The organism is Streptomyces sp. a15, from assembly GCF_059026085.1.
Genome location: NZ_JBWLKM010000033.1, coordinates 56,354 through 99,936 on the forward strand (window position 1 = coordinate 56,354; position 43,583 = coordinate 99,936).

Below are 43,583 nucleotides of genomic sequence, written 5' to 3' on the forward strand. Positions count from 1 at the left end.
CCGGGACAGGGCGTCGCCCCGGTCGAGCTTGCGCTGGACGGGGACGAAGCCGCGCAGGGGGTCCGCCTGCCAGCAGACGAAGAGGAGGCCGGCGTCGGGGACCCCGTCGCCGTCGAAGCCGTCGTGGTACGAGAAGGGGCGCCGGAGCATCGCCGCGCCCCCGTTCTGGTCGGGCCGGGTGATGCGGGCGTGCGCGTTGATCGGGACGACCAGGTTGCCCTTGGCGTCGGTCTTCTCCAGGTCCATGTCGGTCGTCTCGGTGCCTCCGGACAGCGCCGCGCCGTCGGACTTGCGGCGCCCGATGACGTCCTCCTGGGCCGTGACCGGGAGCTTCTCCCAGTCGTCGAGGAGCATGCGGATGCGGCGTACGACGGCGAAGGAGCCGTTCGCCATCCAGGAGGGCTCCCCGGTGGACGGCAGGAAGATCCGCTGGTCGAAGTCCGGCTCGCTCGGCTTCGGATTGCGGGTGCCGTCGATCTGGCCCATCAGATTGCGGGCCGTCATGGGATGCGAGGTGGCGCCCGGCGAGCGGTTGAAGCCGTTCATCTGCCAGCGGATGCGGGCCGCGCTGCCCGCGTCCTTCTGGATCGCGCGCAGGGCGTGGAAGGCGACCAGCGCGTCGTTGGCGCCGATCTGCACCCACAGGTCGCCGTCGCTGCGCTTCTTGTCGAGGTGGTCGGAGGAGAAGTCGGGCAGTGGGTCCAGGGCGGACGGGCGCTGCTTCTCCAGCCCGGTGCGGGCGAAGAAGCTGTGGCCGAAGCCGAAGGTGACCGTCAGCGAGGACGGCCCGGCGTCCCGGGCGACGTCCGTGTCGTCCTGCGTCGCCGCCTCGCCCGCCATCAGCCGCTGTGCTGTCTGCGACCAGCGGCGCAGCAGTGCGGCGGCCTCCTTGCGGCCCGCCCCGGCCGCCAGGTCGAAGGCGACGAGATGGCCGCGGGCCTGGAGGCCCTGGGTGATGCCGGGCTGATGTTTCCCGTGAAACATCACCTGATCGGCGCCCACGGAGGTGAGCGGGGTGGCCTCGGCCGGGCGGGCGGCGTATCCCACGGCCCCGCCGGCCGCACCGAGGACGAGCCCGGTGGCGCCGGCGGTGCTCAGCAGCTTCCGCCGCGAAAGGCCCTCCAAAGAGGAGGCCTGTTCGGAAGCACCCTCTTGGAGAGCGTCGATAGCGCCCTCTTCGAGAGCGGGAGTACGGGCCTCCGGGACGGACTGGTCAGTCATGGTGTGGTTCAGCCGATCTGCGCGTTCTTGGAGACGGTCGTCTGGTCGATGTCGGAGGTCCGCACGGTCACCGCGACCTTCCAGTCGCCCGCCACGGGAATCTGCACTCCGCTCGCCGCCCAGTGCCCGGTGGTGATGTGGTCGGGGACGACGGGCAGCGGCCCGATGTCCTTGGACTCCAGGGTGAAGGCGACCTTCACCTCGGGGATGTCGAAGGCGCGTCCGTTGGGACGCTCCACATAGACGTGCATTTCGTTGGCGCCCACGCGCGCGGGGTCGAGATCGACACGCACGAGGCCCTTGCCGTCCTCGCCGCCGGTGTCGAACGACATGTCGAGGGTGACCGCCCCGGACGACGAGGCCGAGGAGGAGGACGAGGAGGATGTGGCCGCCTTGGCCTCCTCCTCCGTCCGCCCCGGTTCGGTCTGCGTCAGCACGGTGGTGACGGCGAGCAGCACGACGGCGACCGAGGCCTCGGCGAGCACCGAGCGGCGCAGCCCGAACCGGGTCGGGTCGGCGTCCCGCTCCCGCTTCTGCCGCGCCGTATCCATCGCGGCCCGCTGCCGGGCGAGCTGCGCGGCGCGCTTGGAACCGCCGGAGCCGGTGGACGCCCCGGCAGCACCCTCGGCATCCCCATTGGCGTCTCCTGCGCCCGCGGTGACCCGCTCCTTCTGAGGCACCTGCTTGCTCCGCTGGACGACCTTGTCCGCCAGCTGGGCCGTCCAGCGCCGCGAGATGTACGCGACGCCGACGAGCAGCGCCACGAGCCCGATCTTGACGAGCAGCAGCTGTCCGTACCGGGTGTCGGTGAACGCCGACCAGGAGCCGAGCTGGCGCCACGACTGGTAGGTGCCGGTCAGCACCAGCGCGACGACGCTGCCGAAGGCGACGGCCGAGAAGCGGCGTACGGCGGTCGTGTCGACGGGCGTGTCCGCGGGCGCCCGGTACAGGGCCACGAGCAGGGCGGTGAGGCCGCCGAGCCAGGCCGCGACGGCCAGCAGGTGGACGACGTCGACCGGCATGGCGATGCCCGCCTGGAGCCCGACGGAGGCGTGCTCGGACATCGCCCAGCTCGCGGCGAGTCCGGCGGCGACCACGGTCCCGCCGATGGCGAGCCCGAAGGTCAGATCCCGCTTCTCTTCGTCCTCGCGTTTGTCGTACGCCCCGAAGAGCACGGCGATGAACAGCGCGGCCGCGGCGAGCAGCAGCAGCCGGGACACCAGTGCCGCGCCGGTCTTGGTCTGGAGGACTTGCCCGAGCAGGTCGAGGTCGAAGATGTCGCCGACCTTGCCGGAGCCGGTGTAGGAGCCGCGCAGGAGCAGCAGCAGGAGGGTGGCGGAGGTGAGCGTGAGCCAGCCGGCGACGACGAGGCGCTGCATGACCCGGACCCCGGCCGCGCGCGGCCAGCAGGCGAGGACGAAGGCGGCCCCGCCGATCAGGACGACGAAGCCGGCGTACGACAGGTACCGCCCGAAGCCGTACAGCCAGCCGACGACCCCGCCGCCCGCGGTCTCGTCGGACACCGAGACGGAGGTGGACGAGGGCGCGCCGACGGAGAAGGTGAAGGCACCGGCGACGGGATGGCTGTCCGCGGACACGACCTGGTAGGTGACGGTGTAGGTGCCGTCGGGCAGGCCGCTGTGCAGCTGGACGGCGTACGTCGTCCCGCTCACGTTGGAGGGTGTGCCGCGCTGGACGGGCGCGCCCTTGGGGTCGAGCACGCGCAGTGAGTCGGCGGATGTCGAGACCGGCTCGGAGAAGGTCAGCGAGACCTGGGTGGGCGCCTTGTCGACCACCACCCCCTGCTGGGGGTCGCTGCCGGTCAGCGCGGCGTGCGCGGACGCCGGCGCGGCCCCGGCGAGGAGCAGGCCGGCCGCGGCCAGGAGCAGCAGCACCAGGGTCCGGACGCGGGGGGCGATGGTCGGCGTCAAGGTGATCCCTCCGTCATTGTCCGGTCTCAGGCATGTACGTCGCCGACTTGACCGGCATCTTGACGACGACCGGGTCCGCCTCGGCGAAATGCAGTTCGACGGAGACCGTCTGACCCTGTTCGGGCTTGTGCTTCAGCTTGTCGAACATCAGGTGCGTGCCACCGCTTTTGAACACGAGTTGACCATGGGCGGGGACGGCGAGGTCCTGGACCTCCTCCATCGTTCCGCCGGCCGTCTCGTGCAGCGTGACCTCGCCGACGTCGCTGGTGACCGAGGTCAGCTCGGCCTTCGTACCGCTGTCGTTGACGATCGTCAGGAAGCCGGCCGCCATGTCGGCGGACACCGGCTGCGGCATGTAGGCGCCGGAGACGGAGATCCCGCCCTCGCCGTCGCCCCCGCTGTCCGAGCCGCAGCCCGCCAGCACGAGGGCACCGGTCAGCACCGCGGCGGACACGGCGAAAGACCTCACGGCTTCGCGCCCTTCACGAGCTTGGGCAGGTCCTTGGTGTAGTCGTCGACGGTGGCGTCCTCGCCGTAGAGGACGTACCCGGCGTCGGTCTTCGGGGAGAACGCGACGACCTGGGTGCCGTGCACGGAGACGACCTTGCCGTTCTTGTCCTTGTGCGTCGGTTCGATGGAGATGCCGAGGGTGCGCGCACCGGCCTGGATGGTGGCGAAGTCGCCGGTCAGGCCGACGAACCGGGGGTCGATGCCCTTGAGCCACTTGCCGAGTTCGGACGGGGTGTCCCGGCCCGGGTCGGTGGTGACGAACACCACGCGCAGGTCGTCCTGTTCGGACTTGGGCAGCGACTTCTTGGCGACGGCGATGTTGTTCATCGTCAGCGGGCAGATGTCGGGGCAGTGGGTGTAGCCGAAGTAGATCAGGGTCGGCTTGCCGGCGGTCTCCTTGCGGAGGTCGTACGACTTGCCCCGGGTGTCGGTGAGGACCAGGTCCGGCTTCTCGAACGGCTGGTCGAGAACGGTGGCGGCCTTGTCCGAGCCGGCCTCCTCGGAGACCACGGAGACCGGCGAACCGCTGTCGTCGCTGCTGCCGCACGCGGAGAGGGTCAGGGTGGCGGCGGCGAGCAGTGCGGCCGCGGCGAACGTCTTCTTGCGCATAGGAAAATGTCCCAGATGTGATGGTGCCGGGCGGCACCGGGGTCGCACGGCCGGTCGACTCGCGGACGGTCGTACGCACCCCGGTGCGCGCTCCGGACGGTTGGACTCAGGCGTCGGTGCGCCGACGGCCGGCGAGGACGCCGTACGCCACACCCACCACGCCGACGACGATGCCGACCACGCCCAGGACGCGGGCGGTGGTGTCGCTGCTGTCGGCGGCGACGGCGCTCTCCGAGGAGGCGGCCTCGGCGTCACTCGCCTCTTCGGTGGCGTCGTCGGTGGCTTCGGCGGTGGCCGTGGAGCCGTGCGCGTGCCCGTCCTCCGTGGCGGCGGACAGCGCCAGTACGGGCGCCGGGTTCTCGGGCTCCTCCGCGCCCTCCTGCTGCTCCTCGATCCAGCGCACGACCTCCTTGTTGGAGTACGTCTGGATCGCCTTGAAGACCAGCTCGTCGGCGTCCTCGGGCAGCGCGCCGACGGAGACGGGGAACTTCTCGAAGTAGCCGGGCTCGACGCCCTTGCCCGTGGCGGTCCAGGTGACCTTGGTGACGGCCTCGGTGAGCTGCTCACCGTGGTTGTCGATGGGCTTGTCGAGCTTGGACTTGGTGATCTTGATATCCCAGCCGGCCATCGGCTCCGGCATCACCGAGGCCAGCGGATGGCCGGCCGGGAAGGTGACCTCGAGCTTGGTGGTCGAGGCGTTGTCGCGCTCGTTGGGGACCTTGAAGTCGACGACCGCGTAACCGCCCTTGGCGGCGGTGCCCTCGGGCTGCACGCTGACGTGCGCGAACGCGGGCGAGGACAGGACGACGACGGCCGATGCGGCCACGGCACCGGCGGCGGCGAGACGAGAGGCCTTCATGGGGAGCACTCCACTCCAAGTGGTTTCCGGGGTTCCGGTGATGGTTCCGGTGATGAAGAGGGGTACGCGTGCGCGTGCGTCAGCGATCACCCGTCAAGAGGGAGGTCGCTCGGAAGCACGGGCACACGCGCGTGCCGCGCGACGGCGGCCCTCCCCACAGGTCCCTCAGGAGGAAGTGGAGCGCTGGTCGCGTCGCGTCAGGCGGCGAGGGAGAGTGCGGCGGCGGGCGGGCCCCGCCTGATCACCGTGTGCTGGAGTGCGGTGGTACGGGGCGTGGGAGGCGCGAACAGGACGGTCCGCGGGGTGCGCGGACCGGCCTCGGGCGTGCCCGGCAGCCCGGCACGCAGGGCGCGCACCAGCGCGAGCGCCCCGCGCAGCGACCGTACGAGCGCCCCCTCGGCGACGGAGTGCGCGGACGGCGCGGACATCTCGATCAGGCGCCGCAGCGCCATGTCCCCCCGGCGCAGCAGCCATCCCGCGGCGAGGCCCGCGAGAACGTGCCCGAGCAGCATCGGCAGGGACGGCAGCAGCGACATGGAGGAACCCGCGGTGGTGGACAGGGCGTCCGCCGGGTGGTGCGTGGAGCCCGTGCCCGCACCCGTGCCCTGATGGATCCGCGCGTCCACGAGGATCCGCTGGGCCTGCGCGGGGCTGATCGCCGCCGCGGTGGTCCCGCAGACGAGCCGCGCGGCCTGCTCGATCAGCGAGGCGTCGGAGACCGAGGCCGTACCGGCTGCCGTGGCGGCCGTCGTACCGTGCTGCCCCAGCCCGAACAGCACGTGCAGCACGGTCTGTCCGGCCGCGAGCAGCGCGGCGATGCCCGGCAGTGACCGCTCGCGTCCGGCGAGCGGTGCCACGACCAGGACGGCCCCCAGGAAACCCGCGCCCAGCGTCCACAGCGGAACCGTGGCGCAGGAGGCGAGGCTGTGACCGGCCGCGGCCAGCACGACGCAGACCGCGGCGAACACCGCGGTCCGCAGCACCCGGAGGTCGCCTCCGGAGCGCGCCGTACGGGGGTGGGGGGCAGTCATGGCGGGCTCATCATCGCACTGGCCTTATGGCCGCCATACGGCAGGTCCACAAGATGACGTACGCGGAGTACGACCGGAAGGTCACCTTCTGCCACAAGGCGCCCCACATACACCGGTGGCCGCCCTCGGCGCATCCCCCATATGGGCGGCATCACGTCAACTCTGTGCTTACACCGGGGCACACGCGGCAATACGTAACGGTATGTCGAGCCGCGGCCAGGAGGCTGGAGCATGAGCATCTGGTGGTCACTCCATCTGCGGCGCGAAGCCGCGAGCGTTCCGCTCGCCCGGCGGCTGCTGCTCGGCACCATGGAGACGGCGGGCGTCGATCCCGACATCTCCTACGACCTCTCCCTGGCCCTCAGTGAGGCCTGCGCGAACGCGGTGGAGCACGGCGGGGACGGCGGCCACGAGGGTTCCTCGCAGGCATACCGCGTCACCGCCTACCTCGACGGCGAGAAGTGCCGTATCGAGGTCGCCGACTCGGGTCCCGGCTTCGCGGCCGCACGCCCCCGGCCGCCGGCCCGTCCGGCGCCCCTGGAGGACGAGAACGGCCGCGGCCTCTGTCTCATCGAGGAACTCGCCGACCACGTCCACATCGGCAACAAGCCCGGCCGGCGGGGCGCGGTGGTGAGCTTCGACAAGATCCTGAAGTGGAAGAAGGACGCGCCGCTGATGGCGGTGTAGCGCCCTCCGCCCGGACGCGCCCTCCGCCCGGACGCGCCCCCGCCCGGACGCACCCACCCCCCGGACACACCCTCCGGACACACCCGAAGATGCGCGATACGCATTCTCAGCTTGCGTACAGCGTCGGCTCAGGTCCCTGATGGGCGCCCTTCCTACGTTCATGGACATGACGGGAAACCACAAGGACACCTCGATCACCAGGCGCCGCGCCCTCGCGGTGACCGGTGGCACGGTCGCGGCCGGCGGTCTCGCCGTGGCCGGGTACCAGTCGGCCTTCGCCGACGACGCGACGACCACCGCGCAGACCACGACCACCGCCACCGCCTCGGCGACCTCCACCGGCAGCGAGTGCATGACCTTGATGTCGAGCGTCACCGAGGGGCCGTACTACCTCGACGGCGCCCTGGTGCGGAAGGACATCACCGAGGGCAAGAGCGGCGTCCCGCTGACCCTGCGCCTCACCGTGGTGGACGCCACCGACGGCTGCACCCCGGTGCCCGGCGCGGCCGTGGAGATCTGGCACTGCGACGCCTGGGGCTACTACTCCGGCTACACCACCGCCAACCCCGGCGGCTCCGCGCCGGCGGAGAGCGAGGACGGTTCGACCGCCGACGACAACACCTATCTGCGCGGCTACCAGATCGCCAACGCCAACGGGGTCGTCAAGTTCGAGACGATCTTCCCGGGCTGGTACACCCCGCGCACCTGCCACATCCATCTCAAGGTGCACACAGGCGGCGAGAAGGAGGACGGCACCTACGAGGGCGGCAAGGTCAACTACACCGGCCAGCTGTTCTTCGCCGACGACATCGCCGAGGAGATCTTCACGCTGGAGCCGTACGCGAAGCACTCCGGCACCTACACCGAGCTCGCCGACGACATGGTCTACGACGGCGGCGGCGCCTCCAGCGGCCTGCTCACCCTCAAGGCCGTGCACAAGAGCGACCCGTCCAAGGGCTACAAGGGCTCCCTCACCCTCGGCGTGGACCCCGACGCCGAGAACACCGGTGCGGGCAGCGGCGGTGGCGGCGAGGGCGGTACGCCTCCCAGCGACGCCCCCACGGGCACCCCACCGAGCGACAGCGCCTCCCCGTCGGCCACGGCGTCCTCGTAGCGCATGAACAGCCGTGAGGACGACGCGCTGGCCCATGCCGCCGTGGACGCGCTGACCGGGCAGCTGGCGCTGGCCCCCAAGCCCGGCCTGCCCGATCCGCGTGACCTGGGCGCCCGGACGACCCGGGTGGACCACCGTGCCCTGCGCTGGTCCGCCAAGGCGCTCGCGCCCGGCCTCGCGGCGATGGCCGCCGCGGCCCGCCGCACGGGCGAACCCACGCCCCAGCTCCGTACCGAACTGGGAGCGATCGGCCGCTGCACCGAGCACTCCGTAGGCCTGGCCGGCGGCGGCCACCGCGGCGCCCTGTGGGCGCTCGGCCTGCTGGTCGCCGCGGCCGCCCTCGAACCCCGGGCCGGGGCGAAGGACGTGGCCGCGGCCGCCAAGCGGATCGCCGCGCACCCCGACCGGCGGGCCCCGCGACGGCCCTCGCGCGGCTCGTCGATCTCGGCGAAGTACGGCGCCGCCGGGGCGCGCGGCGAGGCCCGGGCCGGATTCCCGCACGTACGGCGGGCGTTGGACGCCCTCGCCGCCGCCCGCTCGGCCGACGCCGACGAGAGCGAGGCTCGCCTCGACGCCCTGCTCACCGTGATGTCCACCCTCCAGGACACCGAACTCCTGCACACCGCGGGCCCGGTCGGCCTGCGGCACGTCCAGGCGGGCGCCCGCGGGGTCCTGGAAGCGGGCGGTACGGCGACGGAGGCGGGCCGCGAAGCCCTGCACGCCCTCGACGCCGACCTGCACGCGCGCGCGTGGAGCCCGCGGGGGAGCGCGGGGCTGCTGGCGGGGGCGCTGTTCCTGGACTCGCTTCCGGTGCGGCTCAGTTCACCGGTACGGGCAGCCTGACGTCCGCCTGGGAGGCATGGGCCCGGCGGATCGCCGGGCCCATCGCGTACGACGCCACGAGCGTCGCTCCTCCCAGCGCCAGCCACCCCGCCGTGCCCCACCCGAGCAGCAGCGAGGTCAGCACCAGCGGGCCCAGGGTGCGGGCCACGGTCACGCCGGTCCCGAAGAAGCCCTGGTACTCGCCGACGCGGTCGGCCGGGGCCAGGTCGAAGGACAACTGCCAGGCACCGGCCGACTGCCCCATCTCGGCGACGACCAGCAGCACTGCCCCGGCGACCAGCGCACCGCCGGCCGCCCACGGCGACGCGCCCGCCGACAGCGCGAACACCGCGCACGCCGCCAGCATCACCCACCCCGACCGCCGCACCGCGCGCGTGGCCGACGCGATCCCCGTGACGCCGCGCGCCATCCGCACCTGGAACACCATCACCGCCCCGGTGTTGAGCACGAACAGCGCGGAGACCAGCCAGGCCGGCGCGTCCGTGCGCTCGGCGATCCACAGCGGCAGCCCGAGGCTGAGCAGCGGTATGCGCAGCAGGAGCACGGTGTTGAGGAGCGTGAGGAGGGCGTAGGGGCGGTCGCGCAGCACTCCCAGATCACGACGGCCCTCGTGCACAACCGGCGCCACCGCAGGCAATCGCACCAACAGTCCCGCACACACCACAAAGCTCACCGCGTCCAGCGCGAACACCCCGAGATACGCCGCCCGCGTCCCGGCGTGCAGCGCGATCCCGCCCAGCCCCGCGCCCACTGCCAGACCGGCGTTGAGCGTCGACTGGAGGTGCGCGAGCAGCCCGGTCCGCTCCCCGGCCGGCACCAGCAGCGCCTGCCGGGCCGCGGCGAGCCCCGACTGGGCGGAGGCGTAGCCGCAGGCCGCCACCAGGAACGGCCCGAAGTCCCGGACGACCAGGAAGGACGCCACCGCCAGCCCGGTCGCCAGCGCCAGCAGCACCGCCGTACCGCGCGCCCCGCGCCGGTCCGCGAGCCGCCCGAGCGGCACCCCCACCAACGAGCCGACCGCCCAGGCGACGGTCAGCCCGAGCCCCACGCGCGCGGGGGCGAGCCCGACGACATGGGTGAAGTACAGGGCTGAGGTCACGTAGTAGGCGCCGTCACCGACGGAGTTGGTCAACTGGGCCAGGGCCAGGACACGTTGCGGACCTGCGGGCGGGACGAGTGAGTTCGTCATGCCAACGACCCTAGAAGCGCGGTGGACCGCTCAGAAGGCCCAATCCAAGCGCCCGTCACTGGCCCAATTCGACGCGGGCGCCTGGCTGTTCAGCCCCCGTCCAGCACCTTCCTCAACGCGTCCAGCGCCTCCGGGTACACCCGCTCCCGAGGCGTGCCGTACCCCACGACCAGCCCCTGCGGCCGCCCTTCGGTGCCCGGCGTGTGCCAGTGCTCCCCGAGGTGCCCCACCGCGAGCCCCTCCGCCTCCGCACGCGCCAGCACCCGTGCCTCGTCGTCGACCTCCACCAACGCGTGCAGCCCGGCCGCGATTCCGCGTACCCGCCGACGCGCCCCCAGCCGGCCCAGAAGCTCGTCCCGGCGCCGCCGGTACCGCAACCGGCACGCGCGCACGTGACGGTCGTACGCATGGCTCTCGATCAGCTCGGCCAGCGCCAACTGCCCGATGGACTCGGTGTGATGGTCGCTGTGCAGCTTGGCGTCGGCCACCGCGTCGACCAGCTCCGGCGGCAGCACCATCCACCCGAGCCGCAGCGCGGGACCGAGCGTCTTGGAGGCGGTGCCCAGGTACGCCACCTGCCCGGGCGCCATCCCCTGGAGCGCGCCGACGGGCTGCCGGTCGTACCGGAACTCCCCGTCGTAGTCGTCCTCGACGATCAGCCCGCCACGCGCGCGTGCCCAGTCGCTCAACGCCCGCCGCCGCTCCGGATGCAGCGTCACGCCGGTCGGGTACTGGTGGGCCGGCGTGAGGACGACGGCCGAAGCGTCCCCCAAGTCCTCCACCAGGGCGCCGCGTTCGTCCACCCGCACCGGCACCACCCGCCCGCCGGCGCGCCGCACCACCTCCCGGTGGAAGGGCAGCCCGGGATCCTCCATGGCGACCGCGCCGCCCTCCAGCACCCGCGTGAGCAGCGAAAGCCCCTGCACATACCCGGAGGTGACCACGATCCGCTCCGGCGGCGCGATCACCCCGCGCGCCCGCCCCAGATACCCCGACAACGCCGTCCGCAGCTCGATCCGCCCGCGCGGGTCGCCATAGTCGTACGCCAACGAGGGCGCCGTAGCGATGGCGCGCCGCAGCGCCCGCAACCAGGCCGCCGCCGGAAACGTCCCCACGTCGGGGCTCCCCGGCCGCAGATCGAGACGCGGCACGCGTGCGCGTGCGGCCGCTTCCGGCGGTTCGGCGCCGCTGGAGGGCAACGGGGCCACCTGCGTACCCGACCCCTGCCGAGCGGTGAGGTACCCCTCGGCGACGAGTTGGTCGTAGGCCGCCTTCACTGTTCCCCGCGAGACCCCCAGCTCACCCGCGAGCCGCCGGGTCGCGGGCAACCGCGCCCCGGGCGCGAGACGCCCGTCCCGCACGGCATCGCGGAGGGCGCGCTCGAGCCCGACACGGCGCCCTTCGGCGACGTCGGCTTCTAGATGCAGGTCCACACCGATACCGCCAGGGGCGCGGGGCTGTGACATATGCGGCTCCTCCGCGTGGGCGCGACCAGCCACGAAATACCCGCAGACGAATCTCAGCCCTTGAGGGACGCCATCCAGGACTCCACCTCGTCGGACTGCCGGGGCAGCTCCGCCGACAGATTCCGGTTCCCACCCTCCGTCACCAGAATGTCGTCCTCGATCCGCACACCGATCCCCCGGTACTCCTCAGGCACGGTCAGATCGTCGGCCTGGAAGTACAGCCCCGGCTCGACGGTCAGCACCATCCCCGGCTCCAGCGTGCCGTCCACATACGACTCCACGCGCGCGGCAGCGCAGTCATGGACGTCCATGCCGAGCATGTGCCCCGTGCCGTGCAGCGTCCACCGGCGTTGCAACCCCAGCTCCAGCACCCGCTCGACCGGTCCCTCGACCAGCCCCCACGCCACGAGCCGCTCGGTCAGCGCCCGCTGCGCCGCGTCATGGAAGTCCCGGTACTTCCCGCCCGGCTTCACGGCCTCGATGCCGGCCTCCTGGGCGTCGTACACGGCGTCGTAGATCTTCTTCTGGATCTCGCTGAACCGGCCGCTGACCGGCAGCGTGCGCGTGACGTCGGCGGTGTAGTACGTGTGCGTCTCGACGCCCGCGTCGAGCAGCAGCAGGTCACCGGAGCGCACCGGCCCGTCGTTGCGCACCCAGTGCAGCGTGCAGGCGTGCGGACCGGCCGCGGCGATCGTGCCGTAGCCGACGTCGTTGCCCTCCACGCGCGCGCGGAGGAAGAACGTGCCCTCGATGTACCGCTCGGACGTGGCCTCGGCCTTGTCGAGGACCCTGACCACGTCCTCGAAGCCGCGGACCGTCGAGTCGACCGCCTTCTGCAGCTCGCCGATCTCGAACTCGTCCTTGATCAGCCGTGCCTCGGAGAGGAAGACCCGCAGCTCGGCGTCGCGCTCGGCGGTGACCTTGTCGGTCAGCGCGGCCTCGATGCCGGCGTCGTATCCGCGCACGACCCGCACCGGGCCGGTGGCCTCGCGCAGCCGGTCGGCCAGCTCCCGCACGTCGGAGGCGGGGATGCCGTACAGCTTCTCGGCCTCGGTGAGGGAGTGCCGGCGGCCGACCCACAGTTCGCCCTGGCCGGAGAGCCAGAACTCGCCGTTCTCGCGGTCGGAGCGCGGCAGGAGGTAGATCGTCGCCTTGTGGCCGTCGGCGGTGGGCTCCATGACCAGGACGCCGTCCTCGGTCTGATTGCCGGTGAGGTACGCGTACTCGACCGACGCCCGGAAGGCGTACTCGGTGTCGTTCGAGCGGGTCTTCAGGTTGCCCGCGGGGATCACCAGACGGTCGCCGGGGAAGCGCGCGGAGAGCGCGGCCCGGCGGGCGGCGGTCTCGGCGGCCTGCGCGATCGGCTCCAGGTCGCGCAGCTCTGTGTCGGCCCAGCCAGACTTCATGTTCTCGGCAAGCTCGTCGGACACGCCCGGGTACAGGCCGTTCTTCCGCTGCTTGATGGGCTCCTCAGACTCAGCTTCCGGGGTCTCCGGGGTGAGTTCTTCGGCCACGGTCATCCTCCTAGATACGGCACTGGACCCCCTCCATCGTACGGTCGTACGGAAGGGGGCCCAGGGCCGAATGACCTGTTACAGGACCGCTCACGCCCGGCTACTCGAAGTGAGCGGCGAGCAGGACTACGTCCTCCTCGGAGTCCGCCTCGTCCAGCCCGTCCGGCAGCACGGTCCGCAGCACGTGGTCGGCGATCGCCTCCGGGTCGCGCCGCAGCGCTCTCGGCACGCCGGCCGCCGCCGCGTGCAGCCGGGCGAAGGCACGGTCCGTGGGGTCGCCGGTGCGGTGCAGCAGCCCGTCGGTGTAGAGCAGAACCGTCTCTCCCGGCTGGGCCTGGAGTTCCACGCCGGGTGCCTCCCAGCAGGCGAGCATTCCGAGCGGTGCGGACAGGGAGGTCTCCACGAACTCGGTGCGCCGCTCGCCGACCAGCAGCGGCGGGCAGTGCCCGGCACCGGCCAGCGTGATCTTGCGCAGCGCGGGCTCGCAGTAGGCGAACAGGGCGGTGGCGGAGCGTGCGGGCTCGGTGAGCCTGAGCAGCAGCTCCAGGTCGGACAGGACGGCGACCGGGTCCTCGCCCTCCATCACGGCGTACGCCCGCAGGGAGGCTCTCAGCCGTCCCATCGCGGCGATCGCGCTGGGCCCGGACCCCGTCACCGAGCCCACGGCGAGGCCGAGCGCGGCGTCCGGCAGCGGCAGCGCGTCGTACCAGTCGCCGCCACCGCGCGGGCCGGTGCGGTGGCGGGCGGCGAGCCGTACGCCCGCGACGCGGGGGAGCCGGGACGGCAGCAGTTCCTCGGCGATCGTCGCCATGCACGCGCGCGTGCGCTCGATTTCGAGAAGCCGGGCCAGGTGCTCGCCGGCGTACCGGGCGTAGAGGCCAACCAGGTGGCGCTGCCGCTCGGCGGGCTCGGCGGGCTCGTCATAGAGCCACACGGCGGCGCCGAGACGGGCGGCGCGCTCGGTGGACGCCTCCGCCGTCAGGGGCAGCGCGTAGCTCGCGGCGTAGCCCAGACGGGCGGCGACCTCGCGGTGCCGGGGGTCGAGCCCGTCCTCGGCGAAGAGGTCGGGCTCAGTGATCTCGGCGTCGCCGCCGGGCAGTCCGTCGAGGATGCGGCCGTACGACATGGAGCTGCGCGGCACGGTCTCGATGTGGCCGAGGTCGGCGCGGGCGAGGCCCAGACCGAGGGTGGTGTCGGGGCCGAGTCCGTCGCCCGGTTCCAGCACGACGAGTCCGCGGCGGGCGCCCACCAGGGCGGCTCCGGCGTGCAGCAGTTCCTGCAGGGCGTCGGCGAGCGCGTCCGTGCGGGCCAGGCGTTCGGTGAGTTCGTGGAGGGTCGTGAGATCCGAGACCCAGCCGGCGAGACGGTCCTGGAGCAACGCGCCCGGCGCGTTCGGCGAGAGAACCGCAGAGGTACCCGAGGCGGCAGGCGCGGGCGCGACAGTGTGTGCGGGCGAGGGAACCGTTGAATCGATTCCAGCCACTTTCGGAGGGTGAGGGGCGTTCATGGCGTCCGGCTTTCCGACCGGTGCGTATTGCTCAAAAGCATCGCAAACCCCCATGTCATTCTGCGCCGCTAGCAGTGTCTCCACATGTACACGCACTCGTGAGGGGATGTCCAGCATTGTCCTGCCGGGATTCCTGGTGTCCGTGGGTCAACGGTGCACCACTTGCCAAAAGGCAAACTTGGCCTAAAACTGACTCGGGTAACGGCTTATTGCGGTCGACTGGCCTTGCTCCACAGAGCGTCACAACGGTCGTGATGGGTACGTACTCGGAGAAGACCAGGGGTGGTTGGGAATCACCCGGAACCTGGCGACGGACCCGGGCGTCTTAGCCACCGACGATCGTGCCCCATCCTCCCGTGGCGGAGGCGAAGAGAAATACGCGGGACGGCAAACGCCAGACTTCGCCACCCCCACGCCAGGCCCATGCTTCAGATGGACGGCAGTGTGGGCCAGGCCCGCGGATGCAGCTCAACGTTCGGCCCATAGGGGTTCCCCTTGTCTCTGACAGGGGTGTGATGCGCCAACAGGTACGCACAGTGAAGTGATCGACACATGGTGTGATGTGGTCCTCGGTGTTGCCAGCGGTGCAACGGAAAGGAACGAGCGCTCATGCGCGAGATCCTCGGAAAGCGACGCAGGCTCCTGTCCCAGCGCAGCGACGGAAGGCCTGAGTTGATCAGCGCGGCCCTGACCTTCGCGACGGAATGGCAGTGGCCCGTACTCCCGGGCGTGGCGGCGGACCCACAGGGGCGTGCCCGCTGCGGCTGCCCCGACCCCGAGTGCACGGTGCCCGGTGCCCACCCCTTCGACCCCGGCCTCCTCGCGGCCACCACCGACGAGCGCATGGTGCGCTGGTGGTGGACCAACCGCCCCGCCGCGCCGATCGTCCTGGCCACCGGCGGCAACGCTCCCTGCGCGGTCAGCCTGCCGGCCCTAGCGGCCGCCCGGGCCCTGGCCGTGCTCGACCGCAAGGGCATGCGCCTCGGCCCGGTCGTCGCTACGCCCACCCGCTGGGCGCTGCTCGTGAAGCCGTACTCCATGGAGCAGTTGGGCGAACTGCTGTACGCCAAGGACTACGTCCCCGGCTCACTCCGCTTCCACGGAGAGGGCGGCTATCTGGCATTGCCACCCTCGGAGACGGGCGACGGCGAGATCCGCTGGGAGCGCGCCCCGCTGCCCGGCTCGGCCTCTCCGTGGGTGCCCGACGTGGAGGCCGTGGTGGACGCGGTGGTCGAGGCCCTCACTCGTACGGGTGTGAGCGCACCCGACTTGTAGGGGTGTCGGCGCGGGCGGAACCGGACGCCCGCTCCCGCTCGTTATGTTCCGGTGCATGGTGCGACATTCTGGGGGAAGGCCCCCAGACCCCCGGAAGATCCGTCTGCTCGCCCTCGCGGGCGTCGTGGTCTGCGCGGCCGTGCTGCCGCTGGCCATGGCGTCCGCGGGACAGGTGGGCGACGAGGGGCGCCCGCCCGTACGTGCCTCGTCCGCACGTGACGCGGTACGTCCTTCCGCGCCACCCGCCGACGCCGAGGCACCCTCCGCGGAACCCGCCGGCTCCCCGCCGCTGCTCGGCCTCGATCTTGCCACCGCCGCCCGCTGCGGTCCCGAACTCACCTCCCCCGACGGCGTCGAGGCGCAGACGTGTGTGCTGACGCAGGGTGAGGAGACCTGGGCGCGCACCTACTACCGCAATGCGACCGGCGGCGCGCTGGACTCCGTACTGAGCCTCATGGGTCCCGGCGGACGGACCGTGCAGATGCACTGCGCGGTGAGCGCCGAGGACGAGCCGGGAACCTGCGAGACACCCCGGGAACGCACCAGGGGGAACCTGGACGGGTACACGGCGGTGGCGGAGTTCGCCGGGCGGGCCGAGGACGGGCCGCTGCTGCTGCGGGCCGGGAGCAACTCCGGGGCCGCTACGGTCAGTTGACGCAGGACGCCGGTGCGTAAAGGGCGCGCGGACATGAAAAGGCCCGGTTGCTGGCGACGGGGGATGCACCAGCAACCGGGCTACTGAAACGGTAACAAGAGATCGGCCGTTCGCAAATTCGATCTCGGCTCTTGCTCGGCTATTCGGACACCGACTGGCTTGCGGCGAAGGGGAGTTGTGAGCGGAGCCATCGGCTCCGCAAGACCCTGTGCGGCTGACCGACCGGTCAGCCGCACGGTCTGTGTCAACTCAGCGTGACCTGCCGGTTGGTCAGTCCGCCGCGCGCGCGGCGCTCGTCCGGGGTTAGCGGTGCGTCCGTGGCCAGCGCGTCGGAGAGGCGCTCGGCGAACTCGGCGGCCGGCTTCTCGATGTCCTCCGCCGAGACTCCGCTCGGCAGGTCCCAGACCGGCACGGTAAGCCCGTGAGCGCGGAAGGAGCCCACGAGACGGGTGCCCTCGCCGAGGTTCGACCTGCCCGCCGCGTGCAGCCGCGCCAGGGCGTCCAGAAGCTGCTCCTCCGGGTGCGGCATCACCCAGCGCAGGTGGTTCTTGTCCGGCGTCTCGCACCAGTACGCGGCGTCCACACCGGTCAGCCGCACGGTCGGGATGGCCGCGGCGTTGGCCCGCTCCAGAGAAGCGGTCACCTCCGGCGTGGCGTTCTCCGCGTCCGGGACCCAGAACTCGAAGCCCGGGTGCACAACTGGCTCGAACGCGCCTTCGGAGTCGAGCAGTTCCTGCAGGCGCGGACCGTCCGCCGGAGCGCGGCGGGACTGGACCGGAGTGCCCGGGTCCACGGTGAGCGCGCGCTGGAGGGTGTCGGCGAGGTCGCGGCTGATGTCTCCGGACGCCGTGTCGTTCTGCAGGCCCAGCAGGACCGAGCCGTCGTCGCGGCGCAGCGCCGGCCAGGCCATCGGCAGCACCGTGGCCAGCGTGACCGACGGGACGCCCTCGGGGAGGCCGCCCTTCAGCGTCAGCTCCACCGTGGCGGCCGGCACCAGCTCGCGCAGCGCCACCCAGTCGCACTCACCGGGCAGCCCGTCGAAGGGGCGCTGGACCAGCTCGGTCACGGCGTGCTGGGCGGCCCGGCCGTGACAGGCCTTGTAACGCCGGCCGCTGCCACAGGGGCAGGGCTCACGGGCACCGACCACCGGAAAGTCTCCATCAGCGCCTCCGGCGCGGGCGGCATCGCTGAGCTGCGGCCGCTTGGCCTTCGTCTGGGGTCGCTTCTTGGCCATCGTGGGTGTCTCCCGGTTACGGCTCGTCTCGTTACGGGCGCGAGCCTAGCCGTTTGCGTCATCGACGACCGGAGCCTGTGGACAACGCGGCCTACGTGCCGACCTGTGGACAACGCGCGGATCCTCCGGGAACCGGTCGGTTCGGTCCAGGTCGTCGAACCGGAACGGGTCGGTTTTCAGTCCAGGTCGTCGAAGGCGTCCGCGAAGTTCAGCTCGGCCATCTCGGGTATCGCCGAGACCGACGGTGCCAGGGGCGGTCCGGCGGTCCCTCGCGCTCGAGGGAAGTCGAGAGTGGAGGAGCGTGCGGCGAAGTCGTCGCGTCGGTGACCGGCGTCGGGATCGTGGACGTCGTCGTGGACGACGACCCACACCGTGACCTCGCCGCGGGTCTCGTCCCGTACGCCCCAGTCGTCGGCCAGCGCGGTGATGATGTTCAGCCCGCGGCCGCCGTGCGCGGTGACCGAGGGCGTGGCTGGAGCCGGGCGGGTGGGACCGCCGCCGTCCGTCACCTCGACCGTGAGCCTGCCGCCCGTGTCCACCCGCCATGCGGCCCGGACGTCGCCGTCCCCGGCCAGGGCGTCGCCCAGCGGCCTGCCGTGCTTGCACGCATTGCTCAAGAGTTCGGAAAGAATGAGTACGGCGTCGTCGATGACCGCTTCCGACACTCCGCCCCTGCGCAACTGGGTGCGCATACGGTGTCTTGCCTTGCCCACGCCCGCAGGGCCATGGGGTACGGCCATGCTCGACGACGTGGGCACCTCCTGTGCCACCACCAACGCCACCCCCGAGACCTCCTTTGCCCCACGCCACGGTGTGGATGCCCCATTGGCCTGTACCGGAAACCGGCCAATCCATGTCCGGTGACGCATTCGCAACGATCGAACACGGACCGAACGCGCCGGAGCACTCCCTGTAGCCGCCTGGCTGGATTTCGACGGTGTGGCCGAGACTGGAGGATGGGGCCAGTGGGGCTGCCGGGTCAAGAGTCGTGACGCACGCGCGCGTGCGTCAGCGGCCCAGCCGGCCCAGTACCGCGCGCGGGCGGTTGGTGATGATGGCGTCGACGCCCAGGTCGACGCAGAGATCGACGTCCTCGGGCTCGTTCACGGTCCACACGTGTACCTGGTTCCCGGCTCGTTTCAGACGTTCGATGTACGCCGGGTGATTGCGCACGATCCGGATCGAGGGACCCGCGATTCCGACGCCCGCCGGCAGCCGTCCGTCGCGCAGCCGGGGCGAGACGAACTGCATCAGGTAGACCGTCGGCAGCGTCGGCGAGGCGGCTCGCACCCGGTGCAGCGAGCGCGCCGAGAAACTCATGACCCGCACCGACGACTCGGCCGCGGACGCCGGGGCGTCCAGCCCGAACCGCTTCAGCAGCACCAGCAGCCGCTCCTCGACCTGCCCCGCCCACCGCGTGGGGTGCTTGGTCTCGATCGCCAGCTCCACCCGGCGCCCCGCGTCGGCGACGAGTTCGAGGAGCCGCTCCAGGGTGAGGACGGAGGTGTCCTCACGGTCCTCGGGGCGGAACTCCCAGTCGGGCTCCTCGTCGCGGGTGCGCCAGAAGTCCCGGGTCTTCCTGGAACCGAAGTCCAGGGCGGCGAGATCGGCGAGCTCCAGTGCGGAGACCGCTCCGCGGCCGTTGGACGTACGGTTGACGCGACGGTCGTGGACACAGACGAGATGGCCGTCCGCGGTCAGCCGTACATCGCATTCGAGGGCGTCGGCACCGTCCTCGATCGCCTTCCGGTACGCGGCCAGCGTGTGCTCGGGGGCCTCTTCCGAGGCTCCGCGGTGGGCGACGACCTGAATCCGGTGCTGTCGTACGTGGGTCACCGCGTCATGGTGCCACCGCTCGGGGGTACGCATGCGAACAGAGTCCCTGGGATTGCGCGTCATTTGTCCCACATAACCTATATAAAGAATGGTCGTGGACCCACAGGCACCGCTTATGGTGCTCTGACGGCCTGTGGGAAATGCTGACGGCATACAAACACACATGCACAGCTGCATCGCGCCGGACCGTCGACCAACGCGAAGCGTGAAGCGCGTGACCGAGTGCGACCGACAAACTACAGCCGTGGATCGAGGAGAGAAGCTGTGAGCACCGAGAACGAGGGCACCGCGGTACCCCCGGCCCCGTCCGCACCTCCCGTGCCGGTGGATGCTCCCGCTGCTTCGGCGCCCCAGGAGCCCACCGCTCCCGGCGCAGGCGCCCCGACGACTCCGCTCCCGCCGACGCCGCCGAGCGCCTCCGGCGCCCAGGAGCAGCAGCTGGTGCACGCGGGCCAGACCCCCGCCTACGCCGCGGCGGACTCCGGCGGCGCGCCGCAGGGGGGTACCCCGCATGGAGGCACCTCGCATGGAGGCACCTCGCCGCAGGGAGCCTGGCCGCCCCCACCGCCCCCGGCCACCCCGTCGTACGCCGACGGCGGCTCCGGCACCCCCGGCTACGGCTACGGCGACGGCGGCTCCGGCGGCTCGGGATCCGTCTGGGGTGCCGCCTACCAGCAGCCCGCACCGAAGCCCCGCAACGGCCGCGGCGGCCTCGTCGCCGCGATCCTGGTGGCCGCGCTGTTCGCCGGCGGCCTGGGCGGCGGCCTCGGCTACACCCTGGCCAAGAACGACGACAGCAGCTCCTCCACCACCGTCTCCGCCTCCGACAGCGGCGGCTCCGTCAAGCGCGACGCCGGCACGGTCGCCGGCGTCGCCGCCAAGGCGCTGCCCAGCACCGTCACCATCGAGGCCGAGTCCACCAGCGGCGAGGGCGGCACCGGCACCGGGTTCGTCTTCGACACCGAAGGCCACATCGTCACCAACAACCACGTGGTCGCCGACGCGGTCGACGGCGGCAAGGTCACGGCGACCTTCCCGAACGGCAAGAAGTACGACGCCGAGGTCGTCGGCCACGCACAGGGCTACGACGTGGCGGTCATCAAGCTCAAGAACGCCCCGTCGGACCTCAAGCCGCTCACACTCGGCGACTCCGACAAGGTGGCCGTCGGCGACTCGACGATCGCGATCGGCGCCCCCTTCGGCCTCTCCAACACGGTCACGACAGGCATCATCAGCGCGAAGAACCGCCCCGTCGCGTCCAGCGACGGCACCGGCAGCAACGCGTCCTACATGAGCGCCCTGCAGACCGACGCCTCCATCAACCCCGGCAACTCCGGCGGCCCGCTCCTGGACGCCCAGGGCAACGTCATCGGCATCAACTCCGCCATCCAGTCCAGCAGCAACGGCGGCCTCGGCGGCACCAGCCAGTCCGGCTCGATCGGCCTCGGCTTCGCCATCCCGATCAACCAGGCCAAGTACGTCGCCCAGCAGCTGATCCAGACCGGCAAGCCCGTCTACGCCAAGATCGGCGCGTCCGTCTCCCTGGACGACTCCACGGGCGGCGCCCAGATCACCGAACAGGCCGCCAGCGGCTCCGACCCGGTCGAGGCGGGCGGCCCCGCCGCCAAGGCCGGCCTCAAGCCCGGCGACGTCATCACCAAGCTCGACGACCGCGTGATCGACTCCGGTCCCACCCTCATCGGCGAGATCTGGACCCACAAGCCCGGCGACAAGGTCACCATCACCTACGAACGCGACGGCAAGACCCGCACGGTCGAACTCACCCTGGGCTCCCGCACAGGCGACAGCTGACCCCACACCGCCCTGCGCCAACCGTTACTCTTGTCCCGCGCCGCCGGTACCGGAGGCGCGGGGTGGGTTGCCCGAGCGGCCTAAGGGAACGGTCTTGAAAACCGTCGTGGCAGCGATGTCACCGTGGGTTCAAATCCCACACCCACCGCGCTCGTTCGAAGGGGTGCTCCGATCTGGGGCACCCCTTCTGCGTGGCTCGGCGCCTACGACGCCGCCCGCAACAACCGAACCTGCCCGATCTCCGCCACATTCTTCATCAGCTCGGCGTTCGCCCAGGCGAGCATGTCGGCGACCGTGTGCTCGGGGTCGTTCTGCCAGGGGAAGGGGGCTGTGGCGGACAGGTCGGTGTCGGTGAGGCGGGCCAGGGCGGTCAGCCAGGCTGTGCGGAGGTCGCGGAGCCAGGCGACCGTGGGCTTTCCGGGGCCGGGCCAGGTGACGTCGGTTCGGGCCCGGGGCGGACGGTGCTCCACGTGGTCGAGGGTGGTGCCCCACCACCAGCCGATGTGCCAGCTCAGCCAGCCGATGGTCGGTACGGGGACCGGGTCGGGCTCGGTGTCCGCCCAGTCCGGGAACCACGTGCCGTCGGCGGTGCGGCGTACCGTCCAGCAGTGGGGCACCGGTTCCCACAGGAAGTCCTCGGGTTCGAGCCGGTCGAGATGGTATTCGAACAGTGCCCAGGTGAGGTCGAACTGGCGGCGGAGCAGGTCGGATTGGGAAACAGTCACCGGGCGACACTGGCACACCGGTGGGGACCTAGAAACTGGATTTCCGGGGGCTACAACTCGTAGTCCCGTGCCAGTTCCTCCCACGCTATGTCCCGCAGTGCGGCCTCCGCGTCGCAGCCCGACGGCACCTGTGTCGTGGGCTGGAACCAGACGACCGTAAGGGCGGAGCGGTACAGGATCGGGTCGTGGTCCGGGTGCAGGGCCGTGGAGCGGAAGGAGCCGACGCAGGCCACGGACGGCAGGATCTCTACCGGGCCGAGGCCTCCGGCGTACTGGTCGGGATACTCGCGCGGGGGCGGGACGAGGTGCACGGGTGTGGTGGGGAGGGTGCGCTCGGCGGCTCGTAGCAGGCCCTTGATCTTTGCCTCGTTGACCGGCTTGCAGGGGTAGCCCTCCAGCATCCCGCCGTACGTGGAGGACAGCCGCAGCTCGGAGAGGTCGAGTGAGCGGCCGGAGGTGAGGACCACGCGGGCCAGGGACATGGTGGGCACTCCAGGGCGGTGGTGCATGGTGCTCCCGTGAATTTCGGTTTCCCCTGCAGGCCCGTACGCCCGCCCTGGAACTCTCTGTCCGCTACGGCCGGTGCCCCGTCATCCGCGCCGCCGACGCGATCGTCGCGCGGGCCTCGCGTTCGGTGAGCCCGGTGTTGAGGGCCGCTTCGATCAGGGGGTCGACGAGGGCGGGGCCGATGCCGTCCTCGTAGGCGCGGCAGGCCGCCCAGAACAGGCGGGTGTTGCGCTGGCCCTCGTGGGCGGCGAGGACGAACTGGACGAGGCCCTGGCCGTGTCCGCCGGTCGACGAGGGCGTGGGGTGGTGGCTGCGGGGCGGGGGGAGCAGGAGGCGGAGCAGCGCGGGCGGGCAGGCCGCGGGGGCGAGGTGGGCGGTGCCGGGGGCGGTGGCGTAGGCGCCGTGGTCGGTGCGGGAGCCGGGGCCGACGAGGTAGCCGCCGGCACCCCGGATGTCGATGCCCGGGGCCAGCCTTCCCGCCGAGTTGGGGACGACGACGTCCGGCGGTCCGCTCAGCCAGAGGTGCCGGCCGCCGCTGGGGGTCAGGACGACGACGGTGTCGGGGATCGTGAACAGGTGGCGCAGGGCCAGTTCGCGCAGGGCGGCCGAGGAGTCCGTGCCGGACTTGGTGTCGAGGTCGATGCCGATGAGGTGGTGGGGCGGGAGGCCGCAGGCGATGCCGTAGCCGGTCGCCCAGGGCGCGGCGGCGAACAGTTCGCGGATGCGGTCCGGGTCGGTGGCGGCGTCGTAGACCCCGTGGCCGAGGCGGCCGCATTCGCCGTGGCAGGGCGGGGCGGAGGGGTCGTCGCGGTGGGGGGAGCGCAGGGCCGGGAGCTTCGTCCGGGACAGGGGGATGACGGCCAGTCCGCGTTCGGCGGCTGACAGGGCGTGTGCGAGGGCCAGCGTCGTGGCCTGCCGGTCGGTGGTGGCCATGCCTCTATGTTCGTACGCGTGTTCGAAAAAGGGAAGAGGGGGTGGGGATGACTCGCCGGGCTGGACGGATTGGCTGGAAATGCGCCGGAACGCTTCTCCTCGTGCGGCGCTTGGGTGGAGGTGTCCGGAACCGTCCTGGGCTGGTGCGTGAAGTCACGAAAGGGGTTTATCGACATGTCATCACGCTTGAGGACGAATAACGGCTTCAGGGGTAGTTCGCCGGGGTTTCTGTGGGCAACTCTGATCTCGCGACGTCGTGCACAGCACCGGGGCGGTCGGCCAACTGCCCAGGTAGAAGCCGTATTTCACGTACGACCGGCACCGCAGCCGGCACGTACATGTTCTGGAGGAACAACATGGCAAGCATCCGTACCGCCCGCGTCATCGCCGCCGTCTGCGCCCTCCCGCTCGCCGCCGCGCTCTTCACCGGCGTTGCGACGGCGGACAACGGCGCCTTCGCGGACAACGGATCGAACGCTGGTGTGGCGACCGTCGGTGGCAGCGGCGTCGGGAACGACAACTTCGGCAACTCGTCCACCACGCAGCAGCAGGCGATCGGCTCCGGTGCCTCGAACCAGAGCAACACCGCCCAGGTGAACGGCTCCGCGTTCACGGCCATCAATCAGGGCAACGACAACACGTCCGTCAACTTCACCCCGCTGTGGTGGTGATCTGAGGGGCCGGTGCTCGCGGGTCGGCTCGGTCGACTCCCGTGGGTTGGGGGGCCTGTGGGGGGCTCCGTGGGGGGCTATGGGGGGGTGGAAACGCGTCTGTGCGGCGGTGCTACGGCATCGCCGCGCAGGCGTTTTCGCATGCGGGTCCCCGGCCTTGACACCCTCTCCCATCTGACGGACAGTCAGAAACCTTCAGGAAATCGGTGGGAACCGGACCGGCGGCTGCGGTGTACCAAAAGTGTCAATGCAATGTGGCACGGGATGACGAGGGGGCGATGGTGAGCAGCGAGCAGGAGGTGAGCGATGACCTGGGCAACTTGGGCAACTTGGGCGACACAAGCAACCCGGGCGACCTGGAGCAGCGGCTGAAGGCCTATGAGGGACGGCCCTCCGTGGTGGCCGGCGTCGGCAAGGACCCCGTCAACGCGCCCATGATCCGCCACTGGTGTGAGGCGGTGGGCGACACCAATCCGGCGTATGCGGGCCCGGACGCCATCGCCCCGCCCACCATGCTCCAGGTGTGGACCATGGGAGGCCTCTCCGGCCACAGAGCCGACATCGGACGGACCGAGGCGTACGACGAACTCCTCGCCCTTCTCGACGAGGCGGGCTGCACCTCGGTGGTCGCCACCGACTGCGAGCAGGAGTACATCAGAGCACTGCGGCCGGGCGACGAGGTCACCTTCGACGCGGTGATCGAGTCGGTGTCGGAGCGCAAGACGACCAAGCTCGGCACGGGGTACTTCGTGACGACCCGTATGGACGTCCGGGTGGGCGGGGACCTCGCCGGCACCCACCGTTTCCGCATCCTCAAGTACGCCCCTGCGGGCCGACACGAGAAACCCCCGCGCCCTCGTCCGGTCGTCAACCGCGACAACGCCGGCTTCTGGGAAGGCGTCCGGCGGCACCGGCTGCTGATCCAGCGCTGCACCGGCTGCGGCACCCTGCGCCACCCCTGGCTGCCCGGCTGCAACACCTGCGGCTGTCCGGACTGGGACACGGTCGAGGCGAGCGGCGAGGGGACGGTCTATTCGTACGTCGTCCTGCACCACCCGCCCTTCCCCGCCTTCGACCCTCCCTACGCGGTCGCCCTGATCGAGCTGGCGGAAGGCGTCCGGATGATCAGCAACGTGGTGGGGGTGCCGTACGACAAGGTGCGGATCGGCCAGTCCGTCCTGCTCGAATTCCAGGCGTACGACGACGACTTGGTGCTGCCGGTCTTCCGCGCCCGAGGGGAGGCCGCATGAACCCCGGTGACGAACTCCCGCCCCTGGAGATCCCGATCACCCGCACCCTCGTCGTCGCCGGAGCCATCGCCTCGCGCGACTACCAGGACGTCCACCACGACGCCGAACTGGCCCGGCAGAAGGGCTCCCCCGACATCTTCATGAACATCCTGACGACGAACGGCCTGGTAGGGAGGTACATCACGGACCACTTCGGCCCGCGGGCCGTACTCCGCAAGGTGGCCATCAGACTCGGCGCACCCAACTACCCGGGAGACACGATGGTGTTGACGGGCACGATCGAGGACGTGGCCGACGACACCGCGACCGTCCGCGTGATCGGCACCAACTCCATCGGCAGACATGTGACCGGCACGGTGACGGTCGCCCTCCCGGCACTGGCCGCCCGCCGGACAGGTGCCCGCCAGGCACCGGTCGCCCTCCCGGCCGGGGAGGCGGGATGAGCGTACGCACCCGCGACACCCTCGGCGGACGGGCAGCGATCGTCGGCATCGGGGCGACGGAGTTCTCCAAGGACTCGGGGCGCAGCGAGCTGCGGCTGGCGGCGGAGGCGGTGCGGGCGGCACTGGACGACGCCGGGCTGCGGCCGGCCGACGTGGACGGGATGGTCACGTTCACGATGGACACCAGCCCGGAGATCACCGTGGCCCAGGCCTGCGGGATGGGCGAGCTGTCCTTCTTCTCCCGCGTCCACTACGGCGGCGGCGCGGCCTGCGCGACCGTCCAGCAGGCGGCGCTCGCCATCGCCGCCGGCGTCGCCGAGGTGGTGGTCTGCTACCGCGCCTTCAACGAGCGGTCGGGGCGGAGATTCGGCTCGGGGGTGCAGCACCGGGAGCCGTCGGCCGAGGGGGCGGCGCTCGGCTGGTCCCTCCCCTTCGGGCTGCTCACCCCGGCGTCGTGGGTGGCGATGGCGGCCCAGCGGTATCTGCACACGTACGGCCTGACCCCGGAGGCCTTCGGGCAGGTGGCCGTCGTGGACCGCGGGTACGCGGCGACCAACCCGGCGGCGTACTTCCACGGCCGGCCCATCACCCTCGCCGACCACGCGGCCTCCCGCTGGATCGCCGAACCGCTGCGGCTGCTGGACTGCTGCCAGGAGACCGACGGCGGCCAGGCCCTGGTCGTCACCTCGGTGGAGCGGGCCCGCGACCTGCCCCACCGGCCCGCCGTCGTCGCGGCGGCCGCCCAGGGCGCGGGGCGGGCGCAGGAGCAGATGACCAGCTTCTACCGCGACGACCTGACCGGCCTGCCGGAGATGGGCGTGGTGGCCCGCCAGCTCTGGCGGACCTCCGGGTGCACACCGGCCGACATCGACGTGGGGATCCTCTACGACCACTTCACACCGTTCGTGCTGATGCAGCTGGAGGAGTTCGGCTTCTGCGGAAAGGGGGAGGCGGCGGACTTCATGCGGCGGGCCGAGCTGCCGATCAACACGCACGGCGGGCAGCTCGGGGAGGCGTATCTGCACGGCATGAACGGCATGGCGGAGGGAGTACGGCAGCTGCGGGGCACAGCGGCGAACCAGATACCGGGTGCGGAGCGGATCCTGGTGACGGCGGGGACGGGGGTGCCGACGTCGGGCCTGGTGCTTGCCACCGACGGATGAAGCGCGGGGGAAAGCGCGCACCCCCCGCGGATGAATCGCAGGGGGAAGCGCCCAGCCCCCAGGGGTCATCCCGCAGTACCCCCGAGCCGCTCGTCCACCTTCAGGAGGTGCAGCCGGCACCACCCCTACAACCTGAGGCGGACTCGTCTTCGGGACCTACGGCCGATGAGCCGGAGGCGCCCTCGCTCATAGCGTGGAGCCATGACCACACCCGTCTGCACCAGCGCTTCGAAGGCCGCCACGCCGGCCACGCAGACCTTTCCGTACCCCTCGTTCTCGTCGTACGTGAAGGCCCGCCAGCCGGTGCTGCTGCGTACCGCCCGGTCGCTGACCGCGAACCCGTGCGACGCGGAGGACCTGCTGCAGACCGCGCTGACCAAGACATACGTCGCGTGGGAACGCATCGAGGACCATCGTGCGCTGGACGGCTATGTGCGCAGGGCGCTGCTGAACACGCGGACGTCGCAGTGGCGCAAGCGCAAGGTCGACGAGTTCGCGTGCGACGAGCTGCCCGAGCCGGAGCCGGTGGCCACCGCCGACGACCCGGCCGAGCAGCAGGCGCTGCACGACGCGATGTGGCGGGCGATCACGAAGCTGCCCGCCCGGCAGCGGGCGATGGTCGTCCTCAGGTACTACGAGGACCTCAGCGAGGTACAGACGGCCGAGGTGCTCGGGGTGTCGGTGGGCACGGTGAAGTCGGCGGTGTCCCGGGCGCTGGGCAAGCTGCGCGAAGACCCCGAGCTGGTGCTGGTCCGGTAGTGCCGGACCGGTACCGTCTTCACACATCGACCGCAACGTGACCTGATCGATCACTCTTCCCTAGTGACATACCGCGCGGTATGCGCGCAGACTTTGCGCAGCCCTTACCACCGCCTAGGCAATGTCGCCCCGGGAGGACACCGTGCTGAGCACGATGCAGGACGTACCGCTGCTGATCTCGAGAATCCTGACCCACGGATCGACGATCCACGGCACCTCACAGGTGATCACATGGACCGGTGAGGGTGAGCCGCACCGGCGCTCCTTCGCCGAGATCGGCGACCGTGCGGCCCAGCTGGCACACGCGCTGCGGGAGGACCTCGCCGTCGCGGGCGACGACCGGGTGGCGACGCTTGCCTGGAACAACGCCGAGCATGTCGAGGCCTACTTCGCGATCCCCTCCATGGGCGCGGTCCTGCACACCCTCAACCTGCGCCTCCCTCCCGAGCAGCTGGCGTGGATCGTGAACCACGCGGCCGACCGGGTCGTGATCGCCAACGGTTCGCTGCTGCCCCTGCTCGCCCCGCTGCTCCCGCACCTCAAGACGGTGGAGCACGTGGTGGTGTCGGGTCCGGGCGACCGTTCGCTGCTCGCGGGCGCCGGCACCGTCCAGGTGCACGAGTACGAGGAGCTCATCGCCGGGAAGCCGACCACGTACGACTGGCCGGAGCTGGACGAGCGCCAGGCCGCCGCGATGTGCTACACCTCCGGCACCACGGGTGACCCCAAGGGCGTGGTGTACAGCCACCGTTCGATCTACCTGCACTCCATGCAGGTCAACATGGCCCAGTCGATGGGTCTGACGGACCAGGACACCTCGCTCGTCGTGGTCCCGCAGTTCCACGTCAACGCGTGGGGCCTGCCGCACGCGACCTTCATGACCGGCGTGAACATGCTGATGCCGGACCGCTTCCTCCAGCCGGCCCCGCTCGCCGAGATGATCGAGACCCAGAAGCCGACGCACGCGGCCGCCGTGCCCACCATCTGGCAGGGCCTGCTCGCCGAGCTGACCGCCACGCCGCGTGACGTCTCCTCCCTCACGCAGGTCACCATCGGCGGCTCGGCCTGCCCGCCCTCGCTGATGGAGGCCTTCGACAAGCTCGGCATGCGGGTCTGCCACGCCTGGGGCATGACGGAGACGTCGCCGCTCGGCACGGTCGCCCGCCCGCCGGCCAACGTCGTCGGCACGGACGCGGAGTTCGCGTACCGCCTGACCCAGGGCCGTTTCCCGACGAGTGTCGAGGCCCGCCTCACCGGCCCCGGCGGCGAACGTCTCGCCTGGGACGGCGAGTCGGCCGGTGAACTGGAGGTCCGCGGTCCCTGGATCGCCGGCGCCTACTACAACGGCGTCGGCGCCGAACCGCTGCGCCCCGCCGACAAGTTCAGCGAGGACGGCTGGCTCAAGACCGGCGACGTCGGCACCATCAGTGCGGACGGCTTCCTCACCCTCACCGACCGCGCCAAGGACGTCATCAAGTCCGGCGGCGAGTGGATCTCCTCGGTGGAGCTGGAGAACGCGCTGATGTCCCACCCGGACGTCGCCGAGGCGGCCGTGGTCGCCGTCCCCGACGACAAGTGGGGCGAGCGCCCGCTGGCCACGGTCGTCCTCAAGGAGGGCTCCACCGCCGACTTCGAGACCCTGCGCGCCTTCCTCGCCGACGAGGGCCACATCGCCAAGTGGCAGCTCCCGGAGCGCTGGTCGATCGTCGAGGCGGTGCCGAAGACGAGCGTGGGCAAGTTCGACAAGAAGGTGCTGCGCAGGCGGTACGCGGAGGGGGAGCTGGACGTCACCAACCTGTCCGGTCAGCACATCTAGCGCGGGATACGGCGGGCAGGGCGCCCAAGAGGGCCCTGCCCGCCGTACATGGACGCCGACGCCGACATCGACGCCGACGCCGACGCCGACGCCGACACCGACTTCACCGTCGTACGGCGGTCGTGGCCCACCCCAGTACCAGCCACACCCCCGCCACCGCGCACACCCCGCCCCACCCGAAGTGGGTGAACGCCGAGCCGGCGAGGGCCGAGGCGATGGCGCCGCCGGCGAAGCCGGCCACGACGTAGGCGGTGTTGGCGGTGGCCGGGGTGGAGGTGGTGGTGAGGGCGAGGGTCTGGTTGGCGACGTGGGAGGCGACCAGGGCCGCGTGGACGGCGATCGCGGCCACGAAGAGAGCCCACAGCACATGCCCGCCCAGCCAGAACAGCGGCACGGACGCGGCGGCGAGGAGATACGCGGACCGTACGACCTTGGCGGCGCCGAAGCGGTCGACGAAGCCGCCGGCCAGCGGCGCGACCACGCTCGCGGCCAGCCCGAAGAGGCCGAAGAGCCCGGCTGTCGCGGTGGTGAGGCCGTAGCCCGTCGCGTCCTCGGCCGTCAGCAGCAGCGCGAGCGAGGTCCACAGGGCGCTCCAGGCGCCGTACATCCCGGCCTGGCGCACGCACGCGCGCCACAGGTCGGGCGAGCGGCGGACGACGGACGGCAGGGCGGCGAGGCCGGAGAACAGGGAGCCGGTGCGGGCGGCGCGGTGCTCGACGGGCAGGGCGTACGCGGTCAGCAGGCCCAGCGCGGCCGTCAGTACCGCCGCGCCCACGAACACCGCCCGCCAGCCGAAGGCCTGCCCGGCCAGGCCGCCGAGGACGCGGGCCGCGACGATGCCGGTGAACAGGCCCGCTATGACGGCCGCGACATGGCGGGCGCGCCGGTCGGCGGGGGCGCGCTGGGCGACCAGCGGGACGAGGAGCTGCGGGACGACGGTCGCGGCGGAGGCGATGAGGACGGCCGCGGCGAGTGCGGTGGTCCCGGCGGACATCGCGCCCGCGACCAGTGCCGCGGCCGTGACGAGCGAGAGGACGGCGACCAGGCGGCGCCGGTTCACGGTGTCGCCGAGCGGGGCGAAGACGAGCAGGCCGGCGGCGTAGCCGAACTGCGCGACCGAGGCGACCCAGGCCACGGCGGAGGGGGTCGAGCCGAAGTCGCGGGCGATGAGGGGGAGCAGCGGGGCCGCGAGGTAGATGTTGGCGGCGGTGACGGCGGTGGCCAGGGCGATCAGGGGGAGCAGGAAGCGGGCGGCGATACGACCCGGCTCCTGGGTCGGGGTGCGGGCCTGTTGGGCGGTGACTGCTGTCGGCATGGCGGGGACGTACTCCTCGGAATTCTTGGAGCCAGCTCTAGCAACTAACTGGTTGGTTGGAACGTGCAACAGTGTGAACCGCACCCGAATTCCCTGTCAACCAACCAGTTGGTTATAAGGTCGCGTCCGGCGGTACCCTGCCCCCATGGCAGTCAGAGACGCCGAGGCCACCAAGGCCCGGATCTACGAAGCGGCGGTCGCCGAGTTCGCTCGCCATGGCATCGCGGGCGCCCGCATCGACCGTATCGCCGCCGAGGCCAAGGCCAACAAACAGCTCATCTACGCCTACTTCGGCAACAAGGCGGAGCTGTTCACCCAGGTCCTCGGCACGCGCATGGTCGACCTCGCCGCCGCGGTCCCCGTCGACCCGGACGACATCGAGGGCTGGATCGACCGGCTGCTCGACTACCACGCGACCCACCCCGAACTGCTGCGCCTGCTCTTCTGGGAGGGCATCGAGTACGGCACCGCCGAGCTGCCCGACGAGGCCGAGCGCCAGGACCACTACACGCGGAAGGTCGCCGCGATCGAGGACGGCCAGGCCCGGGGCGTCATCACCGACGCGTTCCCGCCCCGCGACCTGCTGTTCCTGCTGACCGCCCTGGCCAACTGGGCCGCCGCCGTCCCGCAGATGCGCCGCATTCTCACGGGCCCGGAGGAGGCCGACCGAGCCCGCCTGCGCGCCTCGATCAAGGAGGCGGCGCGCAGGCTGATCGCACCCTAGGCGCGGACTGGTTGGTCGGCTGGTTGGTCGGCTAGTTGGTCCCGATCCGGGCCAGCAGATCCACGATCCGCGCCTGCACCTCGCTGCTGGTGGACCGCTCGGCGAGGAAGAGGACCGTCTCCCCGGACGCCAGCCGCGGCAGGTCCGCCTGGTCGACGGCGGCCGTGTAGACGACGAGCGGGGTGCGGTTGAGCTGCCCGTTCGCGCGCAGCCAGTCCACGATGCCGGCCCTGCGCTTGTGCACCTGCATCAGGTCCATCACGACCAGGTTCGGCCGCAGCTGCCCCGCCAGCGTCACCGCGTCGGCGTCACTCGCGGCCCGCGCCACCTGCATCCCGCGCCGCTCCAGCGTCGCGGTCAGCGCGAGCGCGATCTCCGCGTGCTCCTCGATCAGCAGCACGCGCGGCGGATGCTGCTCGGTGTCGCGCGGCGCGAGCGCCTTCAGCAGTACGGCGGGGTCGGCCCCGTACGCGGCCTCCCGCGACGCCTGCCCGAGCCCGGCCGTCACAAGGACCGGCACCTCCGCGGCCACGGCGGCCTGCCGCAGCGACTGCAGCGCGGTCCGCGTGATCGGCCCGGTCAGCGGGTCGACGAACAGCGCGGCGGGGAAGGCCGCGATCTGCGCGTCGACCTCCTCGCGCGAGTGCACGATGACCGGCCGGTACCCGCGGTCGCTCAGCGCCTGCTGCGTGGTCACGTCCGGCGCGGGCCATACGAGCAGCCGCCGCGGGTTGTCGAGCGGCTCCGGCGGCAGCTCGTCGTCCATCGGCTGCGGCCGCGGGGTGTCCGCGATCTCGACGGCCCCGCCGGGACCGTCCAGCGGCTCGGGCCCCTCGGCGGCGTTCTCGTCGGGCGCCCCTATGGCGTACGACCGCCCGGTCCCCTCGGTCATCTGCGCGAGCCGCGACTGCCCGGCGAGCGAGGGCTGGGGCGCGGGCTGCGACGGCGGCTGCGGCTGCGTGTTCGGCCGGGGCGGTACGGCGGGCTGCTCGGTCGGCGGGTGCGGCCGTGCCGCCTGCTCCGGCGCCGTGGCCGTAGCCGTGGCGGGGTCGGGCCGCGTACCGAGCTTCCGGCGCCTGCCGGAACCGCCCGGCTGGTTCGGGGGAGGCGTGGCCGACGGCAGCGGACCGGCGCCGCCCGCCGAGGGCTGCTGCACCTGCACCGCCTGCCGATTGAACGGCACGCCCTGCCCCAAGGTCCGCACGCTGATCGCCCTGCCCTGTGTGGAGTTGGGGTCCACGGGGGGTGTGGATGCGGGTGCGGAGGCGGGTGCGGAGGCGGCTTCGGCGGGGAGCGGTTGGGCGGCACGGGGGGGTGCGGCGGGGGCGGTGGGGGCGGTGCCGGTGGCTCCTGTCGCTCCTGTCGCTCCGGTCGCCTCGGGAGGGAGGGGGGTGCCGGGGGCCGGGGTGCCTGGGTGGGGCTGCGGGTTATGCGGGTTTTGTGGGTTCTGGGGGTTCTGTGGTTTCTGTGGGGTTGCCGGGTTGGGGGGTACGGCGGTGGCGGCACCGTTCGGCGGTACGGGCATGCCGGCGCCGGTGCTGTCGTCGGCGGCGGGCCACGGCTGGGGGGCGGGGGCGCCCTGGGCGGCGCCTTGTGCCGGGGCTCCCTGGGGCGGGAGGCCCTGAACGGTGGTTGCCTCGGCCGGGAGGGGCTGGCCGAGGGCGGGCTGGGCCGGGTTGGGCACGGGGTGGCCGGGTGCGGGTTGGGCGGGCGCCGCCGGGCCGGGCTGTGCGGGCTGTGCGGCCGGGGTGGTGGTCGGCCGACCGTGAGCGGCGGCCTGCGGCGGGACGGGGGCGCCGGGCTGGACGGGCACGCCGGGATGCTGCCCCGGCTGCATCATCTGACCGGGCTGCACCGGCTGCCCTGCCGCGCCGCCCTGAGCGACCGTGCCTGCCTGGGCCGCATGGGCCTGAGGTACACCGGCCGCCGGGACCGGTGCTCCCTGCGCCGGAATCTCCTGAACGGGAACCCCGGTCGGCTCCGCCTCCGCGCCTTGGCCGACGGCCCGTCGGCGACGCCCCGTCGGCACGCTCGTGGGATGCGGCTGCGGCGGCGTGTGGTCATCGGCCTGGCTGTGCGGCACGGCATCGTGCCGACCGTCGTCGACGAGGGCGTCACCGGGACCACCCTGGCCGGGAACCTGAGCGTGTCCAGTAGTCGGAGCACCCGGAGCACCCGGAGCACCCGGAGCACCCGGAGCACCCGGAGCACCCGGAGCACCCGGAGCACCCGGAGCACCCGGAACGACCCCCGGCACCTGCCCCTGAGCCCGTGCCTGAACCTGAGGCTGACCCGGCACCTGACCCGGCACAGCCCCCGCCGCCCCCGCCGCCCCCGCCGCCCCCGCAGTCTCCGCACCCTCGGCCGCCCGGTCCGCGTCCGCGGGCGGCAGGGCGAACACCGCACGGGGCCCGGCCTCCTGCGCCGCGGCCCGCTCCGACGCGGCGGCCAGCGCACGCCGGCGCCGCCCGGTCGGCTGCCCACCGTTCTCGACATTGCCGGCACCGTCGGCACCCTCGGCATGCGCGGCGGGTCCCGCGTCGGCCCCCTGCGCCTGCGCCCCACCGCCGGAGGCCAACGCGGGCAACCCCGTCGGCAACGCGTGCTGTTCGCCACCTCCGCGCAGGGCAAGCTGCCCCTCGGGCGCGGGCACACCCTGCGGCGGTACGGTCCCGCCCAGCCCGCTCCCCACGGCAGCGGTCCCGGCCGCATGCTCGGCGGCCGTGACGACGGCCCCCTCGGCGACACCGGCGACCGAACCCCCGAGCACACCCTCAACCGCACCCTCAACCGCACCGGCGGCGACCGCACCCTCGGCCGTCACCTCGGCAGGCCGCCCCCGCCGCCGCCCCGTACCACCGCCGGAACCCTCCCCGGCGTCACCCGAAGCCTGGGCCGGAACCGGCGCGATCTCCTGCGCGGGCGCCCCCGCGGCCCGCCGCCTGCGCCGCCCGGTCGGCGCCGAGGCCTCACCCTCGGAACCGTCGGGTGCGTCGCCGGGCACCTCGCTGTCCAGGAAGGCGTCCGTCGTGGCCCGCCGGGCCCGCCGCCGACCGCCGCCGGTGGCCTGCTCGGGCAGCACGGCCTCCGCGGGGGCCGCCTCGATCGCGGCCGGACCGGGAGCCGCGACGGCCCCGGCCCCACCGCCGAGCGGCACTTCGAGGACGTACGCACTGCCGCTCATGCCCGGCACCTCGTGCGTCTGCAGCACGCCGCCGTGGGCGCGCACGATGCCGCGCACGATCGGTTCGTGCACCGGGTCTCCCCCGGCGTACGGCCCGCGCACCTCGATCCGTACGACCTCACCGCGCTGCGCCGCCGCGACGACGACCGTGTTGTCCATGTAACCGCCCGCCGAGACGGGCGAGTTGCCGGTGGCGTCGACGCCGGCGACGTCCGCGACGAGGTGCGCGAGGGCCGTGGCGAGGAGCCGGGCGTCGACCTCGGCCTCGATGGGCGGCGCGTGCACGGCGAACTGCACGCGGCCGGGCCCGATGAGCTCCACGGCCCCGTCGACACCCGCCGCGACGACGGCGTCGAGCATCACCTTCATACGAGTGATGCTGTCCGCCCCGGTGTCGAGCCGCTGGTAGCCGAGGACGTTGTCGATGAGCGTGGTGATCCGCGAGTAGCCGGCCGAGAGGTGATGCAGGACCTGGTTCGCCTCGGGCCACAGCTGCCCGGCGTCGTCGGCGGCGAGCGCGGCCAGCTCGCGGCGCAGCTCGTCGAGGGGTCCGCGCAGGGACCGCGCGAGCAGGGTGAGGAGCTGCTCATGACGTCCGGCGAGAGCCTCGAACCGGTCCTTCTCGCGCTCCCCGAGCGCGGCGTACCGCTCCTCGCCGGCGGCGAGCTCCTCGTCGTGCTGCTCCTGGAGCTCCTCCAGTTCGGTCACGTGCTTCTGGCGCAGCGCGGTGAGCTCGGAGGCGTGCTCCTCGGAGAGTCGTTCCAGCTCCTCCTCGTACCGCTTCTCGGCGGCGGCCTTCTCGTCGGCGAGCGCGTCGTACGGCCGCCGGTCGGTGAAGGTCAGCACGGCGCCGACGAGCTGGTCGCCGTCGCGGACGGGCGCGGTCGTCAGGTCGACCGGGAGCTTCTCGCCCTTCTTCGACCACACCACCTGCCCGCGCACTCGGTGCTTGCGCCCCGAGCGCAGGGTGTCGGCGAGCGGCGACTCCTCGTACGGGAAGGGCGTGCCGTCGACCCGGGAGTGCAGCACGAGGTCGTGCAGCTGACGTCCGCCGAGGTCACTGGCCCGGTATCCCAGTATCTGGGCGGCGGCCGGATTGACGAGGACGATCCGTCCGTCGGTGTCCGTGCCCACGACGCCCTCGGACGCGGCCCGCAGGATCATCTCGGTCTGCCGCTGCGACCGGGCCAGCTCGGCCTCGGTGTCCACGGTTCCGGTCAGGTCCCGTACGACGAGCATCAGCAGTTCGTCGCCGCCGTAGCTGTAGCTGTCGTAGGCCTGCTGGCCGTTCTCCAGATTCGCGCTGGTGACCTCGACCGGGAACTCGGTCCCGTCGGTCCGCCGGGCGATCATCCGGGTCGGCTTGGTCCGCCCGCGCGGGTCCATGTGGTCGGGCCGCCGCATGGAGCCGGGGATCAGCTTGGAGTCGAACTGCGGCAGCAGATCGAGCAGCCCGCGCCCGACCAGGGCGGTCCCCGGCGCCTCGAAGGCCTCGAGCGCGATGGTGTTCGCGTTGACGACGGTCCCATTGGCGTTGACCAGCACCAACGCATCGGGAAGCGCGTCGAGTATGGCTGCGAGGCGAGCAGCGCCTCGGGATGGCCTGCTGCTCACGAGACGCTTCCTCCCTGTTACCGCACCTTGCCGACCGCTCGGGCCATCTTGCCAACCGGCCCGCGACGTGTCACGCGAGGGAGTCTAAGGGCAGCGGTTGCGCTCGCGACGCCGGATGAGAGGGAGGTCGCACGACGAAGTGACGTAGAACGTGTGACCCCATCCGCGAAGAGGTGCTTGTCCTCCCACTTCGGCTGCACTTCGGCTGCGCTTCGACTGCGCTCCGGTTCCGCGAGACCTTCGCGGGACTTTTACGGAGGCGGGGCGTCCGCCATGAAAACGCGGTGGCCCCCGACTGGGCCCTATCGAGCGCTGCCGCCGACCTCGGGCAGCAACGGCACAAACCGATCCCACCGCCCGATCTCACACCCGTTGCTGCGGTCGAACCGCGCGTCGACGGGCCGCCCGGCCCAGGTCCCGGTGACATGAGCGGTGGCCGGCCCGCCGTACTGCATGGTGCAGACGCTGTCCCCGGGCACGGGAGCGAACGCGTCCTTCCCCCACCGCGTGTTCCGCTCGACGGCGGCACACGCCCCACCGGCATCGGGATGGCTCCCCCCGCCCGGATGACAGTCCACCTCGTACGTCCCGTCCGCGTCACCGGCGTTCCGCACGGTGACGGTGAGATGGTCGCCGCCCGTCGCTGGGGGCGCGAGAGAGGGGAGGGAGGGGAGGAAGGGGAGGGAGGAGCCGGAGGCGGCGGCAGCGGGCACCGCGGACAGGGAGACGACGGAGCCGACGCCGACGAGGAGTGGGGCGAACCGCGCGAACCGGCCGAGCCGGGTGACCTGCAACATGACCTGACTAACGCCCCGCACCCCATGACGTTGCGCCCCGCGGCCACCACCACTTACGACGGCTTACGACTTTGCCCTGCGGCCCGCCCGCCTAGTACCGTGGGAGGCGATTGGTGACACCCCGCTCGACTGTGTCATCATCTGCACGCACCACTCGCGCTCGCGCGGGCGGTTGTGCTGGAGGCGTCGCCTAGTCCGGTCTATGGCGCCGCACTGCTAATGCGGTTTGGGACTTCAATCCCATCGAGGGTTCAAATCCCTCCGCCTCCGCACCTGATCACGAAGCCCCGGTCGACACGGCCGGGGCTTCGTCGTCCCAATGTCGTCCCGTCGTCCCCACGTCGTTCCGGCATCGCTCCCGAACCCGCTCTGAGGGCCGTTTTCGCAGGTCACAAGCGGTATGGCAAACGGATTTCACATGGCGGCGGCAGTCATGTAATGTTCTTCCTGTCGCCGCGAGCGGGCCGGGAGGGCCGAAGCGGTGGGAAAACAAAACAAGCACTCGTAGCTTAACGGATAGAGCATCTGACTACGGATCAGAAGGTTGCAGGTTCGAATCCTGCCGAGTGCACACAGGTGAGAGGCCCCGGGAGTTCATCCCGGGGCCTCTTGCGTTGTGGGGTTCGCATCCAGACGATCAAACGGCAATCGCCTCTCCGCCGGCCCCGGGAAGATCGGCGAGCGCCCTGACCGCCCGAAGCGAGAACGAGCCCCAGTGAGAATCATCCCCGCCCGCCCGGACGACGTCTCCAAGCTGCTGGCCTTCCGTGAGGAGGCCGCAGCGTGGCTTTCCCGGCGCGGCACCGATCAGTGGCAGCGCCGCTACCCCGTGGACAAGCTGTTGGAAACGGTCGAGGCAGGCACCGTCTTCATGGCCATGGACGGCGATGCGACGGCCGCGACGATCACACTCACGCCTGGGACTACGGCTATGGCTATGGCTACGGCAGGACTCTGGGCGGAGCGGGAACTCACAGAGCCCTCGCTGTTCATCAGCAAGCTCACCGTGGCGCGTACGCATGCCGGGCAGGACGTCGGTGCGCGCCTGCTCGACTGGGCGGGGGATCGGGCGAGCCGGGCGGGAGCCACATGGCTCCGGCTCGACGCGTGGACGACCAACAAGGACCTGCAGGCGTACTACCTCCGCCAGGGGTTTGAGCACGTCCGCACGGTCTTGGAGGGGTCGGCGATCAACGGCGGTCCCCGAGTCTCGGGTTGGCTGGCCCAGCGGCCAACGCGCCCGGCCGAGCACGGCTTTGTGGACGAGACGCCGGAGCCAGAACTTATGGATGACGTCTAGACGCCGACGCCTGATCCCCTTACGGAACGGGTTGTCCCTGCGGGGGAAGGCTTCCGCTGCCTCCCGTGGGAACGACGGACCGGCGTGGCGTCATGCTGCCGGCCAGCCACTCCAGGTTCTCCCATAGGCGGGGCTCGCCGTGCTCCTGCCGCTTCTGGTCGATCCAGGGCCGGTAGTTGGTCCAGACGGAGATGATGAGACCGCCCCATGCCTCGTCGATGACCTCTCGGTCGAAGGCGTCCGTCTGCGCCCCGACAGCCAGGAAATTGAACGTGGTGAGGTAGGCCGCGATCAGTGTCGTCGCTTGATCGTCGCCGGCCAGCGAGAGCCTGACCAGAGCTGCGACGGCCTCCTGATCCCGGTCGGGAGGTATCCCCTCGTCGGACAGCGCCTTCCGCCGGTCCATGTTGGCCGTGAGGTACTCCATCGTCGCCTGCTTGCGTCGCCTGTCGTGGTCCTGACCTGTGCTGCGGGACAGCAGGAGGAGCTGCCACGCCAGTGCGCCGAAGGCAACGACACTGACGAGCAGCGAGCCGAACGAAGCAATCAGGGACCACCGCTCATACGACGTCACGGCCGGAACCTTACGGAAGACACGCAGCTGACAGGGCCGTTTCTGACATCAAGGCCTGACATCAAGGCCTGAACAACAACGTCCGCGTACACAGGAGTGCATGCTCATATGCGTGAGCGCCTACAGCAGCGACCAGGACTTGAACGTCACCGACGCCACCGGAAGCGGTGCCGAGGTGGATGTGGCCACCAACCTGCTCAACGGCACGGTACGGCTGTCGGTGCTGTGGACCGACGAGATTCGCCTGCAACCGGACGACGCCGAGCGCGTGGCTCAGGCCTTGCTTCGCGCCGCTGAGCGCGGTCGGCGTATCGCCGATGCCAGAAGCTCGGGACCGGACGGCACCGCTGTCAGCGACTGAGCCAGCTGGGCCCGGCGCTGGAGACGCACTGTCGCGTTCAGTGCTTCCAGACGTCCGGGCCGCCCTCGCGCCACTCGATCAGTCCGGACTGCCGCACCCAGTCGGCGTCGACGTCCTCCAGGCCCGCGAGGCGCAGGAACTCGATGATGTCCAGCAGCCCGTAAGCCATCCCCACGAATCGGCCGTCGACGCGGACGCGTCGGCCTCCGTCCTCGCCGGGCGGGTAGATCGCGATGGGCTTTGCGTTGGCCATGGCACCAGCCTGAGGCTGAGCCGGGAGGGGCGCACGGTGTGATGCGCTGGTTGCGTGGTGGCCTGGCCTGGCTGTGCTCGGGGTGGTCGCGGAGGTTTGCTGTGCCCCGAACCGTGTGGTGGGGAGCCAGTTCGTTCGGTGTCGTGAGCGTGCTGATCAACGAGTGCGCACGGGCGAGAGGCGCGGAGAGATGCGGGTGTCTTGCACTGAGGGACAGGGTGCGTGCAGCAGCGCCTACGTCGGCTCCTCAGCCGCTCAAGCCCAGCTCCCCCGCCCGCATCCCGGCCTGGAATCGTGAACCCGCGTCGAGTGTGTCGAGCAGGTCGGCGACTCGGCGGCGGTACGTGCGGAGGGACATGCCGAGTTGGCGGGCGGCTGTTTCGTCGGTGGCGCCGGAGCCGAGGGTGCGTAGGACTGTGCGGCTTTCGGCGTCGAGGTGGGGGTGGTCGCCTCGTAGGAAGGCTTTGAGGTCGGTGGCGGTTTCCCATGCCGCTTCGAAGAGGGCGTGGACCGTGCCGACCAGGGTGGGGGCGGTGGTCAGGGTGTAGTCGCGGGGGCCGGGGGTGTTCGCGCCGGCGAGGATTGCGAAGCGGCGGTCGATGATGATCGTCTCGTGGGGGAGGGCGGTGGCGGCGATGCGCACGTCGGCGCCCTTGTCGGCGAGTTCGCTCAGGTGGTCGCGGCTGTTCTTGTCGGCCAGCGCGGAGGGGCTGAACAGCTTGCGGATCCGGTGGGTCTGGGTTTCGGGGGTGCGCATTCGGTTTTGGGCGATCCGGCGGGCTCCTGGGTGCGGCCAGGTGTTGAGGTCGCGGGCGGCGCAGATGAACTCCTCTTGGATCGAGGAGAAGACGTGTTCGGTGCGGGCCAGGAGTTCCAGGTCGCCGCGGATCGTCACGATCTCTGCCATGTCTTCAGTCTGCCCGATGGCAGGAAGCTGCCATGGGTTCGTGGGGCGAAGGGCCCGTCGCCCAGGCTGTGTTCATGAGCGATGACGATGACTTCCGCCTTGGTGGCGATCTTTCGATCAACCGGATCGGCTTCGGGGCCATGCGCCTGCCTACGAACAGTTTCCAGGGGCCGGCACGTGATCCCGAGGCCGGTCGTGCCGTGCTGCGTCGGGCCCTCGAGCTCGGTATCAATCACATCGACACCGCGGCCTTTTATGCCAGTGGGGACGGGCGCGTTCGTGCCAATGCTCTGATTCGGGAGGCCCTGTATCCCTATCCGGAGGACCTGGTCATTGCCACCAAGGTCGGGCCGGTCCGTACCCCCGACGGGGGGTTGGCCGCGATCGGCGATCCCGCGGGGCTGCGAGCGTTGGTCGAGGAGAACCTCGTAAGCCTTGGTGTGGATCGGCTCGATCTGGTCTATCTGCGGATCGGGGGCGTGGCGCCGCCACCGGAGGGGGAGTCCGTCGCCGGACGCTTCGAGGCGCTGGCCGCGATGCGTGAGGAGGGGCTGATCCGGCATCTGGGGCTGAGCAACGTCGACATCGGCCATCTCGCCGAGGCGCGGGCGATCGCGCCTGTTTCGGCCGTTCAGAACCATTTCCACACCGCCAAGCGCGATGACACGGAGGTGGTGGCCCTATGCGAGGAGGCCGGCATCGCTTACGTGCCGTTCTTTCCGCTGGGGGGAGGTGTGAGTGACGTCGGCGGTGACCGTATCGCCAAGGTCGCGGAACGGCATGACGCCACGGTCGCGCAGATCGCTCTGGCCTGGTTGCTGGCCGCATCCCCCGTCACCCTCGCCATACCCGGCACCGGCTCCCTCGCCCACCTGGAGGAGAACACCGCCGCCGGGTCGATCGCCCTCAGCCGGGAGGATCTCGCCGACCTCACCTGATACGAGGACGGCTCCCCCACGAATGCCCGCTCCGAGATGCCTGTCCGACCTGGCTTGCTTAGCGTCGTCGTGCGTAGCCGCGCGGATCGCGCCGCGTCGAGACGATGGAGAGGCACCTTCATGGCAGTCGTGATGACCTTCGTGTGGCCCGAGATCACGCCCGAGTTGTACGACGCGGTGCGTAAGAAGGTGCGGTGGGAGGAGGAGCCTCCGGACGGGTGCGTGATGCACGTGGCGTGGTTCGCCGCCGACGGGTTCCATGTGCTCGACATCTGGGAGTCGGAGGAGCACTTCGGCCGGTTCATCGCCGCCAGGATCGAGCCCGTGCTCAAGGGCGAACTGGGGGTGGAGAGCGATCCCGAGGCGGAGTTCTTCCCGATGTACCGGCGCTTTGTGGCTCCGGGCGTCAGCGGCGCTGCCTGACGGTCCGTTCAGCAGCAGTCGCAGCCGGGCCGGCATCCGCACCCGTCCGCCCCGGCGTCGGCGGTATCGGCGGAGGGCAGTGCCGTGGTCGCGCAGCAGCCCTTGCCCTGCCAGGCGTCGCGGCCCTCCTTGACGGCGATCGCGCCGATGACCAGGGCGGCGATCGGGTCGGCCCAGGTCCAGCCGAAGAGGGTGTTGGCGAGTAGGCCGACGAGGAGGACGGCGGAGAGGTACGTGCACAGGAGGGTCTGCTTGGAGTCCGCTACGGCGGAGGCGGAGCCGAGTTCGCGTCCCGCCCTGCGTTGCGCGGCGGACAGGAACGGCATGACCAGCAGGGACAGGGCGGCGATCACGATGCCAGGGGTGGAGTGCTCGGGTTCGCCGCCGGAGCCGGTCAGTGCGCGTACGGCGTCGATCGTGACGTAGGCGGCGAGGGCGAAGAAGGACACAGCGATGATGCGGAGGGTGGTTCGCTCGCGCGCCTCGCGGACCGTGTGGTCCCGGGCCGAGAACTGCCAGGCCACTGCCGCCGCGGAGGAGACCTCGATGACCGAGTCGAGGCCGAAGCCGATCAGCGCGGTGGAGGAGGCCAGGGTGCCGGCGGTGATGGCTACGGCTGCCTCGATCACGTTGTAGGTGATCGTCGCCGCGACCAGCAGTCGTATTCGCTTGGCGAGTACGTCTCGGCGGACTGGCGGCGGGCCGAGGGACAGGGCGGTCATCTCAGCAGCAGCCCTTCGCCTCGGCGTCGGGGCAGGTGCGGTCGGTCTCGACCGCGACGACGGCGGTGCGCAGGTCGTCGAGGGCGTGGCCGAGGCGTTCGTCGGCGAGTTCGTAGCGGGTGCGGCGGCCTTCGGGGACGGTGACGACCAAGCCGCAGTCCCGCAGGCAGGTCAGGTGGTTCGACAGGCGGGTACGGGAGATCCCCAGGACCTCGGCAAGATCGGACGGGTAGGCGGGGGCCTCGCGCAGGGCCAGCAGGAGGCGGCAGCGGATCGGGTCGGCCAGGGCGCGGCCGAAGCGGGCCAGGACCTCAATGTCGGAGGCAACAGTCAGCATGCTTCGACAGTACAGGTCTTCCTGGATTCAGGAAACCTTGGACTATTAGGCCGCGGTCGCCGCCAGGCGGTGGAACGCCTGGGTGGTGTGGGGGTGGGCGAGCTCGTCCAGCAGGTGTCGCCACTCGGGGTCGGCGACGGCGGGGTGCGCCTCGTCCCAGACGGTGAGGAGCGGGGCGAGGTCGCTCTCGTGGCGGGTCTCGGTCGGGTAGTCCATTGGAGGTTCCTCCCGGATGGCGGCTGTGGATCGTGGATCTCTGGATCCGTTGGGTTCGTTGGGTTCAACAATGCCGTCAGCCGCCTTCCCGAACCATGGAGTGACCTACCGGACCGAGGGGGCAGGTAGCTACCGGGGTTCATTCGCAGTGCCCCGGCGTTCACGCCGGGGGTGAAGCGAATCTGATGGTGGCGACGCGGAGCGTCGCCGCGTCTGCTCCGGCGGAGTCGGGGATGGCACATTCGTCACTCATGGCGCGAAGCGTCATGACGGCCTGCCCCGGCGGAGCCGGGGAACGCTCATACCGGCCGGTTCTGCTGCTCGATGTATTGCCTGACCACGGTGAGCGGGGCGCCGC

General features: G+C 71.4%; 42 protein-coding genes and 3 tRNA genes (1 of these 45 cut by a window edge). 20 read left to right on the plus strand and 25 right to left on the minus strand.

What is annotated here, in order from left to right; translation table 11 throughout:
* From efeB to AC5P09_RS28895, 6 genes are all read right to left on the minus strand, one after another.
* Positions 1–1,221: the 5' portion of an iron uptake transporter deferrochelatase/peroxidase subunit gene (gene efeB, locus AC5P09_RS28870; RefSeq protein WP_493876678.1), read on the minus strand. 90 nt of this gene lie to the left of the window's left edge; the window shows 1,221 of its 1,311 coding nt (coding positions 1–1,221); its start codon is at positions 1,219–1,221; the stop codon falls past the left edge of the window.
* An 8-nt stretch (positions 1,222–1,229) separates the two neighbouring features.
* Entirely contained in the window at positions 1,230–3,152 is a 1,923-nt protein-coding gene (locus tag AC5P09_RS28875) for a copper resistance CopC/CopD family protein (protein ID WP_493876679.1), read from the minus strand.
* A gap of 13 nt (positions 3,153–3,165) precedes the next feature.
* A complete protein-coding gene (locus tag AC5P09_RS28880; RefSeq protein WP_493876680.1) occupies positions 3,166–3,621 on the minus strand; it encodes a copper chaperone PCu(A)C in 456 nt (151 codons plus the stop codon).
* Entirely contained in the window at positions 3,618–4,271 is a 654-nt protein-coding gene (locus tag AC5P09_RS28885) for an SCO family protein (protein ID WP_493876681.1), read from the minus strand. The genes AC5P09_RS28880 and AC5P09_RS28885 overlap by 4 nt, the downstream gene beginning before the upstream one ends.
* A gap of 106 nt (positions 4,272–4,377) precedes the next feature.
* Positions 4,378–5,130 (minus strand): YcnI family copper-binding membrane protein, encoded by a 753-nt coding sequence (locus AC5P09_RS28890; RefSeq protein WP_493876682.1) that lies wholly within the window; start codon positions 5,128–5,130, stop codon positions 4,378–4,380.
* Between the two features lie 197 nt (positions 5,131–5,327).
* On the minus strand, positions 5,328–6,161 hold the full coding sequence (locus AC5P09_RS28895; protein WP_493876683.1) for a hypothetical protein: 834 nt from the start codon (positions 6,159–6,161) through the stop codon (positions 5,328–5,330).
* Between the two features lie 231 nt (positions 6,162–6,392).
* On the opposite strand from AC5P09_RS28895, the gene AC5P09_RS28900 reads away from it, so the two are divergent.
* From AC5P09_RS28900 to AC5P09_RS28910, 3 genes are all read left to right on the plus strand, one after another.
* Complete coding sequence (locus tag AC5P09_RS28900; RefSeq protein ID WP_493876684.1) at positions 6,393–6,848, plus strand: ATP-binding protein; 456 nt, start codon at positions 6,393–6,395, stop codon at positions 6,846–6,848.
* 166 nt (positions 6,849–7,014) lie between these two features.
* Positions 7,015–7,962: an intradiol ring-cleavage dioxygenase gene (locus tag AC5P09_RS28905; RefSeq protein WP_493876685.1), complete on the plus strand. Its 948-nt coding sequence runs from the start codon at positions 7,015–7,017 to the stop codon at positions 7,960–7,962.
* 3 nt (positions 7,963–7,965) lie between these two features.
* Positions 7,966–8,805, plus strand: a complete 840-nt coding sequence (locus AC5P09_RS28910; protein ID WP_493876686.1) for a triphosphoribosyl-dephospho-CoA synthase — start codon at positions 7,966–7,968, stop codon at positions 8,803–8,805.
* Here the strand turns inward: AC5P09_RS28910 and AC5P09_RS28915 are convergent.
* From AC5P09_RS28915 to AC5P09_RS28930, 4 genes are all read right to left on the minus strand, one after another.
* Entirely contained in the window at positions 8,780–9,994 is a 1,215-nt protein-coding gene (locus tag AC5P09_RS28915; protein WP_493876687.1) for an MFS transporter, read from the minus strand. The two genes, AC5P09_RS28910 and AC5P09_RS28915, sit on opposite strands and share 26 nt — an antisense overlap.
* A gap of 89 nt (positions 9,995–10,083) precedes the next feature.
* Positions 10,084–11,460, minus strand: coding sequence for a MocR-like pyridoxine biosynthesis transcription factor PdxR (gene pdxR / locus AC5P09_RS28920; protein ID WP_493876688.1), 1,377 nt, complete (start codon positions 11,458–11,460; stop codon positions 10,084–10,086).
* A gap of 53 nt (positions 11,461–11,513) precedes the next feature.
* Positions 11,514–12,980, minus strand: a complete 1,467-nt coding sequence (locus AC5P09_RS28925; RefSeq protein ID WP_493876689.1) for an aminopeptidase P family protein — start codon at positions 12,978–12,980, stop codon at positions 11,514–11,516.
* Positions 12,981–13,074: 94 nt separating this feature from the next.
* The gene (locus AC5P09_RS28930; RefSeq protein ID WP_493876690.1) at positions 13,075–14,598 is read right to left on the minus strand and encodes a PP2C family protein-serine/threonine phosphatase; all 1,524 of its coding nucleotides are present in this window, start codon (positions 14,596–14,598) and stop codon (positions 13,075–13,077) included.
* Between the two features lie 492 nt (positions 14,599–15,090).
* On the opposite strand from AC5P09_RS28930, the gene AC5P09_RS28935 reads away from it, so the two are divergent.
* Positions 15,091–15,756 carry a bifunctional DNA primase/polymerase gene (locus AC5P09_RS28935; RefSeq protein ID WP_493876691.1) on the plus strand — a complete coding sequence of 222 codons (666 nt, stop codon included), beginning with the start codon at positions 15,091–15,093 and terminating at the stop codon, positions 15,754–15,756.
* A 55-nt stretch (positions 15,757–15,811) separates the two neighbouring features.
* Complete coding sequence (locus tag AC5P09_RS28940) at positions 15,812–16,411, plus strand: hypothetical protein (protein WP_493876692.1); 600 nt, start codon at positions 15,812–15,814, stop codon at positions 16,409–16,411.
* 244 nt (positions 16,412–16,655) lie between these two features.
* On the opposite strand, the gene AC5P09_RS28945 is transcribed toward AC5P09_RS28940, so the two are convergent.
* The 3 genes from AC5P09_RS28945 to AC5P09_RS28955 all read right to left on the minus strand — a co-directional run bounded on the left by AC5P09_RS28945 (position 16,656) and on the right by AC5P09_RS28955 (position 19,481).
* Positions 16,656–17,645: a DUF5926 family protein gene (locus AC5P09_RS28945; protein WP_493876693.1), complete on the minus strand. Its 990-nt coding sequence runs from the start codon at positions 17,643–17,645 to the stop codon at positions 16,656–16,658.
* Positions 17,646–17,821: 176 nt separating this feature from the next.
* Complete coding sequence (locus tag AC5P09_RS28950; RefSeq protein WP_493876694.1) at positions 17,822–18,514, minus strand: ATP-binding protein; 693 nt, start codon at positions 18,512–18,514, stop codon at positions 17,822–17,824.
* A 139-nt stretch (positions 18,515–18,653) separates the two neighbouring features.
* Complete coding sequence (locus AC5P09_RS28955; RefSeq protein WP_493876718.1) at positions 18,654–19,481, minus strand: glycerophosphodiester phosphodiesterase; 828 nt, start codon at positions 19,479–19,481, stop codon at positions 18,654–18,656.
* A 264-nt stretch (positions 19,482–19,745) separates the two neighbouring features.
* Here AC5P09_RS28955 and AC5P09_RS28960 point away from each other — a divergent pair, with 264 nt between their 5' ends.
* Positions 19,746–21,293, plus strand: coding sequence for a S1C family serine protease (locus AC5P09_RS28960; protein ID WP_493876695.1), 1,548 nt, complete (start codon positions 19,746–19,748; stop codon positions 21,291–21,293).
* A gap of 61 nt (positions 21,294–21,354) precedes the next feature.
* A tRNA-Ser gene (locus AC5P09_RS28965) sits at positions 21,355–21,441 on the plus strand.
* Between the two features lie 55 nt (positions 21,442–21,496).
* On the opposite strand, the gene AC5P09_RS28970 is transcribed toward AC5P09_RS28965, so the two are convergent.
* The 3 genes from AC5P09_RS28970 to AC5P09_RS28980 all read right to left on the minus strand — a co-directional run bounded on the left by AC5P09_RS28970 (position 21,497) and on the right by AC5P09_RS28980 (position 23,458).
* Positions 21,497–22,018, minus strand: coding sequence for a DinB family protein (locus AC5P09_RS28970; protein WP_493876696.1), 522 nt, complete (start codon positions 22,016–22,018; stop codon positions 21,497–21,499).
* A gap of 50 nt (positions 22,019–22,068) precedes the next feature.
* On the minus strand, positions 22,069–22,500 hold the full coding sequence (locus AC5P09_RS28975; RefSeq protein WP_493876697.1) for a hypothetical protein: 432 nt from the start codon (positions 22,498–22,500) through the stop codon (positions 22,069–22,071).
* 91 nt (positions 22,501–22,591) lie between these two features.
* Positions 22,592–23,458: a bifunctional DNA primase/polymerase gene (locus AC5P09_RS28980; RefSeq protein ID WP_493876698.1), complete on the minus strand. Its 867-nt coding sequence runs from the start codon at positions 23,456–23,458 to the stop codon at positions 22,592–22,594.
* A gap of 356 nt (positions 23,459–23,814) precedes the next feature.
* Here AC5P09_RS28980 and AC5P09_RS28985 point away from each other — a divergent pair, with 356 nt between their 5' ends.
* The 6 genes from AC5P09_RS28985 (at position 23,815) to AC5P09_RS29010 (ending at position 29,560) form a co-directional block, all read left to right on the plus strand.
* Positions 23,815–24,129 (plus strand): hypothetical protein, encoded by a 315-nt coding sequence (locus AC5P09_RS28985; protein WP_493876699.1) that lies wholly within the window; start codon positions 23,815–23,817, stop codon positions 24,127–24,129.
* Between the two features lie 329 nt (positions 24,130–24,458).
* Positions 24,459–25,379: a bifunctional MaoC family dehydratase N-terminal/OB-fold nucleic acid binding domain-containing protein gene (locus AC5P09_RS28990; RefSeq protein WP_493876700.1), complete on the plus strand. Its 921-nt coding sequence runs from the start codon at positions 24,459–24,461 to the stop codon at positions 25,377–25,379.
* Complete coding sequence (locus AC5P09_RS28995; RefSeq protein ID WP_493876701.1) at positions 25,376–25,822, plus strand: MaoC family dehydratase; 447 nt, start codon at positions 25,376–25,378, stop codon at positions 25,820–25,822. The genes AC5P09_RS28990 and AC5P09_RS28995 overlap by 4 nt, the downstream gene beginning before the upstream one ends.
* Complete coding sequence (locus tag AC5P09_RS29000) at positions 25,819–26,985, plus strand: lipid-transfer protein (RefSeq protein WP_493876702.1); 1,167 nt, start codon at positions 25,819–25,821, stop codon at positions 26,983–26,985. The genes AC5P09_RS28995 and AC5P09_RS29000 overlap by 4 nt, the downstream gene beginning before the upstream one ends.
* A 201-nt stretch (positions 26,986–27,186) precedes the next feature.
* Positions 27,187–27,744: a SigE family RNA polymerase sigma factor gene (locus tag AC5P09_RS29005; protein WP_329339117.1), complete on the plus strand. Its 558-nt coding sequence runs from the start codon at positions 27,187–27,189 to the stop codon at positions 27,742–27,744.
* Between the two features lie 121 nt (positions 27,745–27,865).
* Positions 27,866–29,560 (plus strand): long-chain fatty acid--CoA ligase, encoded by a 1,695-nt coding sequence (locus AC5P09_RS29010; RefSeq protein WP_493876703.1) that lies wholly within the window; start codon positions 27,866–27,868, stop codon positions 29,558–29,560.
* A gap of 103 nt (positions 29,561–29,663) precedes the next feature.
* Here AC5P09_RS29010 and AC5P09_RS29015 read toward each other — a convergent pair whose 3' ends face one another.
* Entirely contained in the window at positions 29,664–30,875 is a 1,212-nt protein-coding gene (locus tag AC5P09_RS29015; protein ID WP_493876704.1) for an MFS transporter, read from the minus strand.
* 145 nt (positions 30,876–31,020) lie between these two features.
* Between AC5P09_RS29015 and AC5P09_RS29020 the strand changes: the two genes are divergently transcribed.
* Positions 31,021–31,599 (plus strand): TetR/AcrR family transcriptional regulator, encoded by a 579-nt coding sequence (locus AC5P09_RS29020; RefSeq protein ID WP_307675959.1) that lies wholly within the window; start codon positions 31,021–31,023, stop codon positions 31,597–31,599.
* A 31-nt stretch (positions 31,600–31,630) separates the two neighbouring features.
* On the opposite strand, the gene AC5P09_RS29025 is transcribed toward AC5P09_RS29020, so the two are convergent.
* Positions 31,631–36,397: a PAS domain-containing protein gene (locus AC5P09_RS29025; protein ID WP_493876705.1), complete on the minus strand. Its 4,767-nt coding sequence runs from the start codon at positions 36,395–36,397 to the stop codon at positions 31,631–31,633.
* A gap of 302 nt (positions 36,398–36,699) precedes the next feature.
* Positions 36,700–37,194: an SSI family serine proteinase inhibitor gene (locus AC5P09_RS29030; protein ID WP_493876706.1), complete on the minus strand. Its 495-nt coding sequence runs from the start codon at positions 37,192–37,194 to the stop codon at positions 36,700–36,702.
* Positions 37,195–37,373: 179 nt separating this feature from the next.
* On the opposite strand from AC5P09_RS29030, the gene AC5P09_RS29035 reads away from it, so the two are divergent.
* The 3 genes from AC5P09_RS29035 to AC5P09_RS29045 all read left to right on the plus strand — a co-directional run bounded on the left by AC5P09_RS29035 (position 37,374) and on the right by AC5P09_RS29045 (position 38,494).
* Positions 37,374–37,464 (plus strand) — tRNA-Ser (locus AC5P09_RS29035).
* A 228-nt stretch (positions 37,465–37,692) separates the two neighbouring features.
* Positions 37,693–37,765 (plus strand) — tRNA-Arg (locus tag AC5P09_RS29040).
* A gap of 144 nt (positions 37,766–37,909) precedes the next feature.
* Positions 37,910–38,494: a GNAT family N-acetyltransferase gene (locus tag AC5P09_RS29045; RefSeq protein ID WP_493876707.1), complete on the plus strand. Its 585-nt coding sequence runs from the start codon at positions 37,910–37,912 to the stop codon at positions 38,492–38,494.
* Between the two features lie 19 nt (positions 38,495–38,513).
* Here the strand turns inward: AC5P09_RS29045 and AC5P09_RS29050 are convergent, their stop codons facing one another.
* Positions 38,514–39,068, minus strand: a complete 555-nt coding sequence (locus AC5P09_RS29050) for a DUF4760 domain-containing protein (protein WP_493876708.1) — start codon at positions 39,066–39,068, stop codon at positions 38,514–38,516.
* A 112-nt stretch (positions 39,069–39,180) separates the two neighbouring features.
* On the opposite strand from AC5P09_RS29050, the gene AC5P09_RS29055 reads away from it, so the two are divergent.
* Entirely contained in the window at positions 39,181–39,429 is a 249-nt protein-coding gene (locus AC5P09_RS29055; RefSeq protein WP_493876709.1) for a hypothetical protein, read from the plus strand.
* Positions 39,430–39,466: 37 nt separating this feature from the next.
* On the opposite strand, the gene AC5P09_RS29060 is transcribed toward AC5P09_RS29055, so the two are convergent.
* Complete coding sequence (locus tag AC5P09_RS29060) at positions 39,467–39,682, minus strand: hypothetical protein (RefSeq protein WP_493876710.1); 216 nt, start codon at positions 39,680–39,682, stop codon at positions 39,467–39,469.
* A gap of 247 nt (positions 39,683–39,929) precedes the next feature.
* Positions 39,930–40,589 (minus strand): DNA-binding response regulator, encoded by a 660-nt coding sequence (locus tag AC5P09_RS29065; protein WP_493876711.1) that lies wholly within the window; start codon positions 40,587–40,589, stop codon positions 39,930–39,932.
* 74 nt (positions 40,590–40,663) lie between these two features.
* Here AC5P09_RS29065 and AC5P09_RS29070 point away from each other — a divergent pair, with 74 nt between their 5' ends.
* Together AC5P09_RS29070 and AC5P09_RS29075 are read left to right on the plus strand one after the other, a co-directional pair.
* Positions 40,664–41,527 (plus strand): aldo/keto reductase, encoded by an 864-nt coding sequence (locus AC5P09_RS29070; protein WP_493876712.1) that lies wholly within the window; start codon positions 40,664–40,666, stop codon positions 41,525–41,527.
* A 120-nt stretch (positions 41,528–41,647) separates the two neighbouring features.
* Complete coding sequence (locus AC5P09_RS29075) at positions 41,648–41,950, plus strand: hypothetical protein (RefSeq protein WP_493876713.1); 303 nt, start codon at positions 41,648–41,650, stop codon at positions 41,948–41,950.
* An 8-nt stretch (positions 41,951–41,958) separates the two neighbouring features.
* Here AC5P09_RS29075 and AC5P09_RS29080 read toward each other — a convergent pair whose 3' ends face one another.
* From AC5P09_RS29080 to AC5P09_RS29090, 3 genes are read right to left on the minus strand one after another with little or no spacing between them, the layout of a single operon-like run.
* On the minus strand, positions 41,959–42,672 hold the full coding sequence (locus tag AC5P09_RS29080) for a cation diffusion facilitator family transporter (protein ID WP_493876714.1): 714 nt from the start codon (positions 42,670–42,672) through the stop codon (positions 41,959–41,961).
* Between the two features lies 1 nt (position 42,673).
* Complete coding sequence (locus tag AC5P09_RS29085) at positions 42,674–43,009, minus strand: ArsR/SmtB family transcription factor (RefSeq protein WP_493876715.1); 336 nt, start codon at positions 43,007–43,009, stop codon at positions 42,674–42,676.
* 45 nt (positions 43,010–43,054) lie between these two features.
* Positions 43,055–43,225 carry a hypothetical protein gene (locus AC5P09_RS29090; protein ID WP_307675948.1) on the minus strand — a complete coding sequence of 57 codons (171 nt, stop codon included), beginning with the start codon at positions 43,223–43,225 and terminating at the stop codon, positions 43,055–43,057.
* Positions 43,226–43,583: the final 358 nt, after the last annotated feature.

Coding starts and splice junctions, on each gene's coding strand:
- AC5P09_RS29000 (WP_493876702.1), top strand. CDS start 25,819: ATGAGCGTACGCACCCGCGACACCCTCGGCGGACGGGCAGCGATCGTC.
- AC5P09_RS29060 (WP_493876710.1), bottom strand. CDS start 39,682: ATGGCCAACGCAAAGCCCATCGCGATCTACCCGCCCGGCGAGGACGGA.
- AC5P09_RS29070 (WP_493876712.1), top strand. CDS start 40,664: ATGAGCGATGACGATGACTTCCGCCTTGGTGGCGATCTTTCGATCAAC.
- AC5P09_RS29020 (WP_307675959.1), top strand. CDS start 31,021: ATGGCAGTCAGAGACGCCGAGGCCACCAAGGCCCGGATCTACGAAGCG.
- AC5P09_RS28975 (WP_493876697.1), bottom strand. CDS start 22,500: ATGTCCCTGGCCCGCGTGGTCCTCACCTCCGGCCGCTCACTCGACCTC.
- AC5P09_RS28985 (WP_493876699.1), top strand. CDS start 23,815: ATGGCAAGCATCCGTACCGCCCGCGTCATCGCCGCCGTCTGCGCCCTC.
- AC5P09_RS28900 (WP_493876684.1), top strand. CDS start 6,393: ATGAGCATCTGGTGGTCACTCCATCTGCGGCGCGAAGCCGCGAGCGTT.
- AC5P09_RS28895 (WP_493876683.1), bottom strand. CDS start 6,161: ATGACTGCCCCCCACCCCCGTACGGCGCGCTCCGGAGGCGACCTCCGG.
- AC5P09_RS28915 (WP_493876687.1), bottom strand. CDS start 9,994: ATGACGAACTCACTCGTCCCGCCCGCAGGTCCGCAACGTGTCCTGGCC.
- AC5P09_RS28925 (WP_493876689.1), bottom strand. CDS start 12,980: ATGACCGTGGCCGAAGAACTCACCCCGGAGACCCCGGAAGCTGAGTCT.
- AC5P09_RS28885 (WP_493876681.1), bottom strand. CDS start 4,271: ATGCGCAAGAAGACGTTCGCCGCGGCCGCACTGCTCGCCGCCGCCACC.
- AC5P09_RS29075 (WP_493876713.1), top strand. CDS start 41,648: ATGGCAGTCGTGATGACCTTCGTGTGGCCCGAGATCACGCCCGAGTTG.
- AC5P09_RS28935 (WP_493876691.1), top strand. CDS start 15,091: ATGCGCGAGATCCTCGGAAAGCGACGCAGGCTCCTGTCCCAGCGCAGC.
- AC5P09_RS28905 (WP_493876685.1), top strand. CDS start 7,015: ATGACGGGAAACCACAAGGACACCTCGATCACCAGGCGCCGCGCCCTC.
- AC5P09_RS28940 (WP_493876692.1), top strand. CDS start 15,812: ATGGTGCGACATTCTGGGGGAAGGCCCCCAGACCCCCGGAAGATCCGT.
- AC5P09_RS28890 (WP_493876682.1), bottom strand. CDS start 5,130: ATGAAGGCCTCTCGTCTCGCCGCCGCCGGTGCCGTGGCCGCATCGGCC.
- AC5P09_RS28980 (WP_493876698.1), bottom strand. CDS start 23,458: ATGGCCACCACCGACCGGCAGGCCACGACGCTGGCCCTCGCACACGCC.
- AC5P09_RS29005 (WP_329339117.1), top strand. CDS start 27,187: ATGACCACACCCGTCTGCACCAGCGCTTCGAAGGCCGCCACGCCGGCC.
- AC5P09_RS28930 (WP_493876690.1), bottom strand. CDS start 14,598: ATGCTGGACATCCCCTCACGAGTGCGTGTACATGTGGAGACACTGCTA.
- AC5P09_RS29015 (WP_493876704.1), bottom strand. CDS start 30,875: ATGCCGACAGCAGTCACCGCCCAACAGGCCCGCACCCCGACCCAGGAG.
- AC5P09_RS29030 (WP_493876706.1), bottom strand. CDS start 37,194: ATGTTGCAGGTCACCCGGCTCGGCCGGTTCGCGCGGTTCGCCCCACTC.
- pdxR (WP_493876688.1), bottom strand. CDS start 11,460: ATGTCACAGCCCCGCGCCCCTGGCGGTATCGGTGTGGACCTGCATCTA.
- AC5P09_RS28950 (WP_493876694.1), bottom strand. CDS start 18,514: ATGCGTCACCGGACATGGATTGGCCGGTTTCCGGTACAGGCCAATGGG.
- AC5P09_RS28995 (WP_493876701.1), top strand. CDS start 25,376: ATGAACCCCGGTGACGAACTCCCGCCCCTGGAGATCCCGATCACCCGC.
- AC5P09_RS29090 (WP_307675948.1), bottom strand. CDS start 43,225: ATGGACTACCCGACCGAGACCCGCCACGAGAGCGACCTCGCCCCGCTC.
- AC5P09_RS28945 (WP_493876693.1), bottom strand. CDS start 17,645: ATGGCCAAGAAGCGACCCCAGACGAAGGCCAAGCGGCCGCAGCTCAGC.
- AC5P09_RS29065 (WP_493876711.1), bottom strand. CDS start 40,589: ATGGCAGAGATCGTGACGATCCGCGGCGACCTGGAACTCCTGGCCCGC.
- AC5P09_RS29080 (WP_493876714.1), bottom strand. CDS start 42,672: ATGACCGCCCTGTCCCTCGGCCCGCCGCCAGTCCGCCGAGACGTACTC.
- AC5P09_RS29085 (WP_493876715.1), bottom strand. CDS start 43,009: ATGCTGACTGTTGCCTCCGACATTGAGGTCCTGGCCCGCTTCGGCCGC.
- AC5P09_RS29010 (WP_493876703.1), top strand. CDS start 27,866: ATGTCGCCCCGGGAGGACACCGTGCTGAGCACGATGCAGGACGTACCG.
- AC5P09_RS28910 (WP_493876686.1), top strand. CDS start 7,966: ATGAACAGCCGTGAGGACGACGCGCTGGCCCATGCCGCCGTGGACGCG.